The 53,245-nt window shown below is 72.1% G+C and carries 43 protein-coding genes and 1 pseudogene; 32 read left to right on the top strand and 12 right to left on the bottom strand.

Annotation, left to right across the window (positions count from 1 at the left end; all coding sequences use genetic code 11):
- The first annotated feature begins 238 nt into the window (after positions 1-238).
- The 5 genes from ACZ4XX_RS33690 (at position 239) to ACZ4XX_RS33670 (ending at position 7,138) form a co-directional block, all read left to right on the top strand.
- Positions 239-2,521 (top strand): MMPL family transporter, encoded by a 2,283-nt coding sequence (locus tag ACZ4XX_RS33690; protein ID WP_468511656.1) that lies wholly within the window; start codon positions 239-241, stop codon positions 2,519-2,521.
- The gene (locus ACZ4XX_RS33685; RefSeq protein WP_468511655.1) at positions 2,499-3,056 is read left to right on the top strand and encodes a GNAT family N-acetyltransferase; all 558 of its coding nucleotides are present in this window, start codon (positions 2,499-2,501) and stop codon (positions 3,054-3,056) included. The genes ACZ4XX_RS33690 and ACZ4XX_RS33685 overlap by 23 nt, the downstream gene beginning before the upstream one ends.
- Positions 3,057-3,104: 48 nt before the next feature.
- Positions 3,105-3,704: a hypothetical protein gene (locus tag ACZ4XX_RS33680; RefSeq protein WP_468511654.1), complete on the top strand. Its 600-nt coding sequence runs from the start codon at positions 3,105-3,107 to the stop codon at positions 3,702-3,704.
- Positions 3,705-3,876: 172 nt separating this feature from the next.
- Complete coding sequence (locus ACZ4XX_RS33675) at positions 3,877-4,074, top strand: hypothetical protein (protein ID WP_468511653.1); 198 nt, start codon at positions 3,877-3,879, stop codon at positions 4,072-4,074.
- Positions 4,075-4,081: 7 nt separating this feature from the next.
- Complete coding sequence (locus ACZ4XX_RS33670; protein ID WP_468511652.1) at positions 4,082-7,138, top strand: helix-turn-helix transcriptional regulator; 3,057 nt, start codon at positions 4,082-4,084, stop codon at positions 7,136-7,138.
- Here the strand turns inward: ACZ4XX_RS33670 and ACZ4XX_RS33665 are convergent.
- The 3 genes from ACZ4XX_RS33665 to ACZ4XX_RS33655 all read right to left on the bottom strand — a co-directional run bounded on the left by ACZ4XX_RS33665 (position 7,022) and on the right by ACZ4XX_RS33655 (position 9,708).
- Positions 7,022-7,414 (bottom strand): DUF6191 domain-containing protein, encoded by a 393-nt coding sequence (locus ACZ4XX_RS33665; RefSeq protein ID WP_468511659.1) that lies wholly within the window; start codon positions 7,412-7,414, stop codon positions 7,022-7,024. The genes ACZ4XX_RS33670 and ACZ4XX_RS33665 overlap by 117 nt on opposite strands.
- A gap of 14 nt (positions 7,415-7,428) precedes the next feature.
- Positions 7,429-8,571 (bottom strand): PQQ-dependent sugar dehydrogenase, encoded by a 1,143-nt coding sequence (locus ACZ4XX_RS33660; RefSeq protein WP_468511651.1) that lies wholly within the window; start codon positions 8,569-8,571, stop codon positions 7,429-7,431.
- A gap of 114 nt (positions 8,572-8,685) precedes the next feature.
- A complete protein-coding gene (locus ACZ4XX_RS33655; RefSeq protein WP_468511650.1) occupies positions 8,686-9,708 on the bottom strand; it encodes an aldo/keto reductase in 1,023 nt (340 codons plus the stop codon).
- A gap of 75 nt (positions 9,709-9,783) precedes the next feature.
- On the opposite strand from ACZ4XX_RS33655, the gene ACZ4XX_RS33650 reads away from it, so the two are divergent.
- The 7 genes from ACZ4XX_RS33650 (at position 9,784) to ACZ4XX_RS33620 (ending at position 20,689) form a co-directional block, all read left to right on the top strand.
- A complete protein-coding gene (locus tag ACZ4XX_RS33650; protein ID WP_468511649.1) occupies positions 9,784-10,749 on the top strand; it encodes a 2-hydroxyacid dehydrogenase in 966 nt (321 codons plus the stop codon).
- 809 nt (positions 10,750-11,558) lie between these two features.
- The gene (locus tag ACZ4XX_RS33645; RefSeq protein ID WP_468511658.1) at positions 11,559-14,435 is read left to right on the top strand and encodes a putative bifunctional diguanylate cyclase/phosphodiesterase; all 2,877 of its coding nucleotides are present in this window, start codon (positions 11,559-11,561) and stop codon (positions 14,433-14,435) included.
- Positions 14,436-14,650: 215 nt separating this feature from the next.
- Positions 14,651-16,501: an acetolactate synthase large subunit gene (locus ACZ4XX_RS33640; RefSeq protein WP_468511648.1), complete on the top strand. Its 1,851-nt coding sequence runs from the start codon at positions 14,651-14,653 to the stop codon at positions 16,499-16,501.
- Positions 16,502-16,542: 41 nt separating this feature from the next.
- Positions 16,543-17,070 carry an acetolactate synthase small subunit gene (gene ilvN / locus ACZ4XX_RS33635; protein ID WP_266897003.1) on the top strand — a complete coding sequence of 176 codons (528 nt, stop codon included), beginning with the start codon at positions 16,543-16,545 and terminating at the stop codon, positions 17,068-17,070.
- A gap of 133 nt (positions 17,071-17,203) precedes the next feature.
- Positions 17,204-18,205, top strand: coding sequence for a ketol-acid reductoisomerase (gene ilvC / locus ACZ4XX_RS33630; protein WP_327164359.1), 1,002 nt, complete (start codon positions 17,204-17,206; stop codon positions 18,203-18,205).
- A 238-nt stretch (positions 18,206-18,443) separates the two neighbouring features.
- Positions 18,444-20,033, top strand: a complete 1,590-nt coding sequence (gene serA / locus ACZ4XX_RS33625; protein WP_468511647.1) for a phosphoglycerate dehydrogenase — start codon at positions 18,444-18,446, stop codon at positions 20,031-20,033.
- 77 nt (positions 20,034-20,110) lie between these two features.
- Positions 20,111-20,689 (top strand): TetR/AcrR family transcriptional regulator, encoded by a 579-nt coding sequence (locus ACZ4XX_RS33620; protein ID WP_468511646.1) that lies wholly within the window; start codon positions 20,111-20,113, stop codon positions 20,687-20,689.
- Positions 20,690-20,752: 63 nt separating this feature from the next.
- Here ACZ4XX_RS33620 and ACZ4XX_RS33615 read toward each other — a convergent pair whose 3' ends face one another.
- From ACZ4XX_RS33615 to ACZ4XX_RS33605, 3 genes are all read right to left on the bottom strand, one after another.
- Positions 20,753-21,922 (bottom strand): DUF1266 domain-containing protein, encoded by a 1,170-nt coding sequence (locus ACZ4XX_RS33615; RefSeq protein WP_468511645.1) that lies wholly within the window; start codon positions 21,920-21,922, stop codon positions 20,753-20,755.
- Positions 21,919-23,067 carry a DUF1266 domain-containing protein gene (locus ACZ4XX_RS33610; protein WP_468511644.1) on the bottom strand — a complete coding sequence of 383 codons (1,149 nt, stop codon included), beginning with the start codon at positions 23,065-23,067 and terminating at the stop codon, positions 21,919-21,921. The genes ACZ4XX_RS33615 and ACZ4XX_RS33610 overlap by 4 nt, the downstream gene beginning before the upstream one ends.
- Positions 23,068-23,206: 139 nt before the next feature.
- Positions 23,207-24,328 (bottom strand): PucR family transcriptional regulator, encoded by a 1,122-nt coding sequence (locus tag ACZ4XX_RS33605; protein ID WP_468511643.1) that lies wholly within the window; start codon positions 24,326-24,328, stop codon positions 23,207-23,209.
- Positions 24,329-24,512: 184 nt separating this feature from the next.
- Here ACZ4XX_RS33605 and ACZ4XX_RS33600 point away from each other — a divergent pair, with 184 nt between their 5' ends.
- The 3 genes from ACZ4XX_RS33600 to ACZ4XX_RS33590 all read left to right on the top strand — a co-directional run bounded on the left by ACZ4XX_RS33600 (position 24,513) and on the right by ACZ4XX_RS33590 (position 27,488).
- The gene (locus tag ACZ4XX_RS33600) at positions 24,513-25,439 is read left to right on the top strand and encodes a proline dehydrogenase family protein (protein WP_468511642.1); all 927 of its coding nucleotides are present in this window, start codon (positions 24,513-24,515) and stop codon (positions 25,437-25,439) included.
- A gap of 30 nt (positions 25,440-25,469) precedes the next feature.
- The gene (gene pruA / locus ACZ4XX_RS33595) at positions 25,470-27,110 is read left to right on the top strand and encodes an L-glutamate gamma-semialdehyde dehydrogenase (protein ID WP_468511641.1); all 1,641 of its coding nucleotides are present in this window, start codon (positions 25,470-25,472) and stop codon (positions 27,108-27,110) included.
- Between the two features lie 141 nt (positions 27,111-27,251).
- Entirely contained in the window at positions 27,252-27,488 is a 237-nt protein-coding gene (locus ACZ4XX_RS33590; RefSeq protein ID WP_468511640.1) for a hypothetical protein, read from the top strand.
- On the opposite strand, the gene ACZ4XX_RS33585 is transcribed toward ACZ4XX_RS33590, so the two are convergent.
- Positions 27,478-28,371: an alpha/beta fold hydrolase gene (locus ACZ4XX_RS33585; RefSeq protein WP_468511639.1), complete on the bottom strand. Its 894-nt coding sequence runs from the start codon at positions 28,369-28,371 to the stop codon at positions 27,478-27,480. The genes ACZ4XX_RS33590 and ACZ4XX_RS33585 overlap by 11 nt on opposite strands.
- Positions 28,372-28,482: 111 nt before the next feature.
- On the opposite strand from ACZ4XX_RS33585, the gene ACZ4XX_RS33580 reads away from it, so the two are divergent.
- A complete protein-coding gene (locus ACZ4XX_RS33580; RefSeq protein WP_468511638.1) occupies positions 28,483-29,019 on the top strand; it encodes a GNAT family N-acetyltransferase in 537 nt (178 codons plus the stop codon).
- Between the two features lie 16 nt (positions 29,020-29,035).
- Here ACZ4XX_RS33580 and ACZ4XX_RS33575 read toward each other — a convergent pair whose 3' ends face one another.
- Together ACZ4XX_RS33575 and ACZ4XX_RS33570 are read right to left on the bottom strand one after the other, a co-directional pair.
- Positions 29,036-29,779, bottom strand: coding sequence for a hypothetical protein (locus ACZ4XX_RS33575; protein WP_468511637.1), 744 nt, complete (start codon positions 29,777-29,779; stop codon positions 29,036-29,038).
- Positions 29,776-30,117 (bottom strand): PadR family transcriptional regulator, encoded by a 342-nt coding sequence (locus ACZ4XX_RS33570; protein WP_383869599.1) that lies wholly within the window; start codon positions 30,115-30,117, stop codon positions 29,776-29,778. Before ACZ4XX_RS33570 ends, ACZ4XX_RS33575 begins: the two co-directional genes overlap by 4 nt.
- Positions 30,118-30,275: 158 nt before the next feature.
- On the opposite strand from ACZ4XX_RS33570, the pseudogene ACZ4XX_RS33565 reads away from it, so the two are divergent.
- The 4 genes and pseudogenes from ACZ4XX_RS33565 to ACZ4XX_RS33550 form a co-directional block, all read left to right on the top strand.
- Positions 30,276-30,386, top strand: a pseudogene (locus ACZ4XX_RS33565) (LysR family transcriptional regulator); the annotation flags it as partial.
- A 240-nt stretch (positions 30,387-30,626) separates the two neighbouring features.
- Positions 30,627-30,758: a hypothetical protein gene (locus ACZ4XX_RS33560; protein WP_468511636.1), complete on the top strand. Its 132-nt coding sequence runs from the start codon at positions 30,627-30,629 to the stop codon at positions 30,756-30,758.
- An 80-nt stretch (positions 30,759-30,838) separates the two neighbouring features.
- Positions 30,839-31,879: a 3-isopropylmalate dehydrogenase gene (locus ACZ4XX_RS33555; protein WP_468511635.1), complete on the top strand. Its 1,041-nt coding sequence runs from the start codon at positions 30,839-30,841 to the stop codon at positions 31,877-31,879.
- A 259-nt stretch (positions 31,880-32,138) separates the two neighbouring features.
- The gene (locus tag ACZ4XX_RS33550) at positions 32,139-33,227 is read left to right on the top strand and encodes a branched-chain amino acid aminotransferase (protein WP_468511634.1); all 1,089 of its coding nucleotides are present in this window, start codon (positions 32,139-32,141) and stop codon (positions 33,225-33,227) included.
- A gap of 31 nt (positions 33,228-33,258) precedes the next feature.
- On the opposite strand, the gene ACZ4XX_RS33545 is transcribed toward ACZ4XX_RS33550, so the two are convergent.
- A complete protein-coding gene (locus tag ACZ4XX_RS33545) occupies positions 33,259-34,680 on the bottom strand; it encodes a cytosine permease (RefSeq protein WP_468511633.1) in 1,422 nt (473 codons plus the stop codon).
- A gap of 147 nt (positions 34,681-34,827) precedes the next feature.
- Between ACZ4XX_RS33545 and ureA the strand changes: the two genes are divergently transcribed.
- The 8 genes from ureA (at position 34,828) to ACZ4XX_RS33505 (ending at position 44,173) form a co-directional block, all read left to right on the top strand.
- Positions 34,828-35,601, top strand: a complete 774-nt coding sequence (ureA, locus tag ACZ4XX_RS33540) for an urease subunit gamma (RefSeq protein ID WP_468511632.1) — start codon at positions 34,828-34,830, stop codon at positions 35,599-35,601.
- Positions 35,601-37,283: an urease subunit alpha gene (locus ACZ4XX_RS33535; protein WP_468511631.1), complete on the top strand. Its 1,683-nt coding sequence runs from the start codon at positions 35,601-35,603 to the stop codon at positions 37,281-37,283. The genes ureA and ACZ4XX_RS33535 overlap by 1 nt, the downstream gene beginning before the upstream one ends.
- A gap of 29 nt (positions 37,284-37,312) precedes the next feature.
- Positions 37,313-38,329, top strand: a complete 1,017-nt coding sequence (locus ACZ4XX_RS33530) for an agmatine deiminase family protein (RefSeq protein WP_468511630.1) — start codon at positions 37,313-37,315, stop codon at positions 38,327-38,329.
- Positions 38,330-38,372: 43 nt separating this feature from the next.
- Positions 38,373-38,813: a hypothetical protein gene (locus ACZ4XX_RS33525; RefSeq protein ID WP_468511629.1), complete on the top strand. Its 441-nt coding sequence runs from the start codon at positions 38,373-38,375 to the stop codon at positions 38,811-38,813.
- 87 nt (positions 38,814-38,900) lie between these two features.
- On the top strand, positions 38,901-39,455 hold the full coding sequence (locus tag ACZ4XX_RS33520; protein ID WP_468511657.1) for a TetR/AcrR family transcriptional regulator: 555 nt from the start codon (positions 38,901-38,903) through the stop codon (positions 39,453-39,455).
- Between the two features lie 66 nt (positions 39,456-39,521).
- Entirely contained in the window at positions 39,522-40,850 is a 1,329-nt protein-coding gene (locus tag ACZ4XX_RS33515; protein ID WP_468511628.1) for an MFS transporter, read from the top strand.
- A gap of 282 nt (positions 40,851-41,132) precedes the next feature.
- Positions 41,133-42,755 (top strand): citramalate synthase, encoded by a 1,623-nt coding sequence (gene cimA, locus ACZ4XX_RS33510; RefSeq protein ID WP_468511627.1) that lies wholly within the window; start codon positions 41,133-41,135, stop codon positions 42,753-42,755.
- A 65-nt stretch (positions 42,756-42,820) separates the two neighbouring features.
- Positions 42,821-44,173: a hypothetical protein gene (locus ACZ4XX_RS33505; RefSeq protein WP_468511626.1), complete on the top strand. Its 1,353-nt coding sequence runs from the start codon at positions 42,821-42,823 to the stop codon at positions 44,171-44,173.
- Between the two features lie 8 nt (positions 44,174-44,181).
- On the opposite strand, the gene dnaN is transcribed toward ACZ4XX_RS33505, so the two are convergent.
- On the bottom strand, positions 44,182-45,282 hold the full coding sequence (gene dnaN, locus ACZ4XX_RS33500; RefSeq protein ID WP_468511625.1) for a DNA polymerase III subunit beta: 1,101 nt from the start codon (positions 45,280-45,282) through the stop codon (positions 44,182-44,184).
- Between the two features lie 123 nt (positions 45,283-45,405).
- On the opposite strand from dnaN, the gene ACZ4XX_RS33495 reads away from it, so the two are divergent.
- Both ACZ4XX_RS33495 and ACZ4XX_RS33490 read left to right on the top strand, forming a co-directional pair.
- Positions 45,406-46,605 (top strand): serine hydrolase domain-containing protein, encoded by a 1,200-nt coding sequence (locus ACZ4XX_RS33495; protein WP_468511624.1) that lies wholly within the window; start codon positions 45,406-45,408, stop codon positions 46,603-46,605.
- A 12-nt stretch (positions 46,606-46,617) separates the two neighbouring features.
- Positions 46,618-47,283 (top strand): ankyrin repeat domain-containing protein, encoded by a 666-nt coding sequence (locus tag ACZ4XX_RS33490; protein WP_468511623.1) that lies wholly within the window; start codon positions 46,618-46,620, stop codon positions 47,281-47,283.
- Between the two features lie 158 nt (positions 47,284-47,441).
- On the opposite strand, the gene ACZ4XX_RS33485 is transcribed toward ACZ4XX_RS33490, so the two are convergent.
- Positions 47,442-48,053, bottom strand: coding sequence for a YceI family protein (locus ACZ4XX_RS33485; protein WP_468511622.1), 612 nt, complete (start codon positions 48,051-48,053; stop codon positions 47,442-47,444).
- 252 nt (positions 48,054-48,305) lie between these two features.
- Between ACZ4XX_RS33485 and ACZ4XX_RS33480 the strand changes: the two genes are divergently transcribed.
- Positions 48,306-48,815 (top strand): hypothetical protein, encoded by a 510-nt coding sequence (locus ACZ4XX_RS33480; protein WP_209496962.1) that lies wholly within the window; start codon positions 48,306-48,308, stop codon positions 48,813-48,815.
- Between the two features lie 131 nt (positions 48,816-48,946).
- Entirely contained in the window at positions 48,947-52,858 is a 3,912-nt protein-coding gene (locus ACZ4XX_RS33475) for an endo-alpha-N-acetylgalactosaminidase family protein (RefSeq protein ID WP_468511621.1), read from the top strand.
- Positions 52,859-53,245 lie beyond the last annotated feature (387 nt).

The raw sequence follows: 53,245 nt of genomic DNA, 5'->3' as shown, positions 1-53,245 counted from the left end.
GGGGGAGGGGGGCGAGGGGGGGGGTGCGGGGCGGCGGGATGTGGGGCGTGGGGGGGGGGGGGGGGGAGGGCGCCCCCCCCCCCCCCCCCCCCCCCCCCCCTCCGGGCATGCCTGTGAGCATCGACACGAAACGGGCAAACGATCACGTTTGCCTGCCACAGTGGGCGCACGTAGGTCAAGCGTTCTTTTTCGGGCTGTTCCCGGTGAAGATCCTCGAACCACCCAGGGAGCACGTCCTTTGGCAGCCATCGCACGGTGGTGCATCAAGCACCGCCTCGTCGCCGTCCTGCTGTGGCTCGTCGCCCTCGGTGGAGTCGGCACCGGGGCGGTCGTCGCCGGCACCGCGTACTCCAACGACTACGAGGTCCCCGGAACCGAGTCCGGCCGTGCCACCGCCCTCCTGGAGCGCGGCTTCCACGGCCTCGGCGGTGACAGCGACACCATCGTCTGGCACACCGACAAGGGCAGCGTCCGCGCCGACGCCGTCGAGCACCGCATGACCACGATGCTCGACAAGGTCGAGCAGCTCCCCGGCATCGCCACCGTGACCTCCCCGTACGGCGACGCCCGGGGCCAGGTCAGCGGGGACGGGCACACCGCCTACGCCACCGTCACCTTCCACGAGCAGGCCGACGACATCCCCGAGGCACAGGCCCGGGCCCTCGTCGACACCGCCAAGGCCGCCGCGAACGAAGCCGACGGACTCGCCGTCGAACTCGGCGGCAGCGCCGTCGCCCTCACCGAAGCCCCCGGCGGACACATCGCCGAGGTCGTCGGCGTCGCCGTCGCGGCCGTCGTCCTCTTCCTCGCCTTCGGCTCCCTCGCCGCCTCCGCGCTCCCCATCGCGACCGCGCTCGTCAGTGTCGGCATCGCCTACTCCGGGATCGTGCTCCTCGGCCACCTGATGACCGTCGCCGACTTCGCCCCCATGCTCGGCATGCTCGTCGGCCTCGGCGTCGGCATCGACTACGCCCTCTTCATCGTCACCCGGCACCGCAGAGGCCTGAAACGCGGGCTCTCCGTCGCCGAGGCCGCCGAGACCGCCGTGGCCACCACCGGCCGCGCCGTCGTCTTCGCCGGCGCCACCGTCTGCATCGCCCTGCTCGGCATGCTGATCCTGCGGCTCAGCTTCCTCAACGGCGTCGCCATCGCCGCCTCCCTCACCGTCGTCCTCACGGTGGCGGCCTCCGTCACCCTGCTGCCGGCGCTGCTCTCCCTCATCGGCATGCGGGCGCTGTCCCGGCGCGAACGCCGGACGCTCGCCGAGCACGGGCCGCAGCCCGAGCTGCCCACCGGCTTCGCCGCCCGCTGGTCCGCCTTCGTCGAGCGGCACCCCAAGCTCCTCGGGCTCGTCGCCGCCGTCGTCATGGGCGTCCTCGCGCTGCCCACCCTCTCGCTCCACCTGGGCACCTCCGACCAGGGCAACGGCCCGGCCACCGCGACCACGCGGCAGGCGTACGACCTGATCGCCGACGGCTTCGGCCCCGGCGTGAACGGTCCCCTCACCCTGGTCGCCGGGCTCGACGGCGCCGACGACCGGGTCGCGCTCGACCAGCTGCCGGCCGCCCTGTCGGCCGCCAAGGGCGTCGCGTCCGTCTCCCCTGTCACGTACAACAGCTCCGGCGACACCGCCCTCCTCACCGTCGTCCCCGACTCCTCGCCCCAGTCCAAGGCCACCAGCGAGCTGGTCGACCGGCTCCGCACGGACGTCCTCCCGGCGGCCGAGAGCGGCACCTCGCTCGATGTGCACGTGGGCGGCGTCACCGCCTCGTACGACGACTTCGCCGAGATCATCATCGGCAAGCTGCCGCTCTTCGTCGGTGTCGTCATCGCGCTCGGCTGTCTGCTGCTCCTGCTCGCCTTCCGCTCCATCGGCATCCCGCTCAAGGCCGCAGCCATGAACGTCGCCGCCGTCGCCGGTGCCTTCGGCGTCGTCGTGGCGATCTTCCAGTGGGGCTGGGGGAGCGAGCTCCTCGGCCTCGGCAGCGCCGGGCCGATCGAACCCTTCCTCCCGGTGATCATGGTCTCGGTCCTCTTCGGGCTCTCCATGGACTACCAGGTCTTCCTGGTCAGCCGGATGTACGAGGAGTGGCTGGAGACCGGCGACAACCGGCGGGCGGTCCGGGTCGGCCTCGCCGAGACCAGCCGAGTCATCAACTCCGCCGCCGTGATCATGATCGCGGTCTTCCTCGCCTTCGTCCTCTCCGGCGACCGGGTCATCGCGATGTTCGGCATCGCGCTCGCGGCGGCCGTGGCCCTCGACGCCTTCGTGCTGCGGACGCTTCTCGTCCCCGCCCTCATGCACATGCTCGGCGGGGCGAACTGGTGGCTGCCCAAGTGGCTCGACCGCCTCCTGCCCCGGATCAGCATCGAGACGCCGGAATGCCGCGAGGCCGCCGACGCGCGTGTGAAAATACCTGCTCAGCGTGTGACGGCAGGGACGGCAGGGACGGCAGGAGCGGTGGTCGCGGCCTCCGTCGCGGAGGAGAGGAACGACGATGTTCGCGATATCGCTGGGTGACGACGGCGCAGAGCTGAGGCCCCTGGAGCCCTCGAAGGCCGAGGAGTTCCTCGCCCACATGGACCGCGGACGCGAGTTCATCGGTGAGCACATCGTCCTCCCCGACGTCGTGGCCGACCTCGACTCCGCCCGCTCCTTCCTCGGCTCGTACGCCGAGAAGGCCGCGAACGACACCGGGCGCATCTACGGCATCTGGACCGGGGGCACGCTCGTCGGCGGCGTCCTCTTCCGGACCTTCGACGCCACCTACGGCACCGCCGAGGCGGGCTGCTGGCTGGAGCCCTCCGCCGCCGGGAAGGGCCTGATCACCCGCGCCTGCCGGGTCATCATCGACTGGGCGATCGAGGAGCGCGGAATCCACCGCGTCGAGTGGCACGCCTCCGCGAAGAACGGGCCGAGCATCGCCGTCGCCCGCCGCCTCGGCATGACCCGCGAGGGCGTGCTGCGCGAGAACTACCCGCACCGCGGCGTCCGCGCCGACACCGAGGTCTGGGCCGTCCTCGCCCCGGAGTGGCGCGCGGCGAAGGCCGCGTGACCCGTTTTCCTCATACGGTTCTCATACGGGGCGCCTAGCGTGCCGCGCATGGACACGAAGACGACGACAGAGAAGACCGGCGAGAGCACGGACGCCGCCGGGACCGCCGAGGCGGCCGCGCCCGTCGAGGAGAAGACCGCGGTCGCGCTCGACAAGAAGGACGCCGGGCCGGCCACCGCGCTGATCGACGAGGACTGGGACGGCGACGAGGACGAGGCCGACGCCGAGGACGACGGCGACGACCTCTTCGCGGAGGCTGCCACTCCCGCCTCCGCCGGCATCGGCGGCGCCGCCGCGGCCGTGGTCTCCGCCGCTCTCGGCGCCGTCGCGCTCACCGGCACCTGGACCGGCAAGGTCGTCTCCGAGCGAGAGACCCTCCTCGGGCAGATCAAGACCTCCGGGGCCGGCACTCCGGCTCAGCAGATCTCCGAGATCTACGGCGACGCCTGGCACAGCACCGCCCTGGTCAACGGCGTCTTCGCGCTGATCGCCCTGCTCGTCGCCGTCGTCGTGCTCGTCCTGCCGGGCCGGCCCGCCTGGGTCCGCTCGGTCGCCGTCGCCGGCGCCGTTCTCGGCGGCCTGGGGCTGCTCCTGTCGGTCGGTACCTACTTCGACCTGTTCCTGAGCCTGCCCACCGCCGGATCCTGACCCCCCTCCTAAGGCGGCCCGGGGTGACGCCTAAGTCCCCCCAGGACCCGCCTAAGGACCCCCGTACCCCGAACATGCGGCACACGCCCGATGTGGCCGCACCCCCTGGGAAACGAAGGTAGAGGCATCGCAAGGAGCGATGCCGAAACCGAGAAGAACCAGGGAGCACCCGATGTTCGAGTACGAACTCCACCGCATGAACCACGTCCAGCTCGTCCGTGAGGCCGCCGCCCAGCGACTGTCCCACGAGGCCGCCGAGACGGTCGGCTCCGCCCGGGGGCTGCGCCGCCTCGGCCGCCGGAGCGGGAACGAGGACGCGGAGGGGCGGGTGAGCGACGGGGGACGCAGTCGCTTCGTCCGGGCCGCGTGACCCCCGTATGAGCGACGGCATGGACGGCTGTGCGATGCTCGGCGCCGTGGAGACCAGGTCAGTCAGTCCCGTGTTCGTCGGCCGCGCCGGCGAGCTCACCGCCCTCACCGAGGCGCTCTCCCGCGCGACCGCGGGGGAGCCCCAGGCCCTGCTCATCGGCGGCGAGGCGGGGGTCGGCAAGACCCGGCTCATCGAGGAGTTCCTCGACACGGCCTGCGCGCAGGGCGCCGTCGTCGCGCTCGGCGGCTGCGTCGAACTCGGCGCCGACGGCCTGCCCTTCGCCCCCTTCGCCACCGCACTGCGCTCGCTCCGCCGGCGCCTCCCCGAGGAACTCGCCGCCGCGGCCGACGGCCAGCAGGCCGAACTCGCCCGGCTCCTCCCCGAACTGGGCGACCCCGGCAGCCACGAATCCTCGGACGAGGACTCCACCGCCCGCCTCTTCGAACTGACCGTACGGCTCCTGGAACGGCTCGCCGCCGACCGTACGATCGTGCTCGTCCTGGAAGACCTGCACTGGGCCGACGCCTCCACCCGGCACCTCCTCACCTACCTCCTCCGCACCCTGCGTCGCGGCCGCATCGTGGTCGTCGCCAGCTACCGCGCCGACGACATCCACCGCCGCCACCCGCTGCGCCCCCTCCTCGCCGAACTCGACCGGCTCCGCACCATCCGCCGCATCGAACTCGCCCGCTTCACCCGCACCGAGGTGCACCGCCAGCTCACCGGCATCCTCGCCGCCGAACCCGACCCCGGCCTCGTCGAGGAGGTCTTCGAACGCTCAGACGGCAACGCCTTCTTCGTCGAGGAGCTCATCGTCTCCCACGAGGCCGGCTGCGCCGCGGGACAGCTCAGCGACTCCCTGCGCGACCTCCTGCTCGTCCGGGTCGAGATGCTCCCCGAGGACGCCCAGCGGATCGCCAGGATCGTCGCCGAGGGCGGCTCCACCGTCGAGTACGGACTGCTCGCCGCCGTCGCCCGGCTCACCGAGGACGAACTCATCGAGGCCCTGCGGGCCGCCGTCGGCGCCAACCTCCTGCTCGCCGTCCCCGACGGCGACGGCTACCGCTTCCGCCACTCCCTGGTCCGCGAGGCCGTCAGCGACGACCTGCTGCCCGGCGAACGCTCCCGCCTCAACCGGCGCTACGCCGAGGCCCTGGAGGCCGACCCCGGGCTCGTCCGGGCCGACGAGCGCGCCAACCGGCTGGCCACCTACTGGTACCACGCGCACGACCCGTCCAAGGCCCTGCCCGCCGTCCTCAGCGCCTCCGTCGCCACCCGCAAGCGCCACGCCTACGCCGAGCAACTCCGCCTCCTCGAACGGGCCATGGAACTCTGGGACGAGGCCCCCGCCGAGATCCGCGGCTCGCTCCGGCCCATGGACTACGCCGAGGCCTACCCCGCCTGCGGCTGCGACCCCGAGACCGCCGCGCTCAGCTACCTCGACCTGCTCGCCGAGGCCGCCGTCGCCGCCCGGCTCAGCGGCGACCGCGAACGCGCCCTGAAGATCGGCAAGACGGCGCTGCGCCTCCTCGACGACACGGAACGGGGCGACCCCCTCCGCGCCGCCTGGTTCTGGACCGAGCGCGCCCGCCTCCAGTCCAACCTCGGCCGGGGCGACGGCTGGGAGGAGATCGCCCGCGCCCAGGAACTCGTCAAGGGCCTTCCGCCGTCCGCCGTCCACGCCGTGGTCCTCGTCGGCGCCGCCGGCTGGGGCATGCTCCGCAACCCCGGCCCCGACGCCCTCGCCGCCGCCGAACGCGCCGTCGAGTACGCCCGGCTCGTCAAGGCCGAGTCGATCGAACTCAACGCCCGGCTCACCCTCGGCACCCTCATGACCGCGGCCGGCGACGTCGAGGCCGGACTCGCCGAGATGCACGCGGTACGGGAACGCACCGCGGCCCTCGGCCAGTTCACCGAGACCGCCCGCGCCCACATCAACCTCTCCTCGGCCCTCGAGTCCCTCGGCCGCTCGGCGGAGGCCGTCGACGTGGCCGACACCGGCATCCGCGTCGCCCGCGCCTACGGCCTCGTCGACAGCGTCGGCTGGGTCGAGTCCAACCGGGCCGAGTCCCTCTTCTCGCTCGGCAGCTGGGGCGAGATCGGAGAGATCGCCAACCGGCTGCTCCGGTCGGCCACCAGCAGCAAGCCCCGCGGCTCGGCCTCCCTCCGCCTCGCCCAGCTCGCCGTCGCCCGCGGCGAACTCGACGCGGCGCGCCGCCACCTCGCCGACGCCCGCGCCGCCTACGGCAGCCGCGACACGATCCCGCAGTACGTCCTGCCCATGGCCCAGGTCGAGATCGCCGTGGCCGCCGCCGAGGGACGCATCGAGGACGTCCGGACCCAGCTGGCCGCCGCCGAACAGGCCGGCTTCCCGCCCAGCACCCACCGCTACGGCTGGCCCCTCCTCCTCACCGCCGTCACCGCCGAGGCCGACAGCCGGGGACTGCCCGCCGCCGACGAGGGCCGCGCCGAGGCGCTCGCCGTCGTCCGCCGCAGCGTCCGCGGCCTCGCCACCCCGGCCCCCGTCTGGGAGGCCTACTCCCGGCAGGTCTCCGAGGAGATCGCCCGCGCCGAGGGCCGCGAGACCGCCGCCCGCTGGGCCGAGGTCGCCGCCGCCTACGAACCGCTCGAACGCCCGTACCAGCTGGCCCGCGTCCGCCACCGCCACGCCGACGCCCTGCTCGTCGAGGGCGGCCGCCGCGAGGAGGCCACGGCGCTGCTCCGGCAGGCCCACGTCACGGCCGTCCGCCTCGGCGCCCGCCCGCTCCGCGAGGACGTGGAGCTCCTCGCCGCCCGCGCCCGCCTCTCCCTGACCGAGGAGAAGCAGGTCCCGGCCGCCGCCGAGCCGGGGGACGACACCTTCGGCCTCACCCCCCGCGAGCACGACGTCCTGCGTCTCGTCGCGGCCGGCCGCACCAACCGTCAGATCGCCGAGGAACTGTTCATCTCACCCAAGACGGCCAGCGTCCACGTCTCCCACATCCTCGCCAAGCTCGGCGTCGCCGGCCGGGGTGAGGCCGCCGCCCTGGCCCATCGCCTCCACCTCCTCGACACGCCCCTCTGACCCACCGGGCCCGCCGCCGAGCGCCGCGTGCCTACCCGCCGTGTCTTCGACCGCCGTGTCGCCGGCCGCCGCGTCCCCGGCCGCCCCGCCGCCCGCCGCTACCCCCGCGGCCGGACGGCGGGGGGCCCGTATCGTCACGCGGCCCGATGTCAGGTCTATCGGCCCCCGCGACGGGTCCGCGTCACCCGGGTCCTCCCTGGTCAGCGCCTGCCTGCGAAGCTCCTCCTCCGTGTGTCTGCGGCCGGGCGCGAACAGCTCCGCCAACGGGTCGAACACGGTCACCAGCTCCTTCAGCTCACCTCCAGCCGGAGAATCCTGTCGTCCCCGGGCCCGGGCGTCCCCCGGCCGTCGGTTTCGCTGGTCACCAGCCAGAGCCGCCCGCCGCCCCCCGCGAGGACCGTGCGCAGACGTCCGTACTCCTCCGAGAGGAACGCCTCGGGGTCTCCCGAGCGTTCCGCCCCGGAGAGCGGGATCCGCCACAGCCGCTCGCCTCTGAGCCCGGCCATCCAGATCGCGCCCCGCGCGTACGCGATCCCGCTGGGGGAGGCCTCCGAGGTCGGCCACTGGGCCACCGGGTCCACGAACCCGGCCTTCCCGGCCTGCCCCTCGGCCTCCGGCCAGCCGTAGTTCTTCCCGGGCTCCACCAGGTTCAGCTCGTCCCAGGTGTTCTGCCCGAACTCGGCCGCCCACAGACGACCCTCGTCGTCCCAGGCGATGCCCTGCACATTCCGGTGCCCGTACGAATAGACCACCGACCCGGGGAAGGGGTTGCCGGGCGCCGGCTCGCCCTCCGGTGTCATCCGGAGGATCTTCCCGCCGAGCGACTCACGGTCCTGGGCCAGACCGGTCCGGCCCGTCTCGCCCGTCCCCGCGTACAGCATCCGGTCCGGCCCGAACGCGATCCGTCCGCCGTTGTGCACGAGCCCCTTCGGGATGCCGGTCAGCACCGGCTGCGGCGCGCCGAGCCGGTCGCCCTCCGCGCCGCCGTACCGCATGCGCACGATGCGGTTGTCCGACTCGGCGGTCAGATACGCGTACACCCAGCCGTCCCGCACGGCGAGGCCCATCAGGCCGCCCTCCCCGCCCGGCACCACCCCCGGCACCTCGCCGAGCGAGGTCTTCGCCCCGGTCGTTCCGTCGACCTTCGTGATCGTCCGCTCGTCCCGCGAGGAGACCAGCAGGTCCCCGTCGGGCAGCTCGGCGAGCCCCCAGGGCGACTTCAGCCCCTCGGTGAGCGTGCCCGTCACCGTCACCCGCCCGCCGGCGGGCGCGGTGGCGGACCCGGACGGGCTCGCCGGGGCGGTGGCCGACGCAGGGGCCGACGTCGGCGGCGCCGTACCCGGCCGGTCCTCCGTACCCCCCGAGGAGCAGCCCGCCACCAGGACCAGCACGGCGGCGCCCCACAGGGCCTTCACAACTGCAGGACGGCTCATGGCACGGTCCCCTTCGACGAGTCGAGCGGCATCCCTTCACCCTTGATACACCGCCCGGCGCGATCAGGTTCCCGACCGCCGCGACAACCCGTGTCCCGCGATCCCGCGAGACCTTCAGTCCCAGGACCCGCGGGCCGCCGGAAGGGCCGCGATCTCCGCCAGGTCCGCCGCCGTCAGCCGCAGCCCGGCCGCCCGCGCGTTCTCCACGGCCCAGCACTCCCGCTTCGCCCCCGGCACCGGCACGACGTGCCGCCCCCGGCCGAGCACCCAGGCGAGCGCCACCTGCGCGGGGGTGACCTGCGCCCCGTGCCGCGCGGCCACCCGCCGCAGACCCGACACCAGCGGCTGGTTCGCCGCCATCATCTCCGCCGTGAACCGGGGGTGCCGGGCCCGCGGGTCCTCCGGCTCGAAGCCGCCGCCCGGAGTCAGCGTCCCGGTCAGGAAGCCGTTCCCCAGCGGCATCGCCGCCAGGAAGCCGACACCCCGCGCCGCGCACCACGGAAGCAGCCGCACCAGCGCCTCCTGGGACCACACCGACAGCTCGGCCTCCACCGCCGCCACCGGGAACACCTGCTGGATCCGCTCCAGTTGGCGGATCGTTCCCTCATAGCCGTCACGGCTGACACCGGTCGCGCCCCGGCGGGCCGAGCGGCTGCCGACGGCGCACAGCCCGAGCGCCCGCACCTTGCCGGCCGAGACCAGCTCGGCCATCGCTCCCCAGGTCTCCTCGACCGGAACCTCGGGGTCGGCCCGGTGCAGCTGGTACAGGTCGATCACATCGGTCTGGAGCCGTCGCAGCGAGGCGTCGCAGGCCCGGCGGACGTACCCCGGCCTGCCGTTGGCGACCACGTGCCGCCGCTCGCCGCCGTCGCCGACGAGCAGCCCGCACTTCGTCGAGACGAAGGCGTCCGCCCGTCGCTCCTTCAACACCCGCCCCACCAGAAGCTCGTTGGTGAACGGGCCGTACATGTCGGCGGTGTCGAGCAGGCTCACCCCGGCGTCCAGCGCCGCGTGCACGGTCCGCAGCGAGCGGTCTCCCCGCTGTTCCGAACGGCTGTACGCCCAGCTCATCGGCATGCACCCCAGGCCGACCGCACCCACGTCGAGCGCCGCCGCCCCGATAGTCCTGCGCTCCACCTGCCGGTACCCCTCCCTGTGCCGTCCCCCAAAGTAACCAATGACGCACGGGATTCTTCGCATAGCCTCCCGGTCATGAGATTCGAGAACACGACCGCTGACGTGTGGCTTCCGATTCCCGCGGACGAGATCGACGATCTTCCCGAACCGGGCGCGTCGGGCCTGAACTACCGCTTCTGGGACGGCGGGCCGGAGTTCCCGGCGGACCCGGCGCACTGCGCCTTCTACGTCGTCCCGTACATGAAGGGCTCCGAGATCGCCGTACGGCCGCTGGCCGCGATGTCCTCGCTGCGGATCGTGCAGACCCTCTCCGCGGGCATCGACCACGTCACCCCCGGCATCGACTCACTGCGTCCGGGCGTCGCCGTCTGCAACGCGAAGGGCGTCCACGAGGCCAGCACCGCCGAGCTCACGCTCGCGCTGATCCTGGCCTCGCTGCGCGGCATCCCCGGCTTCGTGCGCGGCCAGGACGCCGAGGAGTGGCGGGCCGGCTTCTACCCCGCGCTCGCCGACAAGTCCGTCCTGATCGTCGGGTACGGGTCGATCGGCGCCGCCATCGAGGACCGGCTCGCGCCCTTCGAGTGCGCGCGGGTGTCGCGCGTCGCGCGCTCCGCTCGCACCACAGCGCGCGGCGAGGTCCATCCCCTGACGGAGCTGCCCGCGCTGCTTCCGGATGCCGATGTCGTCGTGCTCTCCACTCCGCTCACGCCCGCGACCAGGCATCTCGCCGACGCCGGGTTCCTCGGCCGGATGAAGGACGGGGCGCTCCTCGTGAACGTCGCCCGGGGGCCGGTCGTCGACACCGCGGCCCTGCTCAAGGAGGTCGAGAGCGGCAGGATCACGGCGGCCCTCGATGTCACCGACCCGGAACCGCTGCCGGCCGGGCATCCGTTGTGGCACGCTCCCGGTGTCCTCATCAGCCCGCACGTCGGAGGTTCCACTTCGGCGTTCATGCCGCGGGCGAAGCGGCTGATCTCGGGGCAGCTGCGGCGGTTCGTGGCGGGCGAGGAGCCGGCCAACGTCCTGCTCACCACCGGCTGAGCGGCCGAGCTGGGCCGGTCGGGTGGTGCGCGCCCCCGACACGCGCCGCCTGCGACCCCCCGGACCGTCACGGAGAGTACTGCGACCCTGTCCCTGAGTGACCATCCTGGTGTATCGTCCCGGAGCGGGGGGACTGCGTCGAGTACGGGCTGACGCTGGGGAGCGAAGTGACGGGTCATCAGATTCCGAGGGGGGCGACGGGTGAAGCACGGCCGGAGGACCGACGATCCGACGCGGCGACGCCGCCGTCGGCGGGCCTTCCGAGCCTCGCCGCCGGCCTGGCGCGTTCCGTGCCGGACCAGGCCGCGCCGCACCGCGCGCCCCGAGCAGCCGAGCCTTCGGACGCCGGAACGGAGGCCGGGCCGGGCACCGGTACGGCTCCCGGCCCGACGCCCGGGCCGGGCACCGGACCACGCACCGGACCGGACCGCCGAGCCGAGGGTCACGGTGCCGAACCACCGGGCGCGGCCGCTCGGTCCGGCGACGCCGCGACCCCGGCCTCCCGCGCCGCCGCGCCGAAGGGCGCGCCCGCGGCGTACGCGCCTCATGGCGACTTCACGCCACACGGCGCCGGCGCCGCCGCCGCGCCGGAGCCGGCCGCCCGGGTCGGACGGAAGCCGGGCGCCGCACCGGAGTCGCTCGCCCCGGCCGCACGGAAGCCGAGCGCCGCACCCGAGCAGGCCGTCCCGGTCGTACGGGACCCCGCAGGTCCCCACGACTGCGACGGGCACGCTCCCGGCGGCGCCGACGAGCCGTCGGCGCGCCCGCACGACGCGGCCGGGTGCGGTGGCGCGGCGCCGGAGGGGCCGGTGAGCGCGCCCGGGGCGGTCCTCGCACGGCGCCCCGTCGGCGGGGCAGGCGACTCCGGACACCCGGACCCCGGGCGCCCCTGCTTCGGCTCCCTCCTCGCCCAGATCGCCCTGGTGGTGATCTGCGCGGGCTACACGACCGGCGCTTCGCTCGGCTGGGGATCACCGGAACTCGCACTGTTCATGGGTGACTTCGGACTCAGCGCCGCCGCCCTCACCGCCGCGGTCTCCTGCTTCCTCTACGGGCGCGCCCACCGCGGCAGCGCCCGCCCCGCCTGGCTCCTCTTCGCGTTCTCCTCGTTCATGGCCGCCGCGGGAAACGCCGTATGGGGGTGGTACGAGGTGATCCTCCGCACGGAGGTGCCCGACTCCTCCATCGCCGACCTCTTCTTCTTACTCTTCGCACCGCCGGCCATCGTCGGCCTGCTCGTCCTGGCCAAGAAGCCCGTCACCCGGGCCGGCTGGGTCTGCCTGGCGCTCGACGCCTGGCTCATCGGGGGCTCGCTGCTCACCCTCTCGTGGAGCCTCGCCCTCGCCCGTACCGCCCACTTCCAGAACGAGCCGGTCGCCCAGGCGGCACTGTCCCTCGCGTATCCGCTGCTCGACATCGTCCTGGTGAGCATGGTTCTGGTGCTGCACTTCCGGCGCTCGCAGGCGAACCGCTCGGCGACCAACACCGCGATCGCCGCCCTTGCCCTGACCGTGCTGTGCGACGCCCTGTTCACCTCGCCGCTGCTGCGGGAGAACTACGCCTCGGGCCAGCTGCTCGACGCCGGCTGGTTCGCCGGCTCCCTGCTGCTCGCCTACGCGCCCTGGGGCGTGCGCCGCGTCCCGGACAGCGCCACCCCCGCGCGCGGGCCGTGGCTGCACAGCCGCCCGGTCGCCGGCTCGCTCGCCGCCCTCACGCCGTACCTCGCCGCCGCGGTCTGCACCCTCGGCATCCTGTACAACGTCGTGGAAGGGCGCAGGGTCGACCGCGTCGTCGTCCTCACCGGCTGCACGGTGGTCCTCGCCCTCGTCGTACGGCAGGGCATCATGCTCCTCGATAACATCGCCCTGACCCATGAACTGGCCCAGAAGGAGAACCACTTCAGGTCCCTCGTGCAGGGCTCCAGCGACGTCATCATGATCGCCGCGCCCACCGGGATCCTCCGCTACGTCAGCCCGGCCGCCTCCGGGGTGTACGGACGGGACGCCGAGGAGCTGATCGGCTCCGAGCTCGCCTCGCTCATCCATCCGGAGGACCTCGGCGCCGTCGTCCACGAGGTACGGCGCTTCCTGGCCGTCTCGCCCGCCGAGGAGCCCACCACCCGGATCGAGTGCCGCTTCCGCTCGGGCCATGGGGGCACCTCCCGCTCCGGGGGAGAAGCCGGGGGTGGGGGAGACTGGCTGAACGTCGAGTCCACGGTCAACCGGCACCAGGGCGGACTGATCTTCAACAGCCGGGACGTCACCGAGCGCGTCCGGCTCCAGGCCCAGTTGCAGCACAACGCCGAGCACGACCCGCTCACCGACCTGCCCAACCGCGCCCTCTTCACCCGGCGGGTCCGGCAGGCCCTCAGCGGCCGCCGCGCCTCCGACCCCGGCACGGCCGTGCTCTTCATCGACCTCGACGGCTTCAAGGGCGTCAACGACCGCCTCGGCCACCAGGCGGGCGACGACCTCCTCGTCCAGGCCGCCCGCCGCCTCCACGACTCCGTCCGTGCCGGGGACACCGCCGCCAGGCTCGGCGGCGACGAGTTCGCCGCCCTCATCCTCGGCGACGGCGGCCGCGACCAGGCGGCCCGCACGCAGCAGGTCCAGGAGATCGCCGACCGGCTCCGCCTCACCCTCTCCCGGCCCTACCGCGTCGACGGGGGCAACGAGGTGCGGGTCGCCGCCTCCATCGGCGTCGCCTTCGCCGAGCCCGGCATCGAGGCCGGCGACCTCCTGCGCAACGCCGACCTCGCCATGTACCGAGCCAAGGCCGCCGGCAAGGACCGCGTCGAGCTCTACGCGCCCCAGATGCAGGCCGAGGTCGTCCGCCGGACGGAACTGGCCGCCCGGCTGCGCACCGCCCTCCACGACGGCGAGTTCGCCCTGCTCCACCAGCCGGTCGTGGACCTCTCCACCGGCCGGATCGCCGCCGTCAGCGCCCAGGCGCGCTGGCGATCGGCCCAGGGCATCCTCTTCACCCCCGCCGAGTACCTCCGGGTCGCCGACGACAGCGAGCGCACCGCCGAGCTCGGCCGCTGGCTGCTCGAAGAGGCCGTCGAGCAGGCCGCCGAGCGGGCGGGAATCGGCCATCGCGCCCCCGTGTCCGTCCGGCTCTCCGCCCGCCGGCTCCTGGACCGCTCGCTGCCGCTCGGCTCGATCGAGTCCCTGCTCACCCGGTACGGGCTGCCGTCCGGGTCGCTGATCGTCGAACTCGCCGACAGCGACGCCCGCATCCCGCTCGACGAGCTGGAGCAGCGTCTGGCCACCCTGCGCCGCCTCGGGGTGCGGATCGCGCTCGACGGATTCGGCAGCGGACATCTGGCGATCAACGCCCTTCGAAGGCTTCCCGTCGACATACTGAAGCTGGACCGCGGACTCGTCGAGGGCGTCGTCGAGTCGGCCCGGCTCCGCAAGATCACCCGCGGGGTGCTCCGTATCGCCGACGAGCTCGGGATGCAGACCGTCGCCGAGGGTGTCGACGTACCGGAGCAGGTGATCGCCCTGCGGGCGATGGGCTGCAGCCACGCTCAGGGCATGGCCTTCGCGGGCCCGCTCGACGAGTACCGGCTGCGCAGGGCGCTCGTACGGGACGAGTACCCGCTGCCCGGAGCGGTCCCCGTTCGTGTCGGAAACCGTCCCCCGTTCCGCTCAAATACTGAGACGCCCGTCCCACCCACTTGACAGTGGTGAGGGCTGAGAGGGAGGGTCAATGCCATGCGCACCCGAATTCTCGTACTTGGAAAGCGCGTCGGCTGAAGCAGGGCCACGGCAGGCCCCGCTTGAAACGCACCCGACGCGCTCCCCTCGCTTGCCTCACGGCACGAGGGGTTTTTTGTTGCACTGGCTCACCCCAAAGTCGTCCCAAACCCTCGTAAAACCCTCTGCTTCGAGAAGAGATGCTGATGACCGACCAGGCCACCGGGCACCATCCGCAGCCGCGGCCCCGTAACGGCGCGCAGCCCGCCACCGCCGTCGAGCACGTCACGGGCGCGCAGTCCCTCATCCGTTCTCTCGAAGAGGTGGGTGCGGACACCATCTTCGGTCTCCCCGGTGGCTGCATCCTCCCGGCCTACGACCCGCTGATGGACTCGAAGAAGGTGCGCCACATCCTGGTCCGCCACGAGCAGGGCGCGGGCCACGCGGCAACCGGTTACGCCCAGGCGACCGGCAAGGTCGGCGTCTGCATGGTGACCTCGGGACCCGGTGCGACCAACCTCGTCACCCCGATCGCCGACGCGCACATGGACTCGGTCCCGCTCGTCGCGATCACCGGCCAGGTCGCCTCGAAGGCGATCGGCACGGACGCCTTCCAGGAGGCGGACATCTGCGGCATCACGATGCCGATCACCAAGCACAACTTCCTGGTCACCAAGGCCGACGACATCCCGCGGACGATCGCCGAGGCCTTCCACATCGCCTCCACCGGCCGCCCCGGCCCGGTCCTGGTCGACATCTCCAAGGACGCCCTGCAGGCGAAGACCACCTTCAGCTGGCCGCCGCAGACCGACCTGCCCGGCTACCGCCCGGTGACCAAGCCGCACGCCAAGCAGATCCGCGAGGCCGCCAAGCTGATCAGCGCGGCCAAGCGCCCCGTCCTGTACGTCGGCGGCGGCGTCATCAAGGCCGGCGCCACCGCCGAGCTGAAGATCCTCGCCGAGCTCACCGGAGCCCCGGTCACCACGACCCTGATGGCGCTGGGCGCGTTCCCGGACAGCCACCCGCTGCACGTGGGCATGCCCGGCATGCACGGCGCGGTCACCGCCGTCACCGCCCTGCAGAAGTCCGACCTGATCGTCGCCCTCGGCGCCCGCTTCGACGACCGCGTCACCGGCAAGCTCGACAGCTTCGCCCCGTACGCCAAGATCGTCCACGCGGACATCGACCCGGCCGAGATCGGCAAGAACCGCACGGCCGACGTCCCGATCGTCGGTGACGCCCGCGAGGTCATCGCCGACCTGGTGCAGGCCGTCCAGGCCGAGCACAGCGAGGGCAACAAGGGCGACTACACCGCCTGGTGGAGCGACCTGAACCGCTGGCGCGAGACCTACCCGCTCGGCTACGACCTGCCGGAGGACGGCAGCCTCTCGCCGCAGCAGGTCATCCAGCGCATCGGCCAGCTCGTCCCCGACGACACGATCTTCGCCGCGGGCGTCGGCCAGCACCAGATGTGGGCCGCCCACTTCATCGACTACGAGCGCCCGGCCACCTGGCTGAACTCCGGCGGCCTCGGCACGATGGGGTACGCGGTCCCCGCCGCGATGGGTGCCAAGGCCGGCATGCCCGACCGCCCGGTCTGGGCGATCGACGGCGACGGCTGCTTCCAGATGACCAATCAGGAGCTCACCACCTGCGCCCTGAACAACATCCCGATCAAGGTCGCCATCATCAACAACGGCGCCCTCGGGATGGTCCGCCAGTGGCAGACCCTCTTCTACAACCAGCGCTACTCGAACACCGTGCTGCACTCCGGCCCGGACGACATCCAGGCGAACAAGGGCACCCGCGTCCCCGACTTCGTCAAGCTGTCCGAGGCCATGGGCTGTGTCGCCCTGCGCTGCGAGGACCCGGCCGACCTGGACAAGGTCATCGCGGAGGCCAACGCCATCAACGACCGTCCGGTCGTCATCGACTTCATCGTCCACGAGGACGCCCAGGTCTGGCCGATGGTCGCCGCCGGCACCTCGAACGACGAGGTCATGGCCGCCCGGGGCGTCCGCCCCGACTTCGGCGACGGCGAAGACGACTGAAGCGCGGAACGAAGCAGAGCGAAAAGGAAGAGACCCAGACCATGTCCACCAAGCACACGCTCTCCGTTCTCGTCGAGAACACGCCCGGCATCCTCGCCCGGATCGCCGCCCTGTTCTCGCGCCGCGGCTTCAACATCGACTCCCTCGCCGTCGGTATCACCGAGCACCCCGACATCTCCCGGATCACCATCGTGGTCAGTGTCGAGGACCTGCCCCTGGAGCAGGTGACCAAGCAGCTCAACAAGCTGGTCAACGTCCTGAAGATCGTCGAACTCGAGCCCAGCGCTGCGATCCAGCGCGAGCTCGTCCTGGTGAAGGTCCGCGCCGACAACGAGACCCGCTCCCAGATCGTCGAGATCGTCCAGCTGTTCCGCGCCAAGACCGTGGACGTCTCGCCCGAGGCGGTCACCATCGAGGCCACCGGTTCGAGTGACAAGCTCGACGCGATGCTCAAGATGCTGGAGCAGTTCGGCATCAAGGAGCTCGTGCAGTCCGGCACGATCGCCATAGGGCGTGGTTCCCGGTCCATCACGGACCGGTCCCTCCGGGCCCTCGACCGCAGCGCCTGAGAATCATCGCCTCAGAGTCATCGACGGTCGACCGGCGGTCCATCCGCCGGTCCGACTGACGAGACCCGAAAACTTTCCTCCCGCTCCCCGCCGTACGGTGGGACGCAACACCAGCACCTCAAGGAGATACCCAGTGGCCGAGCTGTTCTACGACGACGACGCCGACCTGTCCATCATCCAGGGCCGCAAGGTCGCGGTGATCGGATACGGCAGCCAGGGCCACGCCCACGCGCTGTCGCTCCGTGACTCCGGTGTCGACGTCCGCGTCGGTCTGCAGGAGGGCTCGAAGTCCAAGGCGAAGGCCGAGGAGCAGGGCCTGCGCGTGGTCTCCGTCGCCGAGGCCGCCGCCGAGGCCGACCTCATCATGATCCTGACCCCGGACCCGATCCAGGCCCAGGTCTACGAGGAGTCCATCAAGGACAACCTGAAGGAGGGCGACGCGCTCTTCTTCGGCCACGGTCTGAACGTCCGCTACGGCTTCATCAAGGTGCCCGAGGGCATCGACGTCGCCCTGGTCGCCCCGAAGGGCCCGGGTCACCTGGTCCGTCGTCAGTACGAGGAGGGCCGCGGCGTTCCGTGCATCGCGGCCGTCGAGCAGGACGCGACCGGCAACGCCTTCGCGCTGGCGCTCTCGTACGCCAAGGGCATCGGCGGCACCCGCGCCGGCGTCATCAAGACGACCTTCACCGAGGAGACCGAGACCGACCTCTTCGGCGAGCAGGCCGTCCTCTGCGGTGGCACCGCGGCGCTGGTCAAGGCGGGCTTCGAGACCCTGACCGAGGCCGGCTACCAGCCGGAGATCGCGTACTTCGAGTGCCTCCACGAGCTGAAGCTCATCGTCGACCTCATGTACGAGGGCGGCCTGGAGAAGATGCGCTGGTCGGTCTCCGAGACCGCCGAGTGGGGCGACTACGTCACCGGCCCGCGGATCATCACGGACGCCACCAAGGCCGAGATGAAGAAGGTCCTCGCGGAGATCCAGGACGGCACCTTCGCCAAGGAGTGGATGGCCGAGTACCACGGCGGTCTGAAGAAGTACAACGAGTACAAGACCCAGGACGAGAACCACCTCCTGGAGACCACCGGCAAGGAGCTGCGCAAGCTCATGAGCTGGGTGAACGACGAGGAGGCGTAAGCCTTCGGGGCAGGGGCCGGACGGTGTGTCCGGCCCCTGCCCACATCGTTGGACACCCCGTCCAACCACGGACGGGTGATCCTTCCAACGAGGCGCATGATCGGCGCCGGTGCACCACTACACTGCTCAACAACATTCGCGTTCAGGCCCACAGCGTCGTGCGCTTTCACGCGGCAAGCCCCCTCCACCGCCTGCGGCCGTCGGGACGGCCGTCCGCACTGGATCTGTGAGGACTCACGTGAGCTCGAAACCCGTCGTACTCATCGCTGAAGAGCTGTCGCCCGCCACCGTCGACGCCCTGGGCCCGGACTTCGAGATCCGGCACTGCAACGGCGCGGACCGCGCCGAACTGCTGCCCGCCATCGCCGACGTGGACGCGATCCTGGTCCGTTCCGCGACCAAGGTCGACGCCGAGGCCATCGCCGCCGCCGGCAAGCTGCGGGTCGTCGCCCGCGCCGGTGTCGGTCTGGACAACGTGGACGTCTCCGCCGCCACCAAGGCCGGCGTCATGGTCGTCAACGCCCCGACGTCGAACATCGTCACCGCCGCCGAGCTCGCGTGCGGTCTGCTGGTCGCCACCGCGCGCAACATCCCGCAGGCCAACACCGCGCTGAAGAACGGCGAGTGGAAGCGCTCCAAGTACACGGGCGTCGAGCTGAGCGAGAAGACCCTCGGTGTCGTCGGCCTCGGCCGCATCGGCGTCCTGGTCGCGCAGCGCATGTCGGCGTTCGGCATGAAGATCGTCGCGTACGACCCCTACGTGCAGCCCGCCCGCGCCGCCCAGATGGGGGTGAAGCTGCTGGCCCTGGACGAGCTCCTGGAGGTCGCCGACTTCATCACCGTCCACCTGCCGAAGACCCCCGAGACCCTCGGTCTCATCGGCGACGAGGCGCTGCACAAGGTCAAGCCCTCCGTCCGGATCGTCAACGCCGCGCGCGGCGGGATCGTCGACGAGGCGGCGCTGTACTCGGCGCTCAAGGAGGGCCGGGTCGCCGGCGCCGGCCTCGACGTGTACGCGAAGGAGCCCTGCACGGACTCCCCGCTCTTCGAGCTCGACGAGGTCGTCTGCACCCCGCACCTCGGCGCGTCCACGGACGAGGCCCAGGAGAAGGCCGGTATCGCCGTCGCCCGCTCGGTGCGCCTGGCGCTCGCCGGTGAGCTCGTACCGGACGCGGTCAACGTCCAGGGCGGTGTCATCGCCGAGGACGTCAAGCCGGGTCTGCCGCTCGCCGAGAAGCTCGGCCGGATCTTCACCGCCCTCGCGGGCGAGGTCGCGGCCCGTCTCGACGTCGAGGTGTACGGCGAGATCACCCAGCACGATGTGAAGGTGCTCGAACTCTCCGCGCTCAAGGGCGTGTTCGAGGACGTGGTCGACGAGACCGTGTCGTACGTCAACGCCCCGCTGTTCGCGCAGGAGCGCGGTGTCGAGGTGCGTCTGACGACGAGCTCCGAGTCGCCCGACCACCGCAACGTGGTCACCGTGCGCGGCACGCTCTCGAACGGCGAGGAGGTCGCGGTCTCCGGCACGCTCGCCGGCCCCAAGCACCTCCAGAAGATCGTCGCCGTCGGCGACTACGACGTGGACGTGGCGCTCGCCGACCACATGGTCGTGCTGCGCTACGAGGACCGTCCGGGTGTCGTCGGCACCGTCGGCCGGATCCTCGGCGAGGCCGGTCTGAACATCGCGGGCATGCAGGTCGCTCGCGCCGAGGAGGGCGGCGAGGCGCTCGTCGTCCTCACCGTGGACGACACGGTCCCGGCTCCGGTGCTCGCGGAGATCTCGGCCGAGATCGGCGCCGCCTCGGCCCGTTCGGTCAATCTGATCTGACGCACCCCCGAGGTCCCGTACCCGGTCGATAGACGCTCGTCTTACACAAGCGTCTATTGGCCGGGTACAGTGCTGTCATGGGACACAAGGAAGACCTCCTCGAAGGCGCCAAGCGCTGCCTCCTGGAGAAGGGGTACGGACGGACCACGGCCCGCGACATCGTCGCCGCCTCCGGCACCAACCTCGCCTCCATCGGCTACCACTACGGCTCCAAGGAAGCCCTGCTCCAGCAGGCCTTCCTCGCCGTCACCGAGGAGTGGGGCGAGGCGGTCGGCCCCGCGGGCAGTGGTGAGGAGAAGCGGGAGCTGCCGTCCGACCCGTACCGGCGCTTCCACGCCGTCTGGGAGCAGGTCATCGCCGCGGCCGGGGCCAGCCGGCCCGTCTGGAAGCTCCAGACCGAGATCGTCACCCGGCTCGACGACGACGAGAAGCTGCGCGAGGCGATCAAGGAGCCGCAGCGCGAGGGCCGGCTCGGCATGGCCGAGGGCTTCCTCGGCATCGACCCGGAGGCGGACCCGGAGAAGGCCCGCGTGGCCGGACTGCTCTGCCAGGCCCTCGCCACCGGCGTGATGATCCAGTGGATGGTCGACCCGGACACGGCGCCGAGCGCGGACGACCTCACGGAGGGGCTCAAGGTCCTGATGGGGGAGGAGTAGGGCCGTACACGCCCCGGTTCGTGTACGGCACGCCCGGCCGCCGGGACGACGACGGCCGGAGTCTCAGCGCCAGGGCAGGTTCCGCCAGGGACTGCCCTCGTGCTCCGTGAGGACACGATGGGCCTCGACGTTCTGCTCGTGGAACCGGCCGTACTCGTCCCCGTCGAACCGCAGCACCCGCCCCAGCGCGTACCCCGCCGAGTAGTCCTGCCACGAGCCGTAGGCGGAGCGGGCCAGCGCCCCCGCGTGGACGATCGCCTGCTCGGCCTCCGGGGGCGCGCAGAAGCGGGCCGACAGACCCCAGCGCGCCAGGTTCACCGCCCGGCCGTAGTCGTACGCGACCGTCCTGCGCACCCGGCCGTCCGGAGCGAGCAGTCCGTCGGCCCGGAACCGGGCCTCGTAGCGCACGATGCGCCGCACCAGCTCCTCGATGTGCCGCACGGCCGCCGGGCTCGCGCCCAGGTCCTGGGCGTGCCCCGCGGCCGTCTCGCGCCATGCGTCGGGCGTCGGCACCGCACCGCGCGCGGTCCGCAGCTCCTCGCGGACCCTGAGCGCGAAGTCCGGTTCCGGCGGGCTGTTGCGCCCGTCCAGGAGAGCCTCCAGCTGCTTGTGCCATCCGGCCCGGTCGGTGACGCCCCAGGCGTCGCGGAGCGTGTCGAGTTCATGGGTGTACCCCATGTAGACGGAGCCGACGTCGTTCCACGGCACGCCGTTGGAGAACGCCAGATGGGTGCCGCAGGCGAGGCCGAAGGCGAGCGGGCCGTGCAGGTGCCCGTGCCGCAGGGCGGCGAAACGGTCGCCCGAGACCCGCTCCCGCTCGCTGTACGCGCGCAGCCACCCCGCGCGGTGCTCGGGTGTGGTGGGCAGCAGCAGCTGAGCCGGGGTGCCGCCGTTGACGGCGAGGAACAGCCGCGGGTCGCGCCAGGTGAACTCGGCGACCCAGCGGAGGGTGACCGCGTGGAACACCCAGTCCGGGTGCCAGGGCGGCAGCATCCCGCGGGTGAGGATCTGCCGGACGAGGAGCCCCTTCGCCGTCTGCTGGGGCGGCCAGTGGACGTTGTCCGGGGCGGCGTCCACCTCGGCCCTGGGGGCGGCGATGAAGAGCTCGGCGTCGGCGAGGACACGGACCTGGGCCGGGAAGTCGCCGCGCAGCCCCGCCTCCTGCAGCCGCTGCTCGGTCTCGGACGGCGGGATCCAGGCGGGCTCGGGGACGGCGGGGCGGCGGGAGTTCATGACCACGGGATGTTCCGGTAGGGGCTCGAAGGGTCCTGGGTGAGAGTCCGGTGGATGGCCACGGACTCCTGGTACGTCGGCTCGGGGTCGCCCTCGTCGAAGTGGATCAGCCGGGCGAGCAGATAGCCGAGGGAGAACTCCTCCCAGGAGCGGTACTCCCGCCGGGCGGGTTCGAGGACCTTCAGGACGGACTCCTCGGCCTCCTGTGGGTCGCAGTACCGCGCGCCGAGCGCGAGGCGCACGACGTTCACGGCGCGGCCGTGGTCGAAGGCGGCGAGGGTGTCGACCCGGCCGCCCGGCGGGAGGAGACCGTCGGCGCGGAACCGCGCCTCGTAGTGGGTGATCCGGCGCAGGAACTCCGCGGCCTCGGCCCGGTCCTCGCCGTAGGGGTCGTCCCGCTCGTAGGTGACGGTGACCATCGAGGCCCACTGCTCGTCGGTCGGCGGGTGGCCGAGTCGTGCGGCGAGACGGTGCCGCATCCCCAGGACGGACTCGGGGACCCGGCCGACCAGCCGGGTGGCGATCAGGATCCGCAGCTTGTCCCGGAAGTCCGCCCGGTGGTGGACGGCCCAGGGCCGGCGCAGCCGGGACACGTCGGTGGGGTAGTCCTCGTACTGGGCGCCGAGCCCGTTCCACACCAGGCCGTTGAGCACGGCGAGGTGCGCCCCGAGCGCGAGGGCGTGCGCGACCGGCCCGTGCAGCGGCCCGCCGGCGTGGGTGAGCAGACGGAGCCGTGCCGGCCCGCCGCCCCGGGTGCCCGCCTCCTCCCAGGCCCGCCGGTCGGCGGCCCGGGCGGGGAGCGCCGCCCCGAAGGGGGTGTCCGGGTTGACCGCGAGCCACCACCGGTCGTTCGGCCAGGCCGCGGCGAGCCTGGGGAGGGTGGTCTGCTTGAACACCCAGTCCGGGTGCCACGCCGGCAGCATGCCCTCGGTCAGGACCGGTACGACGGTGCGCCGGGCGGCCTTGTCGCGCTGGGAGGGCAGGGGCGGCGTGCAGCCGGGAGCGTCCGCGTGCACCCGGGCCTGCAGCACGTAGAGACGTGTCCGCCCGAGGGCGTCCAGGACGGCCGCCCGGTCGTCGCGGGCCGCTGCCTCGTACAGCAGCCGCTCGGTGTGCGTCGGCGGTGCCCAGTTCCCCGTGGTCATGGGGGAGATCCTATAAACCGGCCAAACCGGCCCGGAGGGGCGGCCGTTCGGAGGGAGTCGCGCTTCACGGCGCGGAGGTGGGCTCGCAGTGGCGGCCGTGTCTCCCGGCGCCGGGGTGGGCCCGCCGCGGCGGCCGAGCTCAGAGCCGCGCCGACTTCAGGGACATGTGGAGCAGCAGGCGGTCCTCGCCGTCGTCCAGGTCCAGGCCCGTCAGCTGCTCGACCCGCGACAGCCGGTAGTAGAGGGTCTGGCGGTGGATGCCCAGGGCCGCCGCGGTGCGGCCCGCCTGGCCCGCGTTGTCGAGGAACACCTCGGCGGTGCGCGCCAGTTCGGCGTGGGCGGGGGCGACGAGCGGGGCGACCGCGGGGTCGACCTCGGGATGGTAGAGCGCCGCGAGCAGGCGGTACGGGCCGATCCCGGCCCACTCGGCGACCGGGCCGAGGGTCGGCTGGGCGGTGGCGGCGCGGGCCGCCGTGTTGGCCTCGCGCCAGGCGGCCGGGAGCTCCGTGAGGCCCCGGCGGGGGGTGGCGATGCCGGCCGGGGCGTCGGCGCGCAGCCGGTCGGCGGCCGTGCGGGCGGGGGCGATGTCCTCGGGCGTGCGCAGCCGCACGAGGACGGCGAGGGACTCGCCGGACTCGCCCTCGGGGAGCACGGCGACCGCCGCCGCGGCGGCGACCGACCGGATCGAGGGGGCCTCGCCCTGCCAGGGGGTCACACAGACGACGGTGTGCAGACCGTCCGCGCTGGGGCCGAGGGCCGCCCGGAGGGCCGCGACGGCCATGTCGCTCTGCCAGCCGCGTCCGGCGGTCAGGGTCGCGGCGAACTCGCGCGAGAGGTCGGCGTCCGCGCGCTCCTCGTCGGCGAGGAGGTCGCCGATCCGGGTGGCGACCTCCATCGCGGCCGTGAGCCGGGCGGGCGTGGGGCCGGGCTCGGCGTCGAGCAGCCAGACGTATCCGAGGACGACCCCCCGATGACGTACGGGCAGGCAGATGCGGTCCCGGAACACCCCGGCGTCCGGGGCGGCAGGGATGCGGACCGGGCCGGTCGCCCGGGTGATGCCGAATCCCTCGAACCAGGCGCGGACCGCCGGTGTCGACTTCCGGGTCAGGATCGACCGCGTCCGGACGGGGTCCATCGCCGAGTCGTCGTCGCTGTCGTGGGCGCCGAAGGCGATCAGACCGAAATCGCGGTTCTCCAGCGTCGCCGGTGCGCCGAGCAGCGCGGAGATCTCGTCCACCAGTTCTTGGTAATCGCCCTTCACAGCGCCATTCTCGCACCCTCTCAGACATATGTATGAGATGCCGCCCACGGATGCGTGACAGCTGTAGATGGCGGACGATCGGAGCGATCCATAGGTTTCACGGTGGTTCTTCGTGCTGTTACCGGAATCTTCCGAAAGATCGGGTACGGCACCCTTCGTCACCCTGTCCTTCTGGAGGTCCCCCGTGCTGGGTCCCGTGATCCTCGCCGCGTCGCGCAGCGACAAGATGCGCCGTTTCGTGTCGGCCGCCCCCGGGACCAAGCAGGTCGTCGCCCGCTTCATCGCCGGTGAGTCGGTCGACGACGTCGTCCCGATCGTCCAGGAGCTGAGCGACCGCGGCCTGGAGGTCACCCTCGACGTCGTCGGTGAGGACATCACCACCGTCGAGCAGTCGCACGCCGCGCGCGACGCCTACCTGGAGCTCATCGGGCGCCTCAAGGAGCTCGGCCTCGGCGAGCGCGCCGAGATGTCCGTCAAGCTCTCGATGTTCGGCCAGTCCCTGGAGAACGGGCACGAGCTGGCGCTCGCGAACGTCCGCCCGGTCGTCGAGGCCGCCGCCGAGATCGGCACCACGGTCACCCTGGACGCCGAGGACCACACCACCCTCGACTCGATGTTCGCCATCCACGAGGAGCTGCGGAAGACCCACCCGCAGACCGGCTGTGTCATCCAGGCCTACCTCTTCCGCACCGAGGACGACGCCCGCCGCCTCGCCGCGAACGGCTCCCGCGTCCGGATCGTGAAGGGCGCCTACAAGGAGCCCGCCTCCGTCGCCATCCAGGACAAGCCCGAGATCGACAAGGCGTACGTCCGGATCATGAAGATCCTGATGGACGGCGAGGGCTACCCGATGATCGGCTCCCACGACCCGCGCCTGATCTCCGTCGGCCAGGAGCTCGCCCGCCGTGCCGGGCGCAAGCTGGACGAGTACGAGTTCCAGATGCTGTACGGCATCCGTAGCGAGGAGCAGAACCGCCTCGCCGCCGAGGGCCACCGCATGCGTGTCTACACCGCGTACGGCACCGACTGGTACGGATACTTCATGCGCCGCCTGGCGGAGAAGCCGGCCAACCTCCTCTTCTTCGTCCGCTCCATCCTCACCAAGGGCTGAGCCCACCTCTCACAAGGAGTCACGAGACTTATGGACGCTGTCACCCAGGTCCCCGCTCCGGTCAACGAGCCGGTGCACAGCTACGCCCCCGGCTCCCCCGAGCGCGCCCGCCTCGAGATCAAGCTCAAGGAGCTGGCCGAGAACCCGCGCGAGCTGCCGATGACCATCGGCGGCGTGAAGCGCCTCGGCGGCGGCGAGGAGTTCAAGGTCGTCCAGCCGCACAACCACAAGGCCGTCATCGGCACCTTCCGCGGCGCCACCACGCAGGACGCCCAGGATGCCGTCGACGCCGCCCTCGCCGCGGCTCCGGCCTGGCGCGCGATGGCCTTCGACGACCGTGCCGCGATCATCCTGCGTGCCGCCGAGCTGCTCGCCGGCCCGTGGCGCGAGACGCTGGCCGCGTCCACCATGCTCGGCCAGTCGAAGACCGCCCAGCAGGCCGAGATCGACACCCCGTGCGAGCTCGTCGACTTCTGGCGCTTCAACGTGGCGTACGCCCGCCAGATCCTGGCCGAGCAGCCGCCGGCGAACTCCCCGGGTGTGTGGAACCGTCTGGACCACCGCCCGCTCGAGGGCTTCGTCTACGCGATCACGCCGTTCAACTTCACCGCCATCGCGGGCAACCTGCCCACCGCCCCCGCCCTCATGGGCAACGTGGTGGTCTGGAAGCCGTCCCCGACGCAGACCCACTCCGCCGTGCTCCTCATGGAGCTCCTGGAGGAGGCCGGCCTGCCGAAGGGCGTCATCAACCTGGTGACCGGCGACGGCATCGCCGTCTCCGAGGTGGCCCTGAACCACCCCGACCTGGCCGGCATCCACTTCACCGGTTCGACCAGGACCTTCCAGCACCTGTGGAAGACGGTCGGTACGAACATCGAGAAGTACCGCTCGTACCCGCGGATCGTCGGCGAGACCGGCGGCAAGGACTTCGTCGTCGCGCACCCCAGCGCCGACCGCGCCATCCTGAAGACCGCGCTGACCCGTGGCTCCTTCGAGTTCCAGGGCCAGAAGTGCTCCGCGTCCTCGCGCGCCTACGTCCCGGCCTCCCTCTGGAACGACGGCTTCAAGGAGGAGTTCGCGGCCGAGGTCGACGGCATCACGATGGGTGACGTCACCGACCTGTCGAACTTCATCGGCGCCGTCATCGACGAGCGCTCGTTCGCCAAGAACAAGGCCGCGATCGACCGTGCCGCGGCCGACCCGACCTGCACGATCATCGCCGGTGGCACGTACGACGACTCGGTGGGCTACTTCGTCCGCCCGACCGTCATCGCCTGCACCGACCCGGAGAACGAGGTCTTCAAGGCCGAGTACTTCGGCCCGATCCTCGCGATCCACGTGTACGACGACAGCGCTGCCGACGGGTACGACGCGATGCTGACCCAGATGGAGTCGGTCTCGGACTACGCCCTCACCGGCTCGGTCATCTCCGGTGACCGCGCGGCGGCCGCGTACACGATGGAGAAGCTCCGCTTCGCGGCGGGCAACTTCTACATCAACGACAAGTCGACCGGCGCCGTCGTCGGCCAGCAGCCCTTCGGCGGCGGCCGTGCCTCGGGTACGAACGACAAGGCCGGCGCCCCGCAGAACCTGATGCGCTGGACGCTGACCCGTGCCATCAAGGAGACGCTGGTCCCGCCGACCGAGTACGGCTACCCCCACATGGGCTGATGCCTCCGCCTCCCCGGAGGCCCGCCGCGTGAGCGGCCCCTGATCACCGCCCCCCTCCTCGGTCCCCCAACCGAGGACGGGGGCGGTTCTCATGCGGGGGGCTTACGCTGCTGGGAGGGGGCTTCGGTGAGGAGGCACGACATGCCTGGTTCGACGACGATCCGGCCGGGGCACGGGGTCGACGGGGTCGAGCACCTCGACGCCCTCCGGATGACGTCCCTGATGAAGGAGCTGGGCCGGCTGCTCACGGCGACGGGGTCCGAGCGGATCACCGACGCGCAGGTCGCCGCCCTGTGCGGCGGCGAGGCCGGCCGTCGGGAGGACCTCACCCGCTGGGTGGAGCGGGTCGCCCGCGACCTGGAGAAGGCTACGGCCTGAGGGCGACGTGCCGGGTGAGGAAGCCGTCGATCAGTGAGGCGATCTGCGGGGCGTGGGTCTCCAGGGCGAAGTGGCCCGTGGGAAGCAGGTGGATCTCGGCCTCGGGGAGGTCGCGGCGGAAGGCTTCGGCGCCCGCCGGTACGAAGACCTGGTCGCCTTCGCCCCAGACCGCGAGGAGCGGGACCCGGCTGGTGCGGAAGTACTCCTGGAAGGCCGGGTAGAGGGCGAAGTTGGAGCCGTAGTCGGCGATCAGGCCGAGCTGGATCTCGTCCTGGCCCTCGCGGGCCATGAGGGCGGCGTCGTGGTGCCAGGCATCGGGGTCGAGGAGGTCGCGGTACGCGGCCGGTACCCCCGTCTCGTACTGCCACCGGATGCCGTCCAGGGAGCGGATCGCGCGCACCGGCTCCTCCGTCCCGGGGGTGCGCTCCTCGATCAGGGCGAGGACCGGCGCCCAGGCCTCGGCGCCGAGGCCCTCCTCGTACGCGTTGCCGTTCTGGCTGATGATCGCGGTGATCCGCTCCGGGTGGGCGAGGGCGAGGCGCAGGCCGATGGGGGAGCCGTAGTCCTGGATGTAGAGCGCGAACCGTTCGAGGCCCAGTGCCTCGGTGAACTCGGCGGTGATCGCCGCCAGTTCGGCGAAGGTGTAGTCGAAATCGGCGGCGTCGGGAGCCGCGCTCCGGCCGAAGCCAAGGTGGTCGGGGGCGATCAGGCGGTAGGAGTCGGCGAGCCGCGGGATCAGGTCGCGGAACATGTGCGAACTGGTGGGGAAGCCGTGCAGCAGCAGGAGGACGGGGGCGTCGGCCGGGCCGGCCTCGCGGTAGGCGATCTCGTGGTCGCGGACCTTGACGGTGCGGTGGTGGGTCGGCAGCACGGTACTCGTCATCTCTAACCCCTTAGATGCGTGTCAGTGGTTACGAGATGACTCAAGCAGGCGTGGGCTAACCTGTCAATTGCTTTTAAGGGGTTAGAAGGAGAGGTGTGGAAGTCTGGGCGCATGACCGTGAGGATCGCGCCCACCCATGAACTCGGGGCCGAACGGCTCCGCTCCGTACGCGCGTTGCTCGATGCCGCGTTCGACGGCGACTTCTCCGACGACGACTGGGACCACACGCTCGGTGGCGTCCACGCCTGGATCGAGGACGAGGGCGGCATCGCCGCCCACGGCGCCGTCGTCATGCGCCGGGCCCGTCATCGCGGACGTTCGCACCGCATCGGGTACGTCGAAGGTGTCGCCGTCCGCGCCGACCTCAGGCGCCGGGGGCTCGGCGGGGCCGTCATGGCCGCGCTGGAGTGGGTCGTCGACGGCGCGTACGCCTTCGGGGCGCTCGGCGCATCGGACGAGGGGGCCGCGCTCTACCGGGCGCGCGGCTGGCAGGTCTGGGGCGGCCGCATCGAAGCCATGGGGCCCGAGGGGATCGTCCACCTCGCGGAGGAGGAGGGGTACGTCTTCCTGCGCCCGGCGGCCGGCCGGGCGCTGCCCGATCCGGCCGCCGCGCTCGTCTTCGACTGGCGGGACGGCGACGTGCTGTGAGGAGGGGTGGGGAGCGTCAGGAGGACGTCGAGCGGCCCTGGTCCACCCGCCCCCTGGCCGTCTCCAGGTGGGAGGTGAACAGCGCGGAGAACATCGAGGCCAGGGCGATGGTGATAGCGAGACCGCCCGTCCCGAGCGTCCCGATGAAGCACGCCGCCGTCGCGCCGCCGACCACGACGGTCCATACCGCGAGTGCCACCTTGCCGCGACGGCTCAGGAACAGCCACCGGTGCGGGGCGGCCGGCCGGGCGTCCAGGGCGCCCGCCGGGCCCGCCGTCGCCGCGCGCGGCCGCTTGAAGTAGCCGTACACCAGCCACTCGCCGCACAGCTCCCAGCCCTCGGGCTCCAGCTCGGCCAGGACCCTGGCGCGGCGCCGGGCGCCGATGATCTCGCGGCGGTACTCCCAGCGCAGCGTCGCCGTCGCCGAGCGGCGGCACACGAACCGGCCGAGGGAGTCGAGGGACTCCACCTCCCAGCCCTGGTCGCCGTGGACGGCGAGCATCCGGCGGTCGTTGAAGAGGTCGGCCGTCCAGGTCCAGCTCTCCGCCTTCCCGTCCGGCTCGCCCGGCAGCGGCGCGAGCCCGCCGAGCTGGGCGGCGAAGGCGGCGGCCGGGCCGAACTCCTCCTCCGGACGCGCCCCGGTCCCGGCGAGGTGGCCCCGGAGGTCCTCGACGGTGGCGGCGATCTGCTCCTCCGGCACGCCCGTGGTGCGCAGCGCGTCGGTGAGCTCGGTGAAGTAGCGGTCGGATGCGGTGGTCATGCGGTGGTTCCCCCTGGGTGGAGCGTGGTCTCGACGGCGCGGTGGAAGCGCAGCCAGTCGCGGCTCTCGGTGGCGAGGTGCTCGCGCCCCCGCGCGGTGAGCCGGTAGTAGCGGCGTCCCGGGCCGCGCTCGGCGGCGCGGAACTCGGCCTCCACCAGACCCGCTTCCTCCAGGCGGTTCAGCACGGGATAGAGCGTCCCGCCCTTGATCTCGCCGAGGCCCGCCTCGGCGAGCGCCTTGGCGATCTCGTACCCGTAGCTCTCGCCGTCGGTCAGGCGGGAGAGGACGAGCAGGTCGAGGACTCCCTTGAGCCAGCTGGATCTGCGGTCTGCGGCCATGGGTGTATTGCAGCACCAGCTAGGTAGGAATGCAAACTAGATAGGAGGGCCGATCTCGCCGGCCGTCCCGCGCCGCCCACCGGCCGTCCCGCGCCGAGCAGCCGGGCGAGCCGGCCCGCCGCCGTGCCCACCCCGCCCGCCGCCGCCGAGACGAACATCTCGGGCCGGAGCGCCCGACCCGTTCGGTCGGCCATGTCACCGCCCCCGAACTGGTCGCCTCCCTCGTCGTACGGGCCTTGATCCGGGAGCTGCGGGCCATCGCGGGCTGACGCGCCGTCCCGCTCCGTCTCAGATAGTAGGAAGTCCGAGTAATTGTGGAGACAGATGAGAGCACCTGCCCTAGCTTTGTAGAAGCCGAACGTCTCGCTACATCAGCGAATGGCGGTCGAGAGCGCGACGCCCCTGTGCAGGCAACCCCTGCGGCGGCGCTCCCCGCCCCTGCCGGCACCTTCGATCACCACTGATCTCCGCACTTCGGATCACCACTGATCTCAAGGAGTCGATCCCTCATGGCAACTCAGACCGCCCGCCGCGTCCGCCGCTCCGCCAACCGTCCCAGCGACGAGGCCCGTCAGAACGCGGCCGCCGCCCTCCAGCGCGCCCTCGACCGCCGTGACAACGGCGGCTCCACCGGCCACTGACACACCTTCACCCGAATGGCGCTTCGTCCACATGATGGACGAGACGTGTCAGACGATGGGACGAAGAGTAGGGTGCCGACATGTCTCACAGCATCAATCTCGCAGTCATTCCCGGCGACGGCATCGGCCAGGAGGTCGTGGCCCAGGGCCTCAAGATCCTCGCGGCCGTCCTTCCCCAGGACGTGAAGCTGGAGACCGAGGAGTACGACTTCGGCGCCACGCGCTACCACGCCACCGGTGAGACCCTCACCGACGCCGACCTCGACTCGCTCAAGAAGCACGACGCCATCCTGCTCGGCGCCATCGGCGACCCGTCGGTGCCGTCCGGCGTCCTGGAGCGCGGCTTCCTGCTGAAGCTCCGGTTCGCCTTCGACCACCACGTGAACCTGCGTCCCTCGAAGCTGCTCCCCGGCGTCGCCACCCCGCTCGCCGGGCAGCCCGAGATCGACTTCGTCGTGGTCCGCGAGGGCACCGAGGGTCCGTACACGGGCAACGGCGGCACCATCCGCAAGGGCACCCCGCACGAGGTCGCCACCGAGGTCTCGGTCAACACCGCCTTCGGTGTCGAGCGAGTCGTCCGGGACGCCTTCGCCCGCGCCCAGGCCCGCCCGCGCAAGAAGCTCACGCTGGTCCACAAGAACAACGTGCTGACCTTCGCCGGCCACCTGTGGACGAACATCTTCACCAAGGTCGCGGCCGAGTTCCCCGAGGTCACCACCGACTACCTGCACGTCGACGCCGCGACGATCTTCCTCGTCACCGACCCGGCCCGCTTCGACGTGATCGTCACCGACAACCTCTTCGGCGACATCATCACCGACCTCGCCGCGGCCGTCTCCGGCGGCATCGGCGTCGCCGCCTCGGGCAACATCAACCCGAGCGGCGAGTTCCCGTCCATGTTCGAGCCGGTCCACGGCTCGGCCCCGGACATCGCGGGCCAGGGCAAGGCCGACCCCACGGCCACCGTCCTCTCCGTCGCGCTCCTGCTGCGCCACCTCGGCTACGAGACCGAGGCCGCCCGGGTCGAGGAGGCCGTCGCGGCCGACCTCACCGAGCGCGGCGACAGCGTCCGCACGACGGACGAGATCGGCGACGCGCTCGCCGCGCGAGTAGCCAGCTGACCCGGCCGGACTGACATTCCACAGCAGCCGCCGGGTCGCCACGGCGCCCGGCGGCTGACCCTTGCGCGGCCCCGGGTGCCCCCCTCGAACCCAGGACCGCGTACACCCGTTTCCCGCACCGGTCCCCGCGAGCGATAATCGGACGTGGGGCCGTGCCATGCGGGCATGCTCGGACGTCCACCTCGTCAGGGACAGCCAGTCTCCGAGAACGGCGTGCGCGCGCGGTCCTACCCACACAACCGGTGAAGGACACGCACTCATGACGACGCCCACGATCGAGCTCAAGCCCTCCTCCAGCCCGCTGTCCGCCGCGGAGCGCGAGGCGATCCTGGCCAACCCGGGATTCGGCCGCCACTTCACCGACCACATGGTCACCGTCCGGTGGACCGAGGGCCGCGGCTGGCACGACGCCCAGCTCGTGCCGTACGGCCCGCTCTCCCTGGACCCGGCCACCAACGTCCTGCACTACGCGCAGGAGATCTTCGAGGGTCTGAAGGCCTACCGCCGCCCCGACGGCTCGGTCGCCAGCTTCCGTCCCGACGCCAACGCCCGCCGCTTCCAGGCCTCCGCCCGCCGGCTCGCCATGCCCGAGCTGCCCGTCGAGACCTTCGTCGAGGCCTGTGACGTCCTCGTCCAGCAGGACAAGGCGTGGGTTCCGGAGCACGGTGGCGAGGCCTCGCTCTACCTGCGCCCGTTCATGATCGCGACCGAGGTCGGCCTCGGCGTCCGCCCGGCCAACGAGTACCTCTTCGTCGTCATCGCCTCCCCGGCCGGCCCGTACTTCCCCGGTGGCGTGAAGCCCGTCTCCATCTGGCTGTCGGAGAACCGCGTCCGCGCCGTCCCCGGCGGCGTCGGCGACGCCAAGACCGGCGGCAACTACGCGGCCTCGCTGCTCGCGCAGGCCGAGGCCGCCGCGAAGGGCTGCGACCAGGTCGCCTACCTCGACGCCGTGGAGCACAAGTGGGTCGAGGAACTCGGCGGCATGAACCTGTACTTCGTGTACGGGAACAAGCTCGTCACCCCCACCCTCACCGGTTCGCTGCTCGCCGGCATCACCCGTGACTCGCTGCTCAAGCTGGCGGCGGACCTCGGTCTCGAGCCGGAGGAGGGCCGCGTCTCGATCGACCAGTGGCAGACCGACAGTGAGAACGGCACCCTGACCGAGGTCTTCGCCTGCGGCACCGCCGCCGTGATCACCCCGGTCGGCACGGTCAAGTCCGAGCGGGGCGAGTGGCGGCAGTCGGGCGGCGAGCCCGGCGAGGTCACCATGAAGCTGCGCGACGCGCTGCTCGCCGTCCAGACCGGCAAGGCCGAGGACGTCCACGGCTGGATGCACGAGCTGGGCTAGTCGCTGGATGCACGAGCGGGGCTGGTCGCCCCTACTCCGCAGCTGTCAGGGCTTCCGGGACCGTCGTGGTCCCGGGAGCCCTGTTCGGCGTCAGGACCGCGTACAGCGAGCCGCCCACGAGCCCCGACAGCACGAAGCTGCAGTCGATCCCGCCGGTCAGGGCCAGCAGCGGTCCCTCGTACACCGGCGTCGACACGGCGGCGAGGCCGACCGCGGCGCCGATCGCCCAGGAGGCGGTGGCGCGCGGGTGCCAGCCCGCCGAGAACCAGTAGATCCCGCCGCGCGAGCGCCGGTTGTAGACCTGGAGCGCCTCCGGGTCGTACGCGCCTCCGCAGCGCACATGGCCGATCAGGGTGATCACCGCCCACGGCGTGCCGATCGCCGTGAGGAGCAGGACGAACGAGGTCATCGCCGACTGGGCGTCCGAGGCGAAGTGGCCGAGGAAGACGAAGGCCGTCGCCACCGCCGCGACCACGAGCGTGGTGCGGGCCCGGGTGGCCCGGGGCAGGATGGCGTCCAGGTCGAGGCCCATCGAGTACAGCATCAGGCCGGCGTTGCCGACGGATCCGGCGGTGGCGGCGACGAGCAGCGGGACCAGGTACCAGGCGGGCGAGGCGGCGACCAGCGGCCCCGCGTAGTCGAGCCCGCCGCGGGCGGCGAGCGCCGTGAACGTACCGAAGAGCTGGGGGATCAGCAGCCCGACGACCAGGCCGAGACAGGTGGCCCGCCAGACGGAGCGGGAGCTGTGCCGCTCGGACGAGACGTACCGGGTGTAGTCGCCGAGCAGGGTGATGAAGGCGACCGGTCCGCTGAGGCCCGCCGCCACCGCCGAGAGCAGCCAGGTCGGCCAGAACGAGCCGAGCAGGTACGGGGTGTCCGGCACCGCCGCCGTCGTGAAGTCCCCGGCGTACGCGAGGAGTCCGAGGGCCAGGAGCACGGTCATGACGACGGCGAGCGCCTTGCTCAGCCTGAGCAGCAGCCGGTAGCCGTACACCGCGGCGACCGCGGTGCAGGCGGCGAGCAGCGCGTAGACGACGGCGTGCGTGGCACCTCCGGCCGGCAGGCCGACCAGCCGGGCGAGCGTCCCCACCATGACGTCGCCGCCGATCCAGAGGGTCAGCGCGGTGTATCCCAGCGAGAGCAGCAGTCCGACCACCGAGCCGACCAGCCGGCCCCGTACGCCGAAGAAGGCGCCGGAGGAGGTGGAGAGGTTGGTGGCGGTACGGAGCGACACCAGGGCCAGCGGGGCGGTGACGGCGACACCGACGAGGGTGCCGGTGACGACGGAGGTCAGCGAGGCCCAGAGCCCGAGGCCGAAGGAGACCGGGAGCCAGCCGAAGACGATCACCCCCAGACAGAGGTTGGAACCGAGCAGGATCGCGACGAGATCCCGGGGGCCGCTGGTGCGTTCGGCCTCGGGCACGGTGTCGACTCCGCGCTGTTCGATCGGCATGGGGCCTCCTGGGGAAGGGAGTGGCGGGGCTACGGCGAACATGTTTAGAGCGACGCTCAATGTGACCTGTGCCTGTACCCCGCGTCAATGCTTGGAAGAAAGCCTCCCAACATTTAGAGTGTCGCTCAAACAGGAGGTGTTTCGGACGTGCGACTGACCCCCACGGAACGCGACCGGCTGCTGCTCTTCGGCGCCGCCGAGCTCGCCCGTGCCCGCCGGGCCCGCGGTCTGCGGCTCAATGTCCCCGAGGCGACCGCGCTCATCGCGGACACGGTCTGCGAGGCGGCCCGCGACGGCAAGCGACTCGCCGAGGCGATCGAGGCCGCCCGCTCGGTCCTCGGCCCCGACGACGTCCTGCCCGGTGTCGCCGACGTGGTCACCGAGGTCCATGTCGAGGCCGTCTTCGACGACGGCTCGCGGCTCGCGGTCGTCTCCGCCCCGATCGGCGGCGGCGGCCTGGGCGCGGCCGCGCCGGGCGCGCTGCTGCCCGGCCCCGGGCACCCGGCGTCCGAGCCGACGCTCACCCTCCCCGTACGGAACACGGCGACGGTCCCCGTGAGCGTCACCTCCCACTTCCACTTCTTCGAGGTCAACCCGCGCCTCGACTTCGACCGGTCCGCCGCGTACGGCATGCGGCTGGCCATCCCGGCAGGCGCCTCCTTCCGCTTCGACCCGGGCGGCGAGGCGGAGGTCGGGCTCGTGCCGATCGGCGGCGCGCGCGTCGCCATCGGCTTCGCGGGCCTGGTCGACGGCCCGCTCGACGCGCCGGGCGCACGGGAGGAGGCCCTGCGACGCGCGGCGGCCTGCGGCTACCTGGGTGTGCCGCCCGAAGGCACATCGGCCGAGGGCGCCCTCCCCGAAGGCACTCCCTCCGAAGGCGCCCCGTCCGAGGGCGCCCCGTCCGACGAGGAAGGCAAGTGATGGACCCGTACGAGTACGCATCCGTGCACGGCCCCCGCGCCGGCGACCGTGTCGTCCTGGGCGACTCCGGTCTCGTCGTCCGCGTCGAGTCGGACTCGCAGCGGCCGGGGGACGAGTTCCTGGCCGGTTTCGGCAAGACCGCCCGCGACGGCCTGCACCTCAAGGCGGCGGCCGTCCGCGAGACCTGCGACGTCGTGATCAGCAACGTGCTGGTGATCGACGCCGTCCTCGGCGTCCGCAAGGTGTCCATCGGCATCCGCGAGGGCCGGATCCACGCGATCGGCCGGGCCGGCAACCCCGACACCCTCGACGGCGTGGACGTGGTCGTCGGCACCGGCACCTCGATCGTCTCCGGCGAGGGGCTGATCGCCACCGCCGGAGCCGTCGACACCCATGTCCATCTGCTGTCGCCCCGGATCATGGAGGCCTCGCTCGCGAGCGGCGTCACCACGGTCATCGGGCAGGAGTTCGGCCCGGTGTGGGGCGTCGGCGTGAACTCGCCGTGGGCGCTGCGGCACGCGTTCGGCGCCTTCGACGCCTGGCCGGTCAACATCGGTTTCCTGGCCCGGGGTTCGTCCTCGGACCCGGCGCCGCTGGTGGAGGCACTCGCGGAGGGCGGGGCGTCGGGTTTCAAGGTCCACGAGGACATGGGCGCCCACACGCGTGCGCTCGACACGGCCCTGCGGGTGGCCGAGGAGCACGATGTGCAGGTCGCCCTGCACAGCGACGGCCTGAACGAGTGCCTGTCGGTCGAGGACACCCTGCGGGTCCTGGACGGCCGTACGATCCACGCCTTCCACATCGAGGGCTGCGGCGGCGGGCACGTCCCCAACGTCCTGAAGATGGCGGGCGTGCCGAACGTCATCGGCTCCTCCACCAACCCCACGCTCCCCTTCGGCCGCGACGCCGTCGCCGAGCACTACGGGATGATCGTCTCCGTCCACGACCTGAAGACCGACCTGCCCGGTGATGCCGCGATGGCGCGCGACCGGATCCGGGCCGGGACGATGGGTGCGGAGGACGTGCTGCACGACCTCGGCGCGATCGGGATCACCTCCTCCGACGCGCAGGGCATGGGCAGGGCCGGCGAGACCGTACGCCGGACCTTCGCCATGGCCGGGAAGATGAAGGCCGAGCTCGGACCGATGGAGGGTGACGGCGCGCACGACGACAACGCGCGCGTGCTGCGCTACATCGCCAAACTCACCATCAACCCGGCGATCGCCCACGGCCTCGCCCACGAGATCGGCTCGATCGAGGTCGGCAAGATGGCCGACATCGTGCTGTGGCGGCCCCCGTTCTTCGGTGCGAAGCCGCAGATGGTCATCAAGAACGGCTTCCCCGCATGGGGGGTCGTGGGCGATCCGAACGCCGCCACCGACACCTGTGAACCGCTCGTCCTCGGACCGCTGTTCGGCGGGCACGGCACCACGCCCGCCGACATCTCGGTCGCCTTCGTCGCCCAGGCGGCCGTCGACCTCGGCTCCGACCGGATGCCGACCCGCCGCCGCCGCGTGCCGGTGCGCGGTACGCGCGGCATCGGCCCCGCCGACCTGCGGCTCAACTCCCGCACCGGAGACGTCCAGGTCGACGGCCGGACCGGCCTCGTCTCGCTCGACGGCGCGCCGATCCGCTCCGAGGCGGTCGACTCCGTCTCGCTCAACCGCCTCTACTTCCTCTAGTTCCTCTAGTTCCTCTAGGACCTGTCACCATGACCTACCGCATGCCCGCCGAGTGGATGCCGCACGAGCGCACCTGGATGGCCTGGCCCAGCCCCAACCCCACCTTCACCGACGCCGACGAGCTGGCCGAGGCCCGTACGGCCTGGGCGTCCGTGGCCCGTGCCGTACGCCGCTTCGAGCCGGTCACGATGGTGGTGGCGCCCGGCGACACCGAGTCCGCCCGCACCCTCGTCGGTGCGGACGTCGATCTCGTCGAGCGGGACCTCGACGACGCCTGGATGCGGGACATCGGCCCGACCTTCGTCACCGACGGCAACGAACTGGCCGCCGTGGACTGGGTGTTCAACGGCTGGGGCGGCCAGGACTGGGCCCGCTGGGAGCACGACTCGAAGATCGCCCGCCATGTCGCGGACGCGGCGGGCGTCCCCGTCCTCTCCTCGCCGCTCGTGAACGAGGGCGGCGCGATCCACGTCGACGGCGAGGGCACGGTCCTGCTGACCGACACCGTCCAGCTCGGCAGCGGCCGCAACCCCGGCTGGACCCGCGAGCAGGTCGAGGCCGAGATCCACGCCAGGCTCGGCACGACGAAGGCGATCTGGCTCCCGCACGGCCTCAGCGGCGACTACGGCCTCTACGGCACCCAGGGCCACGTCGACATCGTCGCCGCGTTCGCCCGGCCCGGCACGGTCCTCGTCCACAGCCAGCAGGACCCGGCCCACCCCGACTACGAGCGCTCGCGGATGTACGTGAGCATCCTGCGGGGCCAGACCGACGCCCAGGGCCGCCCCCTGGAGGTCGTCGAGATCCCGGCCCCGACCGTCCTCAAGGACGAGGAGGGCGACTGGGTCGACTACTCGTACATCAACCACTACCTGTGCAACGACGGCGTGGTCCTCTGCTCCTTCGACGACCCGCACGACGAACTGGCGGCCGAGATCTTCCGCCGCCTCTTCCCTGAGCGCGAGGTGGTCCTGGTCGACGCGCGCACGATCTTCGCGGGCGGCGGCGGCATCCACTGCATCACGCAGCAGCAGCCGAGGGTCTGAAACCCCTTGGCGACGGGCGCGGGCCGCGTGACAGCCTGCGGCCATGCCGCTGATCACCCACGAGGGCGCCGCCTACGCTCTCCAGATCCTGTACGCCGTACCGGACGACGCCTGGTACCTGGAGCTGAACGACGTCACCGACAACCGGACTCTCGTCACGGCGGTCGTACCGGACGAGGACCCGGCGCGGGAGCCGACCGTGTGCGTCGACCCCGTGTCGGGTCACCATCGGATCCCGTACGACGTCATGTGCTGGTTCATGGAGTACGTGGCGGAGGAGATCCGCACGTCACGGGGGTGGATGCGGCTGAGACCCGAACTCGTGGAGATCATCCGCGGGCTCCGCGAGGAGTACCTGGGCATGATCGACGACGAGCGGTTCGGGCCCGTCCTCGCCGAACTGCGGGCGACCGTGCCCGCCCAGGACCTCCCCGACGTCCTGAGCGCCGCCTTCGGACGGAACGCCGACGGAAGCGTGAGGTAGAACAGACGAGTGACCCGTATCGACCCCGCCGTACCCCGGCGACGCAACAACGCCGCCCCTCCCCGCGAGGAACTGCTCGCCGCCGCCATGGACACCATCGCCGAGCGAGGGCTCGACGGGCTGACCATGGCCGGGCTCGGGCGGCAGGTCGGGATGAGCAGCGGGCACCTGCTCTACTACTTCCGCACCAAGGACGAGCTGCTGCTCCAGACCCTGGAGTGGAGCGAGGGGCGGCTCGGCGCCGAGCGGAGTGCGCTGCTGTCCCGGCCGGGGACCGCGCGCGAGCGGCTCGACGGGTACGTGGACGTGTACGTGCCCGACGGCCCGCGCGATCCGCACTGGACCCTGTGGCTGGAGGTCTGGAACCGGTCCCAGAACGCCGACGCCGACGCCCGTGCCCGCCAGGCCGCCATCGAGGGGGCCTGGCACCGGGACCTGGTCGCGATCCTCGCCGAGGGGGTCTCGCGGGGCGAGTTCCGACCGGTCGACCCGGACCGGTTCGCCACCCGTACGAGGGCCCTCCTGGACGGCTTCAGCGTGCACGTCGCGGTCGGCGTACCCGGTACCGGTCGCGAGCAGGTCCTTTCGCACGTACGGGAGTTCATCGAGCAGGACCTGTTGCCGCGACCACAACGCACGTAAGTACACGGGATCGTTGTCGCCTACACCCTTGTTGCCCCGGCGTCACCTCCGGCACGGTTCCGGACCATGGGACGAGAGCACTGGAAGAAGATCTGGGTCGGCTCCGCCGGCAACATGGTCGAGTGGTTCGACTGGTTCGTGTACGCGAGCTTCGCCACCTACTTCGCGGGGGCCTTCTTCCCCGAGGGCAACGACACCGCCAAACTCATGAACACCGCCGGCATCTTCGCCGTCGGCTTCTTCATGCGCCCCGTCGGCGGCTGGCTCCTCGGCCGGGTCGGCGACCGCAAGGGCCGCAAGGCGGCCCTCACCCTCACCGTCACCCTGATGTCGGCCTCCGCGCTCCTCATCGCGGTCGCACCCACCTACTCCGTCGCCGGATACGGCGGCGCCGCCGTCCTCCTGATCGCCCGCCTCCTCCAGGGGCTCTCCGTCGGCGGCGAGTACGCCGCCAGCGCCACCTACCTCACCGAGGCCTCGGCCCCGGAGCACCGCGGCTTCGCCTCCAGCTTCCAGTACGTGTCGATGACCGCGGGCCAGATCCTCGGGCTCGGCCTGCTGCTCGTGCTCCAGCACACCCTGTCCGGCGAGGCCCTGCACAGCTGGGGCTGGCGCATCCCGTTCGTCCTCGGCGCCCTCGGCGCGGCCGTCGTCTTCTACCTGCGCCGCACGATGCTGGAGACGGAGGTGTACGAGACCACCGCCGACGACGGGGTCGCGAGCGAGCAGAAGGGCACCCTCAAGGCGCTGTGGGCGCACCGGCGCGAGGCCTTCCTCGTCGTCGCGCTCACCATGGGCGGGACCGTGGCGTACTACACGTACACCACCTACCTCACCAAGTACCTCTCCAACTCCGCCGGCCTCCCCAAGCAGACCGCGACCCTGGTCTCCTTCTGCGCCCTCATCGTCTTCGCCTGCCTCCAGCCGCTGGCCGGCCGGCTCTCCGACCGCATCGGCCGCCGCCCGCTGCTCATCACCTTCGCGGTGGGCTCCACGCTCCTCACCGTGCCGATCCTGACGATGCTGAAGCACGCGGGCTCCTTCTGGCCGGCCCTCGGGCTCTCCCTGCTCGCGCTCGTCGTCATCACCGGCTACACCTCCATCAACGCCTGCGTGAAGGCCGAGCTCTTCCCCACCGGCATCCGCGCCCTCGGCGTGGCCCTGCCGTACGCCGTCGCCAACGCGCTGTTCGGAGGCACCGCCGAGTACGTGGCCCTGTGGTTCAAGGACGCGGGCATCGAGTCGGGCTTCTACTGGTACGTGGCGGGCTGTGCGGCCGTCTCCCTGGTCGTCTACCTCACGATGCGGGAGACCAGGGACATCGACCTGGGCCGGGTCGGGACGGACGGCGCGGCGGCGCCCGGGCGGAAGCGGGACCAGATGCCCGTATCGTGAGACCACCGTCCCGCCGGGCCGTCACCTGTGTCAGACTTCCGGCGTGCTTGCTACCACGGTGATTATCGGCAGCAGCGCGCCGGTCCGCAGTGGCCACTGATCCGCGGCACGACCCCCGCGGCAGTGGACACCGTGCCTCAGACCCGCGCGCAGACCTCTCGCACCCGCGAGGGGTTTTTTCGTTTTCCGGCCCCACCCCTGCCGGAAGCGGACGTCGCGTGAGAATGGGGGCAAGTGGATCCAGACCTTCCGGAGCCACATCCGACAGGAGCCATCACAGTCATGACCACGGAGAACGCCGAGAGCCAGAGCCAGCGCCTCGACGACAGCTTCCATGTCTTCGACACGACGCTGCGCGACGGGGCACAGCGTGAAGGCATCAACCTCACCGTCGCGGACAAGCTGACCATCGCCCGGCACCTCGACGAGTTCGGCGTGGGCTTCATCGAGGGCGGCTGGCCCGGAGCCAACCCGCGCGACACGGAGTTCTTCGCCCGCGCCGGCCAGGAGATCGCGTTCAAGAACGCGCAGCTCGTCGCCTTCGGCGCCACCCGCAGACCCGGTGGCGACGCGGCCGCCGACCCGCAGGTCAAGGCCCTCCTCGACTCCGGCGCCCCGGTCATCACGCTCGTCGCCAAGTCGCACGACCGACACGTCGAGCTCGCCCTGCGCACCACCCTCGACGAGAACCTGGAGATGGTCCGCGACACCGTCTCCCACCTGGTCTCCCAGGGCCGCCGCGTCTTCGTCGACTGCGAGCACTTCTTCGACGGCTACAAGGCCGACCCCGACTACGCCAAGGCCGTCGTCCGCGCCGCGTACGAGGCGGGCGCCGATGTCGTCATCCTCTGCGACACCAACGGCGGCATGCTCCCCGCCCAGATCCAGGCCGTCGTCGCCACCGTCCTCGCCGACACCGGCGCCCGCCTCGGCATCCACGCCCAGGACGACACCGGCTGCGCCGTCGCCAACACGCTGGCCGCCGTCGACGCCGGCGCCACCCACGTCCAGTGCACCGCCAACGGCTACGGCGAGCGGGTCGGCAACGCCAACCTCTTCCCCGTCGTCGCGGCCCTGGAGCTCAAGTACGGCAAGAAGGTGCTGCCCGACGGCGCCCTCGCCGAGATGACCCGGATCTCGCACGCCATCGCCGAGGTCGTCAACCTCACCCCCTCCACCCACCAGCCGTACGTCGGCGTCTCCGCCTTCGCGCACAAGGCCGGGCTCCACGCCTCCGCGATCAAGGTCGACCCCGACCTCTACCAGCACATCGACCCCGAGCTGGTCGGCAACACCATGCGGATGCTGGTCTCCGACATGGCCGGCCGGGCCTCCATCGAGCTCAAGGGCAAGGAGCTCGGCGTCGACCTGGGCGACGACCGGGCGCTCGTGGCCCGGGTCGTCGAGCGGGTCAAGGAGCGCGAGCTCCAGGGCTACACGTACGAGGCCGCCGACGCCTCCTTCGAGCTGCTCCTCCGGGAGGAGGCCGAGGGCAGGGCCCGCCGCTACTTCCGTACGGAGTCCTGGCGCGCGATCGTCGAGGACCGCCCCGACGGCACCCACGCCAACGAGGCCACCGTGAAGCTCTGGGCCAAGGGCGAGCGGATCGTCGCCACCGCCGAGGGCAACGGTCCGGTCAACGCCCTCGACCGCGCGATGCGCCTCGCGCTGGAGCGGATCTACCCGCAGCTCGCCAAGTTCGAGCTGGTCGACTACAAGGTCCGCATCCTGGAGGGCCGCCACGGCACCGAGTCCACCACCCGTGTCCTGATCACCACCAGCGACGGCAACGGCGAGTGGTCGACGGTCGGCGTCGGCGAGAACGTCATCGCCGCCTCCTGGCAGGCCCTGGAGGACGCCTTCACGTACGGAGTGCTGCGGGCCGGGATCGACCCCGCCGAGTAGCGCGCGCCTGCAACCCCGACCGCTCCTCTATATCCTGTTTGTCCCGCTTCGGGTAGCGTCGAGTCATGAGGACCAGGCCGCTCTCCGTACTGTCGGCCCTCGGCGGGCTGATACTGCTGCTGCTCCTGGTCCTGGCCCCCTCCGCGGGCGCCAGGGCCACGGGGATACCCGACGCGGCCGCCGCCCTGAAACAGGGCCCGGTGTACGTCGACCCGGGCGCCGCCGACCAGCTGTCCACGTCCGAGGCGGACGCCCTCGCCCAGAAGATCAAGAACGCGGACAAGCCGCTGTTCGTGGCCGTCCTGCCGGCGAGCACGCAGTTCCCGCCGGAGGACCTCCTCCAGAACCTGCGGACCCAGACCGGAATCACCGGCCTGTACGCGGTCCGCCTCGGCGACGGCTTCGATGCGGGCGCCGACCGCGCCGTCATGTCCGAACAGGCCGTACGGAACCTCGTCACCTCCGTGAAGCAGCCGGGCGTCGACGCGGCCACCGAGCTCGACAACTTCGTCGACCAGGCCCTGCCCACCATGCGCGGCTCCGCCCCCGCGAGCTGGGGCTCCGCCGGCACCGACGACGGCGTCCCCGTCGCCGGCCTCGTGACCCTCGGCGCCGTGGTCGCCGCCGGAGGCGCGGGCGCCTACGCGGTCGTCCGCCGCAACCGGCTCCGCAAGGAGGCCGAGGAGCGCGCCGCACTCGACAAGCTCCGGGTCGTCGTCGACGAGGACATCACCGCCTTCGGCGAGGAACTCGAACGCCTCGACTTCCACCCCGCCGAGGCGGGCGCCGACGACGCCATGCGCGGCGACTACGAACACTCCCTCGACGCCTACGACAAGGCGAAGTCCCTGATGGCCTCCGCCGCCCGGCCCCATGACGTCCGACCCGTCACCGAGGCCCTGGCGGACGGCCGCCATTCGCTCGCCGTCCTGGCCGCCCGCCGCGAGTCCCGGCCGCTCCCCGAGCGCCGCGCCCCCTGCTTCTTCGACCCGCGCCACGGCCCCTCCGTCGAGGACCGCACCTGGACGCCGGGCGGCGGCACCGCCCGCCAGGTCCCGGTCTGCGCCGCCGACGCGTCCCGCCTCGACGACGGCCTGGACCCGATGGCCCGCACGGTCGACGCGGACGGCGTCCGCCGCCCGTACTGGGAGGCGGGCCCGGCCTACGGCCCCTGGGCCGGCGGCTACTTCGGCGGCGGCCTCCTCCCCGGCCTCCTGATGGGCACCGTCCTCGGCTCGATGCTCTCCACCCCGGCCTACGCGGCCGAGTACGGCGGCAGCGAGTTCGAGGGCGGCGACGTCTCCGGCGCCGAGTTCGACTCCGGCGACTTCGGCGGCAGCGGCTTCGGCGACGGCGGCGGCTTCGGGGGCGGCGACTTCGGAGGTGGCGGCGGCTTCGACGGCGGTGGCGGTTTCTAGGCGGTCGCTCACACCAGTGGCTTCACCGACATCAGCAGATGGCGGTGGGTCGGCTCCGGGCCGTCGGTGAGGAGGGCGCGCTGGCCCGGGCCCAGGAGGTGGAAGTGGACCTTCGGGGAGTCCAGGGTGGTCAGGGCGTCCAGGAGGTAGCCGGGATTGAAGGCGACCGTGAGGGTGTCCCGGCCCGTGAGGGCGGCCGCGAGGTGCTGGGAGGCCACGTCGTCCTCGTAGCCCGCCTGGAGGTGGATCGCCGTGGGGGTGAAGGTCAGCTGGACCGGGCTGTCGCCCTCGGCGACGACCGCGACCCGCTTCACCGCCTCGGTGAGCGGAGCCCGGTCGGTGGCGGCCATGGCGTGGTCGCCGAGGGTGAAGAGCTTGTCGTGCCGGGGGAGACGGCCGTCCAGGAGGCGGGTGGTGGTGCGCAGGCCGCCGCTCTCGAAGCCGATCGAGCCGCCGTCCAGGGCGAGCCGGGCGGGGCCCGAGCCGGCCAGGGAGCGGGCGATCTCGGTGAGCCGCCGGGCCGGGACGACCACGTCGGCCGGTTCGCCGCCGTCGGACTCCGGCTTCCACTCCAGGGTGCGGACCGCGTAGCGGTAGCGGTCGGTGGCCGCGAGCGTCATGGTCGTGCCGTCCAGGGCGAGCCGTATCCCGGTGAGGACCGGCAGCGAGTCGTCCCGGCCCGCCGCCACGGCCACCTGGCCGACCGCCGCGGCGAAGGCGTCCCCGTCCACCAGTCCGCGGACCTCGGGCAGCGCGGGCGGGGCCGGATAGTCGTCGAGCGGCAGCAGGGAGAGGCCGAAGCGGGCGTCGCCCGAGGTGACCGAGAGACGGGCGCCCTCCACGGCGAGCTCCGTGAGGCCCCGGGGGAGCACCTTGCAGATGTCGAGCAGCCGCCGGCCCAGGACCAGGGCCCGGCCCTCGACGTCCGTGTCGGCCTCCACCTCGACCCGCGCCGAGGCCTCGTGGTCCAGGCCGGAGACCCGCAGCCGGCCGCCCGCCGCCTCCAGGAGCAGACCGCCGAGGACGGGCATGGGGGAGCGGGCCGGCAGGACGCGCGCGGCCCAGGCCACGGCATCGGTCAACACGCCGCTGTCGATACGGAATTCCATGCCGTCGACGCTAGACGCCACCACTGACAATGCCGTCGGCCGGCATGCGCACGGGAAGGAAACCGATCCCTCGACCGTTGAGATCGCCGAACAGGTCGGCGACGTAGCAGGGGGAGCAGCGCGATGAGCGACGGTCAGGTGCAGGGACGTGTCCACGGCACGGTGGAGCCCGGATTCGAGTCCGTACGGGAGGAGTTCGCCACCGTCGTGGCGGACGAGGCACGTGACGGCGGAGCCCAGCTCGCCGTCCATCATCAGGGCAGGCTCGTCGTGGACCTCTGGGGTGGCGACGGTGTCGACGGGGACTCGCTCCTCGGCCTCTACTCCTCCTCCAAGGGGGCGATGGCCCTGGTCACCGCCCTGCTCGTCCAGGACGGCGTGCTCGATCTCGATCGCGAAGTCGCCTCCTGGTGGCCCGAGTTCGCCGCCGAGGGCAAGGGGGAGGTGACCCTGCGGCAGCTGCTCGCCCACCGCTCCGGCGTGATCGGCGCCGACGGCGGCCTCGGCCCCGACGAACTCGCGGACGACCGGGCCGTCGCCGCACGGCTCGCGGGCCAGCGCCCCTTCTGGGAGCCCGGCACCGCCCACGGCTACCACGCCCTCGTGATCGGCCCCCTCGTCGGCGAGGTCGTTCTGCGGGCCACCGGACGGACGATCCAGGAGCTGTTCGAGGAGCGGGTCCGCGCCCCGTACGCGCTCGACTACTACCTGGGCCTGCCCGAGGAGCTGGAGCCCCGCTTCCGTACGGCCCTGCCGATGCGGCCGACGCCCGCCGAGCAGGCCCTCCTCGACGAGAACCCGATCGCCCCTGACAGCCTCATGGCCATCGCGTTCAACTTCCACGCGGACCCGCCGTTCGACATCGTCGGATACGCCAACTCCCGTACGGTACGGGCCCGGGCGCCGATCTCCGGCGGCGGCATCGGCTCCGCGCGCGGCCTCTCCCGGATGTACGCGGCGATCGCCGGCGAGCTCGACGGCCGCGCCCCGCTCCTGAAGCCGGACACCCTGGCCGAGTTCGCCCGGCCCCACTCCTCCGGCCAGGACCTGGTGACCGGCAGGCCGAACGCCTTCGGCCTCGGCTTCGTCCCGCTGGCCACCCGGCACCCGGTGCTCGGCCCGCTCGCCGTCGGCCACAGCGGCGCCCCCGGCTCCCAGGCCTTCGCCGACCCGGCCACCGGCCTCGCCTACAGCTACGCCCGCCGCCGCTTCGGCTTCGCCGCGGGCCCCGGCGCCGTCGAGAACGACCGCCTGATCCCGGCGGTGGTCGCGGCGGCCGCACGCCAAGGCGTCATGTCCGGTGCGGCCGTCAGGGGCGTTTGACGTGACCAGCGGATGCCTCGAAGGGGCGAACCCCTGGACGACGTGAAACGGCTCGGCCGGGCGGCGGAGGCCGGCGACGCGGCGCTCGTCGCGGAACTCCTCGCCTCGGGCGTGGACCCCGACGCGCGGGAGCGGTACCGGCCCACGCCTCTGGACACGGCGGTCACCAAGGGGCACACGGAGGTGGTCACCCTCCTCCTCGGCGCGGGCGCCGACCCCCACCAGTACACCGGGGAGTACGAGGAGCAGACGCCGCTCTGCCAGGCCGTGGCATGGGGACACACCGACATCGTGAGGCTCCTCCTCGACGCAGGAGCCTCCACGGGCATCCAGTCCAGGCGCGAGAACCTGCTCCCCCTCGTCACGGCGGTGACCGGCACCGTGGTCGAGGACCGGGTGCCGCTCGTCGACCTGCTCCTGGAGTACGGCGCGGACCTGGAAGACCGGTCGAAGAGGGGGGAGACCCCTCTCGAATGGGTGGCGGGCACGCCCGCCCCCGACACGGTCCGCCATCTGCTCGCCCGGGGCGCCGTCCCCACCCCGCGGTGCGTCGCCCGGGCTCGCGGCGGTGCCAGGCGCCTTCCGGAGCACGCCGCCGCCTTCCAGGAGATCGAGGAGGCCGTCCTCCGAGCGGCCCGAGCGGCCCGAGCGGCCCACGCCGCCCGCGCAGGGCGCTGAACCACGCCGCGATGTCGGGTGGCGTGCAACGCCGAGCGCCCGCCTTCCGCTGCTGCGGAGGGCGGGCGCGCTCGTGTCACTTCAGGACCAGGACCAGGACCGGGACCGGGACCAGGACCAGGGTCGGGCGGGCCGGATCGGGCGGGCCGGGATCGAACTCAGGCGGCGTTCTTGATCGCGGAGATGTCGAAGTTCAGCTTGACCTTGTCGCTGACCATCACGCCGCCGGTCTCCAGGGCCGCGTTCCAGGTCAGGCCCCAGTCGGAGCGCAGGATCTCGGCGGAGCCCTCGAAGCCGACGCGCTCGTTGCCGTAGACGTCCGTCGCGGAGCCGTTGAACTCCAGGTCGATCGCGAGCGGCTTCGTGACGTCCTTGATGGTCAGGTCGCCGGTGATCCGGTACGTGTCGCCGCCCAGCTGCTCGGCGCGCAGGGAGCGGAACGTCATGAGCGGGAACTGCTCGACGTCGAAGAAGTCACCGCTGCGCAGGTGGCCGTCGCGGTCCGCGATGCCCGTGTCGATCGATCCGATCTTGACGTCGATCGAGGCGGTGGAGGCGTCCGGGTTGGCGCCGTCCAGCTTCAGGACGCCCTCGTGCTCGGCGAAGGTGCCGCGGACGTTGGTGACCATGGCGTGACGGACGGTGAAGCCGATGCTGCTGTGGGCCGGGTCGATGGTGTAGTCGCCGGTCAGGGCGGTCAGGGCCGGGTCCACGGGGAGGGTGGCGACGGCGACGGCGGACTCGTTGCTCTTGCGGTTGAAGAAACCCATGACGGACAGCTCCTTGATCGGGGACGTGTGTCGAGCGGTTCTTGTTGAACCTTCAACGAGAATGACTGTAGACGCATTCCGTTCAACTTTCAACATCTCCGGAAGATGTTCACCCGAACGGTCCCGACAAGGTGCCGACGCCCTCTGGCGGACGCGCGTAGAACTGCGGCACCATCTCCCTGCGCGAAGAGCACCAGAGCACCACCTGCACCACCGTCCCCACCGCCACGGTCACCAGCAGGAGGCAACCCCATGAAGCTCCGCTCCGTCCTCACCGCCCTCGCCCTCGTCCTCGGCGCGCTCTTCGCGCCCGGCGTCGGCGTCCTCACCGCCGCGGGCGAGGCCCACGCCGTCACGAAGATCAGCCACGCCACCGCGACCTCGATGTTCCGGTCCTCCGGGATCACCTGGTCCTCCTCCGGCGGCTGCTCCAACCGCAACGTCGCCACCTGCACGTCCTTCGACCAGCTCAACCTGGCCACCGCCCAGGGCGCCCAGACCCTCAAGAGCGCCAGCGGCTGCGCCCTCAACATCACCGGCGGCACCGAGACCGGCCACGCGAGCGGCACGTACTCCCACTGGAACGGCTACAAGCTCGACTTCGGCAAGGCCACCTGCGTCACCAACTACGTGAAGAACACGTTCACGTACATCGGCGTACGCGGTGACGGCGCCCCGCAGTGGAAGTCCGGAGCGGGCAACGTCTACGCGGACGAGGGCAACCACTGGGACGTGACCTTCTACAACTGCGGCGGCTGCTGACCGGCGCTTCCGGTCCGAAAGAGCCCTCTTCGGCGGTCACTTGGACTAACCGAAGGGGGTTCTTGGACTGGAGGGGCCCGCGCGGCGCGATCTCGTTGACGGTGCCGCCGGGGCGGGGCCAACTAGAGCGCATGTCCCTCCCCCCTTCGCGAAGAATCCGTGCGGCCTGTGCGCTCGCCGTCGCTTCCTCCGCCGTGTTCGCCCTGGCCGGGCCCGCCCTGGCCGAGGGAGCCACGGTCGAGGGCGCGGCAGCCGTCCCCGCGGCCGCCGACGCGGCGGCCACCGGCATCGCGGCAGCCGGCACCGCGGTCTCCGACGGCCCCGTCATCTCCTCCCGCCGGCTCTCCGTCGCCGTCGCCGAGGACTTCCCCCGCGTCCTCTCGTACACCGACCGGGCGAGCGGCGCCCGGCTCCTCGGCAGTACGGCCCCGGTCACGCAGATCGTCCTCAACGGCACCGCGCACGCCGTCCGGGCCAAGGGCGCCCCCGTCCTGACCGCCTCCGCCGCCGCGTACACCCTCACCTTCCCCGACCTGCCCGGCGTCGAGATCGACGCGCGGCTGAGCGTCGACGGGCGGGCCACCACGTTCCGGGTGACCGCCGTCCGCGACACCGAGGGCTTCCGGGTCGGCACCCTCGACATACCGGGCCACGACCTGGTCTCCGTCGGTTCCTCGGACGCCGGCGCCGCGACCGCCTTCACCCGGCTCGACCCGGACTCCACCCGTACCGCCGACGTCTTCGCCCAGGTCACCGACGCGACCGCGGCCGAGGCCGCCCCGGTGGGCGCGAGCTACGCGATCGTCAGCACCGGGCGGCTCGCCGCCGCCGTCGAGTCCAACTCCAGCTACGACGAGCCCACCGGGGCCTCCGCCCGCGACGGCGCCCGCTTCTGGCACCAGGCCCGCAAGCAGACCACCGGCACCGGCACCGAGACCCGCGTCGGCGTCTGGTCCGGCCAGTGGACCTACCGCGGCGAGGGCGCCCCGAAGCCCGCGAGCGGCGACGGCCTGCCCTGGGTCAAGGTCGTGGTCACCCCCGACGCCAACGCCGACGGCGCCACCGACTGGCAGGACGGCGCCATCGCCTTCCGTACGATCGGGATCAAGGCCCCGGGCAGCGAGGAGACCCCCGACCGGGTCGTCGCCCACATCCCGTTCAACTTCGCCTCGCAGGCCACCCACCCCTTCCTGCGCACCCTCGACGACGTCAAGCGGATCTCGCTCTCCACCGACGGCCTCGGCCAGTTCGCGCTGCTCAAGGGGTACGGATCCGAGGGGCACGACTCCGCCCACCCCGACTACGGCGGCAACTACAACAAGCGGGCCGGCGGCCTCACCGACCTCAACGTCCTGCTCAAGGAGGGCCGGAAGTGGGGCGCGGACTTCGGCGTCCACGTCAACGCCACCGAGTCCTACCCCGAGGCGAAGAACTTCAGCGAGACCCTCGTCGACAGGACCAAGCCCGGCTGGAACTGGCTCAACCAGAGCTACTACATCGACCAGCGCCGCGACATCAACAGCGGTGACCTCGCCCGCCGCTTCCGACAGCTGCGCGACGAGACCGACCGCAACCTCTCCACCCTCTACATCGACGTCTACTACACCCACGGCTGGATCGCCGACGAGACGATGCGAGCCGTCCAGGCACAGGGCTGGAACGTCGCCACCGAGTGGTCCGAGAAGTTCGAGCGGGCCTCCCTCTGGTCCCACTGGGCCAACGACCTCGACTACGGCGGCGCCACCAACAAGGGCCTCAACTCGCAGATCGTGCGCTTCATCCGGAACGGCGAGAAGGACGTCTGGAACAACCACCCCGTCCTCGGCCAGACCGCCCTCGTCGACTTCGAGGGCTGGACCGGCGAGACCGACTGGAACGACTTCACCGCCAACATCTGGCAGCGGAACCTGCCCGCCAAGTACCTCCAGCAGCAGCGGATCACCCGTTGGAACGGCAACGACATCACCTTCACCGGCGGGGTCCGCGGCACCGTGGAGAACGGCGCGCGCACCTTCTACGACGACGGCCGCAAGGTCCTCGACGGTGAGACGTATCTGCTCCCGTGGGACGGCGGCAAGAAGTTCTACCACTACAACAAGGCCGGCGGCACGACCAGTTGGGCCGTCCCGGCCGGCGTCCGCTCGTACTCCGTGTACAAGCTCACCGACAACGGGCGCGTGAAGACCGCCACCGTGCGGCCCACCGACGGGAAGATCACCCTCGACGCCGACGCCGGACAGCCCTACGTCCTCCACCCCGACCGCGCGCCCGCACAGCCCGCCCCGAAGTGGGGCCAGGGCACCCCGGTGAAGGACCCCGGCTTCAACGACGCGGAGCTCGGCGCCTGGACCAGGACCGGCACCGTCGCCCGCGACACCGACGAGCAGGGCCGCAACAGCGCGAAGCTCTCCGGCACCGCCACCGCCTCGGTCGAGCAGCGGATCACCGGCCTCACCCCCGGCAGGCGGTACACCGCCTCCGCCCTGATCGAGGTCCAGCCCGGTGCCACCCGACCCGCCACCCTCTCCGTCGGCGGGCGGTCCGTCACCGTCGAACGTTCCTCCCTCCAGGACCGGGTCGCCGCCTCCGACTGGAACGGCACCCGCTTCCAGCGCGCCAAGGTCACCTTCACCGCACCCCGGGGCGGCACCCCGCTCAGGATCGAGGCCGCGGGCGGCAGCACCGCCACCGTCCGGATCGACGACGTCCGGATCGTCGCCGACGACCCCGCCACCAAGGCCGGGACCGTGGTGTACGAGGACTTCGAAGCCGTCGACCAGGGCTGGGGCCCCTTCCTCAAGGGCGACGCGGGCGGCACGACCGACCCGCGCACCCACATCGCCCAGCTCCACGCCCCCTACACCCAGGCCGGCTGGAACGGGAAGCTGATCGACGACGTCATCGGCGGTGCCGAGTCCCTCAAGTCCCACGACGAGAACAGCGGACTCGTCTACCGGACCGCGCCCTGGACCGTCCCCATGAAGGACGGCCGCACCTACCGCGTCGAGTACGACTACCGGTCGAGCCACCCGGGCGCGTACGAATGGATCACCGGCTACGACCGGGCGAACGGCACCTCCGTGGAGACCCGCCGCACCCCGATCGGGCAGCAGCGGGACAGCGGGCACTTCTCCGAGACCGTCACCGCCGGCTGCGGCGACACCTGGACCGGACTGCGCAAGCGCGGTGACGCCCCGGACGGTGCCGACTTCGTCCTCGACGCCTTCACCGTCACCGACCTCGGTCCGGCCGCCGAGCGGGCCGCCTGCGGCACGCTCACCCTCACCGCGCCCGAGACCCTGGAGCCCGGCCGCCCGAACCAGGTCACGGCCACCTTCGCCAACGACGAGGCCACCGACGTCTCCGGCGCCCTGGCCGGGCTCAGCCTCCCGGCGGGCTGGACCGCCGAACCGGCGGCGCCCGTCACCCTCGGCACGGTCGCGCCGGGCGGGAAGGCCACCGCCACCTGGCAGGTGACGCCCCCGGTGGACGCGGCCTACCGGCCGTACAGCCTGGACGCGTCCCTCGCCTACGCCGTCGGGGGCGGCGAGCGGAAGCTCACCGCCGCCACCACCGTCCGTACGCTGCCCCCGCCGCCCACCGCCGACAGCTGGGCCAGCGATCTCGACTGGACCTCGGCCACCAACGGCTGGGGCCCCGTCGAGCGCGACCTCTCCAACGGCGAGACCGGCACCGGCGACGGCTCCCCGCTGCGGATCGGGGGAGTGACGTACGCCAAGGGCCTGGGCAGCCACGCGCCCGCCAAGGTCCGCTACTACCTGGGCGGCCGCTGCACCTCCCTCACCGCCGAGGTCGGGGTGGACGACGTCCAGACCAGCCGGGGCAGCGTCCGGTTCAGCGTCCTCGCCGACGGCGCCGAGCGGGTGAATTCCCCGGTCCTCAAGGCCACGGACGCCGCCTGGTCGCTCACCGCCGACGTCACCGGGGCCACCTGGGTCGACCTGGTGGTCTCCGACGGCGGCGACGGCAACGGGAACGACCACGCGGACTGGGGCAGCGCCCGCTTCCACTGCGGAGGCTGACCGCGGGGCGAGACACCGGGCCCGCGACCCTTCGGGGGTCGCGGGCCCTTCGGCGCCCTCGGCCACCTCGGGTGGCCGTGAGGGGACGACGGATCCGGGACCACTGAGGTCTATGTTGAACCCCTACAAACACGAGGGGTACCTGGCTGTTGACTCGTGCTGAACAGTTCGCCGTTCTGTCCAGCCCCACCAGGAATCGACACGCGAGACTGTACGGAGTCGACGGCGGGGTTTTCTTGTCCGACTTCGTAGGGTCGGTACATGACCGTTGTGGACCAGATCCCGAGCGAGCCCGCTGACGCCCGTGGCCGGGTGGCCGAGCTGCATGTCCTGCGTGAGCAGGCTCTCCGTGGCCCGAGTGACCGTGCGACCGAGGCGCAGCATGCG

This window comes from Streptomyces sp. NPDC029956 (assembly GCF_055574655.1).
Note: the sequence above shows the minus strand (reverse complement) of the source record. Positions and strands in the feature narration are given on the sequence as shown.

Excerpts from the sequence above, each read along its gene's own strand:
- ACZ4XX_RS33490 (WP_468511623.1), top strand. The coding sequence starts at position 46,618 with ATGCCTCGAAGGGGCGAACCCCTGGACGACGTGAAACGGCTCGGCCGG.
- pruA (WP_468511641.1), top strand. The coding sequence starts at position 25,470 with ATGGACGCTGTCACCCAGGTCCCCGCTCCGGTCAACGAGCCGGTGCAC.
- ACZ4XX_RS33640 (WP_468511648.1), top strand. The coding sequence starts at position 14,651 with ATGCTGATGACCGACCAGGCCACCGGGCACCATCCGCAGCCGCGGCCC.
- ACZ4XX_RS33505 (WP_468511626.1), top strand. The coding sequence starts at position 42,821 with ATGAGGACCAGGCCGCTCTCCGTACTGTCGGCCCTCGGCGGGCTGATA.
- ACZ4XX_RS33520 (WP_468511657.1), top strand. The coding sequence starts at position 38,901 with ATGGACACCATCGCCGAGCGAGGGCTCGACGGGCTGACCATGGCCGGG.
- ACZ4XX_RS33590 (WP_468511640.1), top strand. The coding sequence starts at position 27,252 with ATGCCTGGTTCGACGACGATCCGGCCGGGGCACGGGGTCGACGGGGTC.
- ACZ4XX_RS33660 (WP_468511651.1), bottom strand. The coding sequence starts at position 8,571 with ATGAGCCGTCCTGCAGTTGTGAAGGCCCTGTGGGGCGCCGCCGTGCTG.
- cimA (WP_468511627.1), top strand. The coding sequence starts at position 41,133 with ATGACCACGGAGAACGCCGAGAGCCAGAGCCAGCGCCTCGACGACAGC.
- ACZ4XX_RS33515 (WP_468511628.1), top strand. The coding sequence starts at position 39,522 with ATGGGACGAGAGCACTGGAAGAAGATCTGGGTCGGCTCCGCCGGCAAC.
- ACZ4XX_RS33680 (WP_468511654.1), top strand. The coding sequence starts at position 3,105 with ATGGACACGAAGACGACGACAGAGAAGACCGGCGAGAGCACGGACGCC.
- ACZ4XX_RS33620 (WP_468511646.1), top strand. The coding sequence starts at position 20,111 with ATGGGACACAAGGAAGACCTCCTCGAAGGCGCCAAGCGCTGCCTCCTG.
- ACZ4XX_RS33480 (WP_209496962.1), top strand. The coding sequence starts at position 48,306 with ATGAAGCTCCGCTCCGTCCTCACCGCCCTCGCCCTCGTCCTCGGCGCG.
- ACZ4XX_RS33610 (WP_468511644.1), bottom strand. The coding sequence starts at position 23,067 with ATGACCACGGGGAACTGGGCACCGCCGACGCACACCGAGCGGCTGCTG.
- ACZ4XX_RS33525 (WP_468511629.1), top strand. The coding sequence starts at position 38,373 with ATGCCGCTGATCACCCACGAGGGCGCCGCCTACGCTCTCCAGATCCTG.
- ACZ4XX_RS33650 (WP_468511649.1), top strand. The coding sequence starts at position 9,784 with ATGAGATTCGAGAACACGACCGCTGACGTGTGGCTTCCGATTCCCGCG.
- ACZ4XX_RS33475 (WP_468511621.1), top strand. The coding sequence starts at position 48,947 with ATGTCCCTCCCCCCTTCGCGAAGAATCCGTGCGGCCTGTGCGCTCGCC.
- ACZ4XX_RS33580 (WP_468511638.1), top strand. The coding sequence starts at position 28,483 with ATGACCGTGAGGATCGCGCCCACCCATGAACTCGGGGCCGAACGGCTC.
- ACZ4XX_RS33575 (WP_468511637.1), bottom strand. The coding sequence starts at position 29,779 with ATGACCACCGCATCCGACCGCTACTTCACCGAGCTCACCGACGCGCTG.
- ACZ4XX_RS33495 (WP_468511624.1), top strand. The coding sequence starts at position 45,406 with ATGAGCGACGGTCAGGTGCAGGGACGTGTCCACGGCACGGTGGAGCCC.
- dnaN (WP_468511625.1), bottom strand. The coding sequence starts at position 45,282 with ATGGAATTCCGTATCGACAGCGGCGTGTTGACCGATGCCGTGGCCTGG.
- ACZ4XX_RS33555 (WP_468511635.1), top strand. The coding sequence starts at position 30,839 with ATGTCTCACAGCATCAATCTCGCAGTCATTCCCGGCGACGGCATCGGC.
- ACZ4XX_RS33560 (WP_468511636.1), top strand. The coding sequence starts at position 30,627 with ATGGCAACTCAGACCGCCCGCCGCGTCCGCCGCTCCGCCAACCGTCCC.
- ACZ4XX_RS33550 (WP_468511634.1), top strand. The coding sequence starts at position 32,139 with ATGACGACGCCCACGATCGAGCTCAAGCCCTCCTCCAGCCCGCTGTCC.
- ACZ4XX_RS33670 (WP_468511652.1), top strand. The coding sequence starts at position 4,082 with ATGAGCGACGGCATGGACGGCTGTGCGATGCTCGGCGCCGTGGAGACC.
- ACZ4XX_RS33685 (WP_468511655.1), top strand. The coding sequence starts at position 2,499 with ATGTTCGCGATATCGCTGGGTGACGACGGCGCAGAGCTGAGGCCCCTG.
- ACZ4XX_RS33615 (WP_468511645.1), bottom strand. The coding sequence starts at position 21,922 with ATGAACTCCCGCCGCCCCGCCGTCCCCGAGCCCGCCTGGATCCCGCCG.
- ACZ4XX_RS33675 (WP_468511653.1), top strand. The coding sequence starts at position 3,877 with ATGTTCGAGTACGAACTCCACCGCATGAACCACGTCCAGCTCGTCCGT.
- ACZ4XX_RS33570 (WP_383869599.1), bottom strand. The coding sequence starts at position 30,117 with ATGGCCGCAGACCGCAGATCCAGCTGGCTCAAGGGAGTCCTCGACCTG.
- ilvN (WP_266897003.1), top strand. The coding sequence starts at position 16,543 with ATGTCCACCAAGCACACGCTCTCCGTTCTCGTCGAGAACACGCCCGGC.
- ACZ4XX_RS33545 (WP_468511633.1), bottom strand. The coding sequence starts at position 34,680 with ATGCCGATCGAACAGCGCGGAGTCGACACCGTGCCCGAGGCCGAACGC.
- ACZ4XX_RS33530 (WP_468511630.1), top strand. The coding sequence starts at position 37,313 with ATGACCTACCGCATGCCCGCCGAGTGGATGCCGCACGAGCGCACCTGG.
- ACZ4XX_RS33485 (WP_468511622.1), bottom strand. The coding sequence starts at position 48,053 with ATGGGTTTCTTCAACCGCAAGAGCAACGAGTCCGCCGTCGCCGTCGCC.
- ACZ4XX_RS33585 (WP_468511639.1), bottom strand. The coding sequence starts at position 28,371 with ATGACGAGTACCGTGCTGCCGACCCACCACCGCACCGTCAAGGTCCGC.
- ACZ4XX_RS33535 (WP_468511631.1), top strand. The coding sequence starts at position 35,601 with ATGGACCCGTACGAGTACGCATCCGTGCACGGCCCCCGCGCCGGCGAC.